The following is a 51,431-nucleotide window of genomic DNA, read 5'->3' on the forward strand; positions in this document are numbered from 1 at the left end:
CCAGGCGAATGGGGCAAGGCGCGGGCCAGGCTCTCGTAAAGGCGCGGGGCCGGCGCCGCTTAGCGGCAGCCGGCCCCAACGCGCGCCTCCGCTAAGCGGAGGCCGAATCCTTGGCCCGGGCCCGCAGGGCCCGCACGATGCCGTCGCGGCCCTCGCCGATCAGCCGGCGCAGCGACGCGGGCTTGTCCGGGTCGGCCAACCACGCGTCGGTCGCGTCGACCGTCTCCTGGGTGATGTGCAGCGACGGGTACGCCGCCTCGACGAACTCCTGCGCCGGTTCGCTGTCCCGGGTGGCCCAGACCTGATCCACGGCGTCGAAGTAGCGCGCCGCGTACGGCGCCGTCAGCGCGACCTGCGCCGGGTGCTGGAAGCCGGCGAGCAGGGCCCGCTGCAGCCAGTTCGGCAACGGGTCGGGTCCGGTGACCCGGCGCCACACCGCCTCCTTCGCCTCCGGCGTGGCCAGCAGCGACGAGGCGATGGCCGCCTGCCGCTCACCGCTCGCGGTACGGTCGCGGTCCAGCTCGGCCTGGATGTCGTGCTCGTTCACGCGACCCCCGGCGGCCAGGGACTGGATCAGCCGCCACCGCAGCTCGGTGTCGACCGACAACCCCTGCGGGGCGTCGCCGTTCAGCCATTCGCGCAGCAGGTCGTACTCCGAGTCGGAACGGGACGCCGACGCGTACGCGCGGGCCCAGGCCAGCTGGAAGCCGCCGCCCGGCTCCGCTTCCGACATCGTGCGGCGCGCGGTCGCGGCGAGCATCGCCCAGCCTGCCGGCGCCCAGCTCTGGTCCGCGTAGTAGGACAGCGCCCCCTGTGCCTGGGCGAGGCTCGCGGTGACCAGGCTCATGTCGCGCTCCTGCGGCAGGCCGTTGCACACCAGGGCGACGTAGTCGCGGGCGGCCAGTTCACCGTCGCGCACCATGTCCCAGGCGGCGCCCCAGCACAGCGCCCGGGACAGCGAGCTGGACAGGCCGCTGATGTGGTTGATCACCGTGTCCATGGACCGCTCGTCGAGCCGGAGCTTGGCGTACGACAGGTCGTCGTCGTTGAGCAGCAGCACGTCGGCGGCCGGCTTCCCGACCAGCTGCGGCAGCTCGGTGCGGGCACCGCTGACGGTCACCTCGACCAGCTCCCGGCGGACCAGGTCGGAGCCGACCAGGTCGTACAGGCCCAGGCCGATGCGGTGGGTACGCAGCGCCGGGTACTGCTCCGGAGCGGTCTGCAGGACGGCCACCGCGGCGTAGGCGCCGTCCGGGCCGATCGAGATGTCCGGTTGCAGCGTGTTGACCTGCGCCGTCTTCAACCACTGTGCGGAGAACTCGCGCAGCTCGACTCCGGAGGCGGACTCCAGCGCCGTGAGCAGGTCGTCGAAGGTCGCGTTGCCCCAGGCGTGCCGGGCGAAGTAGTCACGCAGGCCGTTGCGGAACGCGTCGATGCCGACGTATGCGACCAGTTGCTTGATCACGCTGGCGCCCTTGGCGTACGTGATGCCGTCGAAGTTCACCTCGACCGCGGCCACGTCGGGCATCTCGCAGTACACCGGGTGCGTGGAGGAGAGCTGGTCCTGCCGGTAGCCCCAGTTTTTCCGGATCGACAGGAAGGTGGTCCACGCGTCGGTGAACTGGCTGGCGTTCGCGTTGCACCAGTGCGAGGCCCACTCCGCGAACGACTCGTTCAGCCAGAGGTCGTCCCACCAGCGCATGGTGACCAGGTCACCGAACCACATGTGGGCCATCTCGTGGGTGATCGTGTTGGCCCGGTTCTCGTACTCGTAGGCGGTCACCTGGGAACGGAAGATGTAGTGCTGCTCCGCGTGCACGACGCAGCCGAAGTTCTCCATTGCGCCGGCGTTGAACTCCGGGACGAACACTTGGTCGTACTTGGGCAGCGGGTACCGGTAGGCGAACTGCTCGTGGAAGAAGTCGAAGCCCTGCGTGGTGATCTGGAAGATGTTGTCCGCGTCGAGGTACTGGCGCATCGAGGCGCGGCAGTATAGGCCTAGGTCGATGCCGTCGTGCTCCTTGCGGACCTCGTGGTAGGGCCCGGCGCAGATCGCGGTGATGTACGTGCTCATTCGTGCCGACTCGGCGAAGTGCCAGATCTTGACGCCCTCGCCGGCGTCCTGTGTGGACTCGACCTGCGCGTTGGACACCACGGTCCAGTGCGCCGGCACCGTCACGTGCCACGTGTACACCGACTTCAGGTCGGGCTGGTCGAAGCAGGCGAAGGTCCGCTGGGCGTCGGTCGTCTCGAACTGGCTGTAGAGGTAGACCTCCTTGTCCACCGGGTCGACGCTGCGGTGCAGGCCCTGCCCGCTGTTCGAGTAGAGGAAGTCGGCCTCGACCACCAGTTGGTTGTCGGCGGCCAGGCCGGGCAGAGCCAACCCGCGCTCGGAGGACCATCCGGAGACGTCCAGCGGCGTGCCGTTGAGCGTCGCCGAGTGCACCCGGTCGGCGGCGGCCTCGATGAACGTGGTGGCGCCCGGCTCGGTGCAGCTGAAGTCGACTCGGGTGGTGACGCGGAATACCCGTTCCCCGGGGCCGCCGGTGCCATCGGTGAGGTCCAGCGTGATGTCGTACCGGCCGACGTCGAGCAGGCGCGCCCGTTCGATCGCCTCGACCTGGGTCAGGTTACGTATTCCAGCCACTCGTTCAGTCTCCATCCGAACTGGTCGCGCCGTCCTCGTTGGCGGCCCGGCTACGCCGCACGGTACCGGGATGTCGGGTGTGCGGCTCGTCGCGAGTCTCGCACGGCGGCTTATGGTTCGACCAGAAGTGGCCTACGTCACCTGAACGCCTGGTCGCGCGCGCCGCTACAGCGAGAAACGATTCGGACGAGAGTCTAACTATTGATTTGGGAGACATCGTGGTTGTGGAACGGATGACCGTGGACATGTGGTTCGACCCGCTGTGTCCGTGGGCGTGGTTGACCTCCCGCTGGCTGCTCGAGGTGGAGAAGGTGCGTGCGGTCGACGTCCGCTTCCACGTCATGAGCCTCTCGGTGCTCAACGAGGGCCGGGATCTGCCGGAGAGCTACCGGGCGCTGATGGACGACGGCTGGGGGCCGGTGCGGTTGGCCATCGCCGCCGAGCAGAAGTACGGCAACGGTGTGCTGCGTGACCTCTACACCGCCCTGGGTACCCGCCGGCACCCGGGCAAGCAGGAGTTCAACCGGGACCTGTACGTGGCCGTACTCACCGAACTGGGCCTGGACCCGGCGCTCGCGGACGCGGCCGAGTCCACCGAGTACGACGCGGCCCTGCGGGAGAGCCACGATGCCGGCATGAAGCCGGTCGGGCTCGACGTCGGTACCCCGGTGATCCACGCCCCCGGACCCACCGAGGGATCGCAGATCGCGTTCTTCGGTCCTGTCGTGACGCCGGCTCCGAAGGGCGAGGCGGCCGGGAAGCTGTGGGACGGCGTGCTGCTGGTCGCCGGCACGGAGGGCTTCTACGAGATCAAGCGGACTCGCGACCAGGGTCCGGTGTTCGACTGACACGCCGACCGAACGCGTCACGGGCTCGGCTCCTCATCGTTTGGCTCTAAGGGATTCCAGCTAAGGGATCCCCAGCCGCGACGGCATCGGCCTCGCGGCTCGCGAGGAGGAGTCGATGGGCAGCGAGGAGCCGAGCCCGCAGCCGTCCCGGCCGGAGCCGTCCGGGCCGGCCGAGTTCGCAGAGCTTGTTGAACCAGCCGAACCCGCCGAGCCGGACGGGCCAGCCAAGCCGGCAGGGCCAGCCGAGCCGGCGGTGGCGATCGAGCCGGTCGAGGCGGAGATCGAGGCCAGCCGGGGCGATGGGCGGTGGTCGGTCGCCCGTACCGGTTGGCGGGCGGTCGTTCCGGACCTGCCCGAGGGGTGCGCGGAGTTGCTCGCCACGCCGATCGTCGTGTCCGTCGAGGCGCAGGACGACGATGACCGGAGCGGCGGGGACGACGACGAGGAGGATCAGGCGGGCCGGCATCGGGCCCCGGACGACCCGTCCTCGGCCGCCGGCCGGTACGAGTACCGGCCGAGCTTCCTCGCCCCGGTCGGCCTGCGGTCCAAGCCTCGGGCCCGGCACCGCGTCTGAGCGCAGCCGGAGCCGTTCTTTGGCGGAGGCGAGTACAGACCCCACGTAGCGCGTCTGAGCGCAGCCGGAGCCGTCCTTTGGCGGAGCCGGCTCTGACCCGGGCGTCTGATCCTCTGGGACGCGCCGGCCCGGCTCGCGGCCAGCCCCGGCGCAGCCGCTAGCGTCGAAGCATGACGATCGCGCATCCCATCGCCCGAGCCTGGCTGTCCACCGGCGGCACCGGGGCGCAGAACTACGACGAGTTCGCCGACGACGCCGAGATCACCGAGATCATCGCCGCGAACCCGGCCAGTGCGCTGGCCGTCGAGATGCCGCACCGTGCGCCGGAGAACCTCGGCCGCTCGTTCGCCGAGACGCTGCCCTCCGCCGCCGCTCGGCTCGACGCGGCACAGGCCGACGGCCACTACCGCCTGCACGAGCGGATCGTGGGGCTGTACCGCATCAGCGGCGAGGCCGGGGTCGGGTACGGCCTGTGGACCATGATCGATACCGATCAGATCTCCACCAGCGCGGACGAGCCCGGGTTGGTGATCCGCAACGAGGACGTGTTCCTGGAGAAGGTACGCGAACGGGTCGCCCTGGCCCAGGCGGTCGGCCGGCTGCTCTCGCCGGTACTGCTGCTCCAGACCGCACGCGGCGACGAGCTGCACGCGGCGCTCGCCCGGACCGCCCTGGCCGCCGGGAAACCGGACGTGACCGACACCGACCAGGCCGGCCGGGTGCACGAGGTGTGGGCGGTACCCGCCGGACCCGCCCAGGACGAGCTGCTCGCGCTGGCCGGCGGCGGGGAGCTGGTGGTCGCCGACGGCAACCACCGCAGCCTGGCCGCCCAGACCGCCGGGTACCCGCGGTTTCTCGCGGTGGTCACCACCCCGGAGTCGGTGGCGATCCAGCCGTACAACCGGCTGGTGTCCGAGCTGCCCGGCGGCGTGGACGCGCTGCTCGACGGGCTGCGCGCGGCCGGCGCGACGGTCGCTCCGGCGGACGCGGCGCAGGTCCCGACCGGGAGCGGGCCGGTCATCGGGTACGCGGGCGGAATGGCCTACGCGATCACCCTGCCGGCCGACCCGGCCGCCCCGGCGGTCGACAACCTGGACCACGCGCGGGTCGAACGGGTACTGCTGCGCGACGCCCTGGGCCTGGACCCGGGCGACAAGCGGATCACCTACGTCGGCGGCGACTACTCGGCGTCCTGGCTGACCGGCGAGGTCGACGCCGGCCGGGCCGAGCTGGCGATCCTGGTGGCTCCGGTCACCGTCGAGGACTTCGTGGCGGTCAACCTGAGCCGGCAGAAGCTGCCCCGGAAGAGCACCTGGTTCACCCCGAAGGCCCGTGCGGGTCTGGTCGTCGCGGAGCTCGATTCGGATGGATGACAGACTGCGCGGTATGCGCGTGTATCTCGGCTCCGACCATGCCGGCTACGAACTCAGAAAGCACCTGGTCGACCACCTGGCCGGTCAGGGGTACGAAGTGGTCGACATCGGCCCGTACACCTACGACCCGAACGACGACTACCCGGCCTACTGCTTCGCCACGGCGGAGCGGGTGGTCGCCGACCCGGGCAGCCTGGGCGTGGTGATCGGCGGCTCGGGCAACGGCGAGCAGATCGCGGCGAACAAGGTCCCGGGGGTACGGGCGGCCCTCGCCTGGAACGCGGAGACCGCCACGCTGGCCCGCGAGCACAACGACGCGAACGTGGTGGCCATCGGCGCACGGCAGCACTCGATCGACGAGGCCACCGGGTTCGTCGAGATCTTCCTGGCTACGGCGTTCTCCGGCAACGAGCGGCACGCCCGGCGCATCGACCAGGTGGCCGAGTACGAGCGCGCCCACCGGGGCGCGACGAGCTGAGGCGGTTCCGGCGCCACCCGGCGCCCCGGGCGGACTCCAAGAGCCTGCTGGCAAATCCGGCCAGAGATTTGCCAGCAGGCTTTAACGCTTGGTGTCGGGTGGCGTCCAGCCACGCCGGATGATCATCAAGTTCGCCTCGGCGTAGGCCAGGTCCTCGCCGGTCGGCCGGGTGGCGTCCCGGGCCCGCATCGCGGCGGCCACGCTCACCTGCGACGAGCCGCCGCCGACCAGGCCGCGCAGGCCGCGCTCGACTTCCCGGTCCTCGCCCGCCGAGGCGTCGGCGACCGGTACGTCCTCGTCGTGGATCGGGCTGGTCATCGCGGCGAGCGAGGCCGGTGACGGTACCGGTGCCTGTCCGGACGGCTCTGAACGCACCCGGCGCCGCCGCCGGGGAGTCTCAGAATTCGAGCGGTCGCCGACGGCGCCGGGTGACGAGGTGTCGCGGTCAAGCGGCCGCTTCTCGGAACTTGAGCGGTCGCCGGGGGTCGGCGTGGGGTCGCGGTCGGACGACCGCTTGTCCGGTGGTGCGGTCACAGGCACCTCCTGCGGATCAGAAGATCTCCGTCGCGGCGGGTGCCCGGTGCCAGCGGAACGCCGCGTCGACCCCGGACAACGTGCCGGGGGTCAGTTCCCGGACCCGGCCACTCGCGGCCAGCGTACCCAGCGAGGCACCGCCCAGGTAGGCGGCGCCCAGCGCACCGAGGTCGCAGTCCAGGTCGGCGGGCCGGTCGGTGCGGGTACAGCTGGCCCGGTCCGGGCCGCCGACCAGGTGCCAGCTGCCGGAGTTGTCCGGCAGCATCGGGTCCTCGGTGCGCAGCACCACGTCGACCGGCACCGGGTACCGGCGGGCGGCCAGAGCGGCGGGTACGTCGACCAGCCGTACCCAGAGCGCCTCGCCCAGCTTGGCGTTGAGCATGTTCGGCTCGTTGACGAGGTAGATCAGCGGCTCATCGGTGGCCGCGAACCGGAACCGGGCCCGGCGGGTCAGGTCCACGTTCAGCAGGAAGTGCCACAGGGCCCGGTACGCCACGGGATCGGTGGCGACCACCTCGCGCACGATCACGGCACCGGGCTCGTCGCCGCGCACCCGCCACAGCGCGTACCCGTCGATCACGCCGGCGGTCTCGTGGACCAGCACGCGAAGCGCGGTCGCGCCGCCCCGCCAGCTCTTCGGGTCGGCCAGGATCCGGTGCCACCAGCGGTCGTCCCGGCTCGACCAGCCGGGACGGTCCGGCTGCGCCTGCTCGTAGACCTTGCGCAGGTCGGCCTCGGCGTCGGCCAGCGCCATCGGACGCAACCGGCCGGGGTCGGCCGGAACCTCGCGCAGCTGGACCTCGCGGTCGGCGTCGAAGGTCAGCCGGGGCGCGGCCAGCCCGTAGCCGTACCGCTGGTAGATCTTCCCCTCGCTGGCCCAGAGGTGGGCGACCGGTTCGCCGAGCCGGCGGGCGTCGTCGAACAGCCGGCCCATCATCCGGGTCAGCAGGCCGCGGCGGCGGTGGGTGGCCTCGACGCCCACCATCGTGACGTGCGCCGACGGGACCGTGCCGCCCGGCACGGTCAGGTTCCGGGTGTACGAGGCCGACACTCCGACGAGGGCGTCGCCGTGGACGACCAGTGCGGCCCGCTCCGGCTCGAACACGCTGCGTTCCAATTCGACCGCGTCGTCGTCGAACTCCTCGGCGAACGCGATCGTCAACAGATCGTTGATCTGGTCGAAGTCTTCCGGCGTGCCCGCGCGGAGCTCGTAATCGTCGCTGGTCATTCCCTTTATCTAGTAGATATGGACTGGGCAAAGCGAGCCATTTACGCGGTCGCTACGCTCGGAAGGGGCAAGACGAGGGGGAGTGACCGATATGGCGGAAGTGCTGGATCTGGTGTGCGGGCCGGCGAGCCCGTTGCCGGAGACCTACCAGCGCTATCGTCTCGTCGCTCACCTGGGCTCCGGCGGCCAGGCCGAGGTTTACCGCGCGGTCCGGCTCTGCGGTGGAGTGGCCAGCGCGCCGATGACGGTCAAGGTGTTCCGAGTCGACCCAAAACGCCCGTTGGTTGACGAGCTTCGCTCCTGGGACAAGGGCGACGCGGCGCTGATGGACCTGAACAACCGCGGAGTGCTGGGCATCTGCCGGCGCGCCGACGGTTTCTACGGGCCTCCGCCGCACCGGCCCGGTGAGGCGCCCGAGCCCGGCAACGCGGTGCCCTATCAGATCTACGACTACCTGCACGGCGTGAACCTGCGGGTGTACCTGCTCTCGGCCGGAGCGGCCGGTCCCGGACCGAAGCTGAACGCGGTGACCGCGCTGCGTACCCTCGCCGGGGTCCTGCGTGAACTGCACCACCCCGGCGATCCGGGGGCGACTCCGGTGCTGCACATGGACGTCAAGCCGTCCAACGTGATGGTGCTGGCCAACGGCGAGGTGCGCCTGATCGACTTCACCGGGGCGCGATACTGGCGCACCGAGGAGATCACTCAGATCGCGTACACGCCGGAGTCGGGCGGGCCGGAGGCGCTGCACGGCCGGGTCGGGCCGGCGTACGACGTACACGGTTTCGGCGCTGTCGCCTACTTCATGGTCACCGGTTCGCTGCCGCGCGGTGAGCAGGCGCCACCGCCGGCCGCCCATCCGGCGCTGTCCGGCAAGCCGGCGCTGCGCGACGTCCTGCTCGCCCCGCTGGCCGACAAGCCCGGCGACCGGCCCTCGACCCTGGAGCTGGGCGCCTGGGTGGACCGGCTGGCCACGCTGGTACGGGCTGGATCCGCGCCGGAGACCGGGGTGGACTGGGCGGAGCCGGAGCAGGCGGTGACGGTACGGGCGGTCGGCCGCGCCGCGGTCGTGTCCGGCACCGAGACCGAGGCGTTCCAGCGCATCGAGCGGCTGGAGCGCGAGCTGGTCCAGCTGCGCTCCTCTCTGAACGGGGACCGGGTGCCGCCGGGCGGCCCACTGCTGGCCGCGGCGGCATACGCGGCGCATCCGCTGAACGGCCGGGCGGCCCAGGCGGCACCGGACGACCAGGCCGACAGGTCGCCGGGGTCGGACGCCGACCGGCCGGCGATGGCCGGCGCGGTCGTCGGTGGCGGCTCTCCGGCCGGTGCTCTGGGCGGTGATGCCCTGGGCGGTGGTGCGGCGGGCGGCGGTGCGATGGCTAACGGTGCGAAGGGCAACGGTGCGGTGGGCGGCAGTGCGGCCGGTGGATTGGCTGGCGGCGACGGCGCGGCCAACCCGACGATGGTCAACCCGACGATGGTCAACCCGACGGTGGTGAACCGGACTGTGGTCAACAAAGGCGGCAATCCGCACGGCGGCGGCCGGAACGCCGAGCCGTCCGGCGGTCCCGCGCCCACCCGGGTCGCCGGGGCGGGCGAGGGGCCGAACGCGGGCCAGCCGAATGCCCGCCAGCCACACGCGGGCCAGCCGAGCGCGGCGGAGCAGGCGATCCGCGGCCGGGCCTCGGTGGTGACGAAGCCGCCGCCCGGGCCGGACACCAGCTCGTACCTGCCGGGGGATCCGCCGCGCCGGGACCGTGCGCCGATGAGCGAGCGGATGCGACTGCTCAAGCGCGGCGGCGGGTGGTCGTGGTTCGGCGGCATCGTCGCGTTCCTCGGCTGGAGCGTGTGGGCAATCGCCAACCGGGGACACAGCCTGTTCGTGCCGCTGCTCGAATTCGCCCTGGTGCTGCTCGTGGGCGCCGGCCTGTTCATCCTGCTCCGGCTGCTGGGCAGGCTGGTCGTGGAGCGGTGGATGGGCCGGCGGCGCCGTACCGCCCGGCTGGCTCATCTGGGTACCGCGCTGTACCTGGTCGCGGTCGGGGTCGCGTACCTGGAACAGACGCCCTGGGTGATGGACATCGTGCACTGGGTGCAGCGCTCGTAGCGACCGGGAAGCGTGAGGCGTGCTCGTCTCCGCCACAACCCGGCTCCGGCTGCGCTCGCCCGGGAATCCTGTCGTACCCCGCGGATAGCCTCCGGCCATGTCACCCGTACTGCTGATGATCGACGTACAGCGCAACATGCTCCAACCGCCCCTGCCGGTTCCGGCCGCCGGCTCGGTCGCCCCGGCCATCCGTGAGCTGCTGGATCGGGCCCGCGACGCCGGAGCCCAGGTCGTGCACGTGCGCAACAACGGCTCCGAAGACGACCCGGACGCGCCCGGCAGCGAGGGGTGGGAGCTGGTTCACCGGGTGCGCGACGGCGAGCCGGTGGTGGACAAGTGGGTGCCCGACTCGTTCGACGGCACCGGCCTCGACAAGCTTTTGCCGCCGGGTGCCCCGCTGATCGTGGTCGGCATGCAGAGCGAGTTCTGCGTGCAGTCCACCTGCCTGGCCGCGCGGGAGCGGGGCCACGAGGTGACCCTGGTGCACGACGCCCACGCGACCTATGACGACGACGCGCCGGCGGCCGAGATCTCCCGCCGGGTCGAGGACGACCTGCGGGCCGTCGGCGTCATGGTGATCGGCAGCGAAGACGTCCGCTTCGACTGATCCACTGACTCAGGTCCGCTGGCTGGGGCCTGGCGGCTCGGCCCTGGCGGCTCGGGCCTGCTGGTTCGGGCGCGTCGGCTCGGTCCGCTGGCTCGGGCGCGTCGGCTCGGGTCGGTCGGTTGGGACGCGCTGGCTCGGGCCTGTCGGCTCAGGTCGCCGCGGGCTGGATGACCTGCGCGTGATCGGGCATCCCCGGGGGCGAAGTGGTCGGCGCGCGGTCGGAGGGCGCCGTGCGCCGCGAGGCGCGATCCAGCGCGGCGGCCACGGCCGCCTGTCCCAGGCTGATCCCACCGTCGTTCGGCGGTACCCGGGAATGGGTCAGCACCTCGAAGCCCGCCGCGGACAGCCGGGAGACCGCGCGGTCCAGCAACAACAGGTTCTGGAAGACGCCGCCGGACAGCGCGACGGTGGCCAGCCCCGACGCGTCGCGCAGCACCGCGCAGGCCCGCACGATCGCGTCCACCATCCCGTTGTGGAAGCGGGCCGCGATGATCCCGGGCGCCACCCCGGCGGTGAGGTCCGCGGCAGCCGCCCGGATCAGGTCGACCCCGGCGATCAGCAGCGGCTCGCCGGGTTCGATCCCGGCACGGTAGGCGCCGTCTTCGGCCCGGTCGGTGCGCTGCTCCAGTTCGATGGCGGCCTGACCCTCGTAGTTCGCCGTGTCGCGCACGCCGATCAGCGCGGCCACCGCGTCGAACAGCCGACCTGCGCTGGAGGTCGGCGGCGAGTTCAGGCCGCCGCGGCCGAGGGCGGCCACCTGCCGCCAGCTTCCGTCGTGCCGGCGCAGCAGGTCGAGCCCGTCCGGCGGCGCACCGGCGAACGCCGAGTCCAGGTACGCGACCGCCATGCGCCACGGATGCCGGATCGCGGCCGCGCCGCCGGGCAGCGGTACCGGGGCGAAGTGCCCGGCCCGGGTGAAGCCGGCCAGGTCGGCGATCAGCAGCTCGCCGCCCCAGATGGTGCCGTCGGTGCCGTACCCGGTGCCGTCGAAGGCGACGCCGATGACCGGGCCGGGGTGCCCGTTGTCGGCCAGGCACGACGCGATGTGCGCGTGGTGGTGCTGCACCGCCACCCGGTCGGTGACCTCGTGCTCCAGCGCGTACTTGGTGGACAGGTACTCCGGGTGCGGGTCGTACGCGATGACCGCCGGCGTCACGTCGAACAGCCGGCGGAAGTGCTCGATCCCCTCGGCGTACGAGCGCAGGGTCGGGTAGTTCTCCAGGTCGCCGATGTGCTGCGAGACGACCGCGTGCCGGCCCCGGGCCAGGCAGAACGTGTTCTTCAGCTCGGCGCCGCAGGCGAGCACCGGCCGGGGTGTGTCCCAGGCCAGGCGTACCGGCTCCGGCGCGTACCCCCGGGATCTCCGGAGAAGCATCGGCCGGTCGCGGAACGCCCGTACCACGGAGTCGTCGGTACGCACGTGGACCGGCCGGTCGTGGGTGAGGAACGTGTCGGCGATCGGCGCCAGCCGGGTGGCGGCGTCCGTGTCGCCGTACGCGATCGGCTCATCGGAGACGTTGCCGCTGGTGAGCACGATCGGGCCGGCGGCGTGCCGGAGCAGCAGGTGGTGCAGCGGGGTGTACGGCAGCAGCACGCCCAGCGCCCGGTTGCCCGGCGCGACCGGCCCCGCGACGCCTCCATTGCCCCGCCGATCCATCAGGACGATCGGCCCGGCCCGGCTGACCAGCAGCGCTTCGCTCACCGGGTCGACCTCGCACAGCCGCCGTGCGGTGGCCAGGTCGGGCACCATGACCGCGAACGGCTTGTCCTCGCGGTGCTTGCGCGAGCGCAGCCGGCCCGCCGCCTCCGGATCCGTCGCGGAGCACGCGAGGTGGTACCCGCCCAGCCCCTTGACGGCGAGGATCCGCCCGGCCCGCAGTGCCCCGGCCGCGCCGGCGATCGGGTCGCCGGGCAGCGGCGAGCCCGCCGCGTCGCGCAGCACCAGTGCCGGGCCGCAGTCCGGGCAGCAGGTCGGTTGGGCGTGGAAGCGCCGGTCGGCCGGGTCGTGGTATTCCGCGGTACAGGCCGGGCACATCGGGAAGCCGGCCATCGTGGTCAGCGGCCGGTCGTACGGCACGCCGCGCACGATCGTGAACCGGGGGCCGCAGTTGGTGCAGTTGATGAACGGGTACCGGTACCGCCGGTCGGCCGGGTCGTCCAGCTCGCGGAGGCAGTCGGCGCAGGTGGCGGAGTCCGCGGAGATGAGCGTGGCGGCGGTACCGGCCCGGTCGCTGGCCACGATCGCGAAGCCGCGGGTGTCGGTCGGCGGCATCGGCTCGGTCGCCACCCGGTCGACGACCGACAGCGGCGGCGCCAGCCGGCGCAGCGCGGCCAGGAACTCCTCGACGGTCTCGACCGGCCCCTCGACCTCGATGAAGACCCCGGAGACGTCGTTGCCGACGTGCCCGGCAAGGCGCAGCTTCGTGGCCAGGGTGTGCACGAACGGCCGGAAGCCGACGCCCTGCACGATGCCCTCGACCCGGACCCGCAGCCGGACGGTGCTGCCCACGCCGCCGATCTCCGCGCCGCCGATCTCCACGCCGCCAGTCTCGCGCCTGACCACGGCCGGCGTCCGCCAGACACGGTAGGTAGCGTGACGGACACGATAAATACATGATCGACGTCTGGACTTGTCTGGCAGGCGACTTACGCTATCCGAATCTGGCTGGGGGCGCGGCCGCGCCGGGATGAAGGAGGTCGACCGCCGGGCCGACGTCGCCGGACACTCGGGTAGGCGATGGGAGGACGGCCGTGGCCGATGTCATTCGAGCCGCTCTGGTCCAGGCCAGTTGGACCGGCGACAAGGAATCCATGATCAAAGCCCACGAGGAGTACGCCCGGCAGGCCGCCGCGCAGGGCGCGAAGGTGATGTGTTTCCAGGAGCTGTTCTACGGGCCGTACTTCTGCCAGGTACAGGACCCGAAGTATTACGCGTACGCCGAGTCGGTACCGGGGCCGACCGTCGAGCGGTTCGCGGCGCTCGCCGCCGAGCTGGGCATGGTACTGATCGTGCCGGTGTACGAGCAGGAGCAGCCCGGCATCCTGTACAACACGGCCGCGGTGATCGACGCCGACGGGCGGTACCTCGGCAAGTACCGCAAGACGCACATTCCGCAGGTCAAAGGATTCTGGGAGAAGTTCTACTTCCGTCCCGGCAACCTCGGGTACCCGGTGTTCGACACCGCGGTCGGCAGGATCGGCGTCTACATCTGCTATGACCGGCACTTTCCCGAGGGCTGGCGGGCGCTGGGCCTGGCCGGGGCGAAGATCGTGTTCAACCCGTCGGCGACCAGCCGGGGCCTGTCGGCCTACCTGTGGAAGCTGGAGCAACCGGCCTCCGCGGTGGCCAACGAGTACTTCATCGGCGCGATCAACCGGATCGGCATCGAGGCCGACCTCGGCGACGACGACTTCTACGGCACGTCCTACTTCGTCGATCCGGAGGGCAAGTTCGTCGGCGACGTGGCCAGCGCGCACGAGCCCGAGCTGGTGGTCCGAGACCTGTCGATGGACCTGCTGGCCGAGGTACGCGACCGGTGGGCGTTCTACCGGGACCGCCGGCCCGACGCGTACGAGGGGCTGGTGAAGCCGTGAGCACTGTTGATTCCGGCGACCGGCCGCTTGACCGCGGCGTCTCGTCCCTCAACGCCGCTGGCGGCCGGACACTCCTGATCACCGGCGGAACGGTCGTCGGGGTGACCGGTGCCGTCGAGGCCGACGTGCTCGTCGACGGCGAGACCATCGCGGAGATCGTCCAGCCCGGCCGCATCCCGGTGGCCGACCGGGTGCTCGACGCGACCGGGAAGTACGTGATCCCGGGCGGCATCGACGTACACACCCACATGCAGTTGCCGTTCGGCGGAACGTTCGCGAGCGACACCTTCTCCACCGGCACCCGGGCCGCGGCGTTCGGCGGCACCACCACGATCATCGACTTCGCCGTGCAGCGCACCGGCGAGGTGGTCCAGGACGGGCTGGCCGCCTGGCACGCCAAGGCCGCCGGCGAGTGCTTCGTGGACTACGGATTCCACATGATCCTCGGTGGCGTCGACGAGGACGCGCTCAAGGCGATGGACCAGCTGGTCGCCGACGAGGGCGTCACGAGCTTCAAGCTGTTCATGGCGTACCCGGGCGTGTTCTACAGCGACGACGGGCAGATCCTGCGGGCCATGCAGCGGGCGCGGGACAACGGCGCGGTCATCATGATGCACGCGGAGAACGGCATCGCCATCGACGTGCTGGTCCAGCAGGCGTTGGCCCGGGGCGAGACCGACCCGGTGTACCACGGCATCACCCGTCCGCCCGAGCTGGAGGCCGAGGCCACCCACCGGGCGATCGTGCTGGCCGGCGTCGCCAGGGACTGCCCGCTGTACTTCGTGCACCTGTCCGCCAGCGGTGCGCTGGAGCAGGTGGCCGCCGCCCGGGACGCCGGGCGCAACGTGTTCGCCGAGACCTGTCCGCAGTACCTGTACCTGACGCTGGAGGATCAGCTCGGCGCACCCGGCTTCGAAGGCGCGAAGTGGGTGGCCTCGCCGCCGCTGCGCAGCGGGCACGAGTCGCACCGGGCCGACCTGTGGAAGGGGCTGCGCAGCAACGACCTGGCCGTGGTCTCCACCGACCACTGCCCGTTCTGCATGAAGGAGCAGAAGGAACTCGGGCTGGGCGACTTCTCGAAGATCCCCAACGGGATCGGCACCGTCGAGCACCGGGTGGACCTGGTGTACCAGGGCGTGGTGGACGGCAAGCTGTCGGTGCAGCGGTGGGTGGAGACCATCGCCACCACGCCGGCCCGGATGTTCGGCCTGTACCCGCGCAAGGGCGTCATCGCACCCGGCTCGGACGCCGACATCGTGCTCTACGACCCGAACGGGCGCACCACGATCGGCGTCGCGAGCCACCACATGAACCTGGACCACTCGGCGTGGGAGGGGTACGAGATCGCCGGCCGGGTGGACACCGTGGTGTCCCGCGGTGAGGTGATCGTCGACGGTACCGGGCTGCACGCGACCAAGGGACGCGGCCGGTACCTGCGCCGTGGCCTGTCCTCCTACCTGTTGTGATGGTGTTCGCATGAAACTGATTCCGCACTGGATCGACGGATCCGCCGTGTCCACCACCGACGGCCGATCGCTGCCGGTGTACGACCCGGCGACCGGCCAGCAGCAGGCGGCAGTAGCCGCGGCCACCGAGGCCGACGTACGCGCCGCGGTGCGGGCGGCCGCGGCCGCGTTCCCCGGCTGGCGGGGCACCGGACTGTCCCGCCGGGCCGAGGTCATGTTCCGGTTCCGCGAGCTGGTCGACGCGAACCGCAAGGAGATCGCCGGCCTGATCAGCGCCGAGCACGGCAAGACGGTCGCCGACGCGCTCGGCGAGCTGGCCCGGGGCATCGAGAACATCGAGTTCGCGGCCGGCGCGCCGGCCCTGCTCAAGGGCGGCTTCACCGAGCAGGCGTCCACCGGGGTCGACGTGTACTCGATCCGCCAGCCGCTGGGCGTGGTCGCCGGGATCACGCCGTTCAACTTCCCGGCCATGGTGCCGCTGTGGATGCTGTGTACCGCGCTGGTGGCGGGCAACACGTTCGTCCTCAAGCCGAGCGAGAAGGACCCCTCGGTGTCGCTGCTGCTCGCCGACCTGCTGCACCAGGCCGGCGTGCCGGCCGGCGCGTTCAACGTCGTGCAGGGAGACCGGGTGGCAGTCGAAGCGCTGCTGGCCGACCCGGACGTCGCCGCGGTCAGCTTCGTCGGGTCCACACCGGTGGCCCGGCACATCTACGAGACCGCCACGAAGGCGGGCAAGCGGGTGCAGGCGCTGGGTGGCGCGAAGAACCACATGGTCGTGCTGCCGGACGCGGACGTGGGGGCGGCGGCGGACGCGGCGATCTCGGCCGGGTACGGGTCGGCGGGCGAGCGGTGCATGGCGGTGTCCGTGGTGGTCGCGGTCGGCTCGGTCGCCGATCCGCTGGTCGACGCGATCGCGGCGCGGATCGCCGGCATCCGGGTCGGGCCGGCCAGCGACCCGGACGCGGAGATGGGGCCGCTGATCAGCCGGGAGCACCGGGACCGGGTGGCCGGATACCTGGCCGGCGGGGGCGGCGACGTGGTGGTGGACGGCCGTACCGCGCCGGTGGCGCAGGGCCCCGGGTTCTTCCTCGGCCCGTCGCTGGTGGACAACGTGGCCACCGACTCCGGGTACTACACCGACGAGATCTTCGGGCCGGTGCTGTCGGTCGTGCGGGTCGACACGTACGACGAGGCGGTGAGGCTGGTCAACGCGAACCCGTACGGCAACGGCACGGCCATCTTCACCCGGGACGGGGGAGCGGCACGCCGGTTCCAGTACGACGCGGTGTGCGGGATGGTCGGCATCAACGTGCCGATCCCGGTACCGGTGGCGTATTACAGCTTCGGCGGCTGGAAGTCCTCGCTCTTCGGCGACCTGCACATGTACGGGCCGGAGGGGCTGGAGTTCTACACCCGCACCAAGGTAGTGACCTCCCGATGGCCGGATCCTTCGACGTCACGAGTCGACCTCGGGTTCCCCGAAGTGAGGTGAGCGCATGGACCTCGGTGTCGTGTTCCAGCTCGACCCGCCGGCCGGCGACGTGATCCGGCTCGCCCGGATGGCCGAGGGGTACGGGTTCAGCCACGTCTGGACGTTCGACTCGCACCTGCTGTGGCAGGAGCCGTTCGTCATCTACAGCCAGATCCTGGCGGGCACGTCGAGGGTGACGGTCGGGCCGATGGTCACCAACCCGGGCACCCGGGACGCGACCGTGACGGCGTCGCTGTTCGCCACGCTCAACGACATGTTCGGCAACCGGACGATCTGCGGCATCGGCCGGGGCGACTCGGCCCTGCGTACGCTCGGGCTGCCGCCGGGCAACCTGACCGACCTGCGGGAGAGCGTACGGGTGATCCGCGAGTTGGCCAACGGTCGCCCGGTCACGTACCGGGGCCGTGAGCTGCACTTCCCGTGGGTACGCGACAGCCGCCTGGAGGTCTGGGTGGCCGCGTACGGGCCGAAGGCGCTCACGCTGGCCGGGGAGGTGGGCGACGGGTACATCCTGCAGCTGGCCGATCCGGACATCGCGGCATGGATGATCGATTCGGTGCGTTCGGCGGCCGAGCGGGCCGGCCGAGACCCACGGGCGGTGAAGTTCTGTGTCGCGGCACCCGCGTACGTCGGCGACGACATCGCCCACCAGCGGGAGCAGACCCGCTGGTTCGGCGGCATGGTGGGCAACCACGTCGCGGACATCGTGACCCGGTACGGTGCGACTGGTGCGGTTCCGTCCGCGTTGACCGACTACATCCGGGACCGGCAGGGGTACGACTACGCGGAGCACGGGCGTGCCGGCAACACGCACACCGATTTTGTGCCCGACGATATCGTGGACCGGTTCTGTGTCCTCGGACCGGTGCCGGCCCACCTGGCCCGGCTGCGGACGCTACAGGAGTTGGGCGTCGACCAGTTCGCGATCTACCTCCAGCACGACGACAAGGAGCACACGCTGAACGAGTACGGCGAGCACATCGTGCCGGAGTTGGCGCCGAAGGTCGCGGCATGAGGCGGGCCCCGCGTCGCGGCCTCGTGAGCGACCCGTCCGAGTCGCCGACCGTGGCCGGCTCGGCCGGCTCCGGCAGCGTGGCCGGCTCGGGCGGCACGGCCGGCTCGGGCGGCACGGGCCGGGTCGAGAACGTGGGCGACCCTTCGCGGGCGGAGACCCCGGGCGGCCCGGGCCGGGCCCGGCGGGCGGGCGGCTGGTACGCCGCGGCCGGCGGAGCGTTGGCCGGGATGCTCGCGGCCGTCGGCGTGTGGGTCGGGTACCCGGCGATCCTCGCCGCGGCCGGTGCGGGCGTCGGCGGGGTCCGGATCCTGCCGCGCGCGGACGACGACGCGATGCCGCACCTGTGGTCCGTACTGCACCGGTTCGGCCGACCGGAGAGCGTCGGCGAGACGCTGATCTGGCTGGTCGTGGCGCATGCCTGCCTGTTCGCGGTCGGTGTGCTGGTGCTCGGGTTCGCCGCCCACACCAGCGCCGCTCCCGAACAGGACGGCGAGACGGCGCCGACCGGGCAGCCCGACGCTCCGACGCTTCTGGGAGGAGCCGGCCGGGGGTCCAGGGCTCTGGGTCCCCGGCCGGGTTCGTGCGCCGATCCGATCAGGTGAGCACGCCCAGCAGCGCCACGAGGATGCCGAACGAGTTGGCCAGGCAGTGCATGACGATTCCGATGCGGTAGCTGCGCAGGCGCACCACCAGGGTGGTCAGGATCAGCTCCAGGACGAAGATGAGCGGCCAGTTCCAGGGCTGCCAGTAGTGCTGGACGGTGAACAGGGCCGCCGACACCGGTACCGCCGCCCAGCCGGACAGCGGCAGGCGCGGCAGCAGGTACGCGCGGAAATACAGCTCCTCCACGATCGGGTTCGTGATGCCGTCCACGGCGAGCGTCACCAGCATGGTCACGACCAGTACCGGCCGGGAGAACCCGGCGGTCGCGTCGTAGTCGGGCAGCAACCAGTGCGGGTACACGCTCCCGAGGTGGGCGGCCAGCGCGTCGGACACCGGCCCGGACGCGACGGCGGCGAGCAGCGCCACGCCGAACAACGGCGGTACCAGCAGTGCCCACCGGCGCAGCGGCCGGCGGAAGGCGAGTACGGCGGGCAGTGCGCGCGGCGACCAGCGGCCGGTCGCCCGGCGGGCAGCGATGAGCAGGATGGTCAGCTCGGTCGGCGTGAGCAGCAAGGCGAACGCGACGCTGAGCGAGAAGTTGGCGGGCAGTCCCAGCCGGACGATCAGCGGCTTCAGCGCGAGAGCGGCGGCGAAGGTGACCGCCGACGGCGTCACGTGGCGGACGAGCGAGCCGAACCATCCGAACCGCTGGTATCCCTCGACGGTCTGTGGGGATCTGGGTTCGAGTGCCACAGTCATGCGGTTCAGGGTGCTCGAAGGCGAGGCGGTCAGAAATCCCGGACGCCCGAGTCTCCCTGGTAGGGCTAGCCGGAGGTCACGACCGTCCCCTGTGGACCGTCACTGGTGCCGCGGGCTGGAGAAGCGTCGCGTCTCACGGTCGCTGCTCATCATGGTCGCGCTGGGGCTCACTGGATGCGAGGATGCGTCGATGCGGGTACTCGTCGTGGGCGGCGCGGGCTACGTCGGCAATCTGGTCGTACCGCTGCTGGCCGAGCACCATCTGGTCCGCGTCCTCGATCCGCGCCCGCCGACCGCGGCGGTCGAGCACCTGCCCGGCAGCGCCACGGACTACGACGTGGTGCGGGCCGGCGTCGAGGGGATGGACGCCGTCATCCACTGCGCGATGGGCAACCACGACTGGCACACCCCGAGCGGTGCCGCCGACACGCTGGACGTGAACGTCAAGTCGGTGCATCTGACGCTGATGGCGGCGCACGACGCCGGGGTGCCGCACGCGGTGCACATCAGCAGCATGTCGGTCTACCGCGACCTGGAGAGCCGGCGGCTCGACGAGTCGGACCCGCCGGACGCCACCGACCCGTACGGGCTGAGCAAGCGGCTGGGCGAGGAGGTCTGCCGGGCCGCCGTACACGAGTGGGGCCTGTCGGTCACCGTGCTCCGGTTGACCTGGCCCACGCCGGACGACCTGTGGCCGGACTGGGGAGCGTTCGGCGGCGTCGAGACCCGCTACGCCACGGACGGCACGCGGATCGACGCGACCGCGGCGAGCGACCTGGGCCGGGCGATGCTCGCGGCGCTGGAGCACCGCGACGGGCTGGACGTGTTCACCATCTCCGGAGACCGGACGGCCCGGCTGTGGAGCACCGCCAAGGCCCGGGAGCGGCTGGGCTGGGAGCCGACCTTCCCGCGCGGCTGACCGGCCGCGTCCCGGCGGCTCAGTTCGGGCCGGCCAGGTCGACCGAGTCCAGCTCGGCGTAGCACACGTCGTGCGCGAACCGGACCGTGTTGGCCCCCGCGTTCAACGTGACGTCGGTACCCACGACGACCCACTGGTCCCAGCCGAAGTTGCCGTACATGAGCACCCGGCTGCCCTGGCCGTTGACCGTCACCGTATGGCCGCACTGCGTCGAGGCGCCGGAGGCGGCCCGCACGTACAGCCGGTACGCCCCGGCGCTCGGCGCGTTCACCACGACGTCGACGTAGCTGTCGGAGTAGTCCAGCTTGCCGACCTTCTTGTTGCCCGAGGCGTTGGCGGTGCTGACGACCGACGAGTCGTGCCGCTTGTTCGAGCCGGCCTCGGCCTCCACGCGGGTCATCGGCTCGCCGGTGAACTGCGCGTACCAGCGGGCGGCCATCTTCGAGTACCCGCCATTGGACGGGTGGACCCCGTCCGGCGACAGGTCGGCCGTGCCGATCGCCGCGTGCATGTCGACCAGCTTGACGTCCTCGCCGGCGCTGGCCCGCGCCGAGACGATCCCGGGGATCGCCGCGTTGTAGGTGCGCACCACCGCCTCCTGGGTCGCGTCGGCGAACGGCACGATCGTCGCGACGTCCACTTCGGCCCGCGGATCGGCCGCGGTGATGTGGTCGAGGAGGGTGGCCAGCCGTGCCGGCGCCTGGCTCAGCGCCCAGTTCTGGATGACGTCGTTGGTGCCGATGTGCAGCAGCACCACGTCCGGCCGGTACGTGGCCAGCCAGCCGGCGACCTGCTCGTCGATCTGGTCGATCCGCCAGCCGGGATGCCCCTCGTGGTTCTGGTCGTGCAGTTGGGCCGGCCCGCCCACCTGCGAGCCGACGAAGTCCACGTACCGTCCGTCCACTGTGAACAGCTGGAACAGGTCCGATCGGTACCCGCCGGTGTTGTTCAGGCCGTCGGTGATGGAGTCGCCGAGCGGCATCACGGTCAGGGCGTGCTGGAAGTCCCAGAGCTGCGGGCCGAGCCCGTTGCACGTCCACTGCTGCACGGTTCCGCCGGGGGTCAACGAGCCCCCGGCCACGTCCAGGCACAGGCCGCTGGCCCTGGACACCAAGTTGTACGACGTGCCGCCGACGTTCACCAGCCGCCACTGCTGCCCAGCCGTGTCATCGCAGCCGTTCTGCCGCACGGCGACGCCCGGACTGGTGGAGTCGCCGGGCACGTCCGCGCACAGGTTGCTCTGTTCGCTGCGGAGCGTGAAGTAGCCGTTGCCCTGGTCGACCAGCTTCCAGTTCTGCGGATCCAGGCCGTTGCAGGTCCACTGCTCCAGCGTCACCCCTGCCTGGCCCGAACCACCGCTCACGTCGAAGCACAGGCCACTGTGGACGCTGCGCAGCCGGTAGGTCTCGCCGGACACCACCCCGGCCGCGTCGCTGGTACCGAGCGTCGGCGCACTGCCGAAGTACGGCGCACACGTGCCGTCGGCCTGCCGCTTGGTCGCCACCTCCAGAACCGTGCTGCCGTCGGTGGACGGGAGCAGGCTGGAGCTGTAGTTGTCGCAGACGATGTCGTCCGGCGTCGGGTCGTTCGGGAACGAGACGGTGACCGGTGCCGGGATCCGGTACCAGCCGCCGCCACCGTTCTCGGTGTTGGCGAAGATGGTCGTACCGCTGGCCGAATAGTCGATGTGCCCCTGGGCGTCCTTGACCAGGCCGCCGATCATCAGGATCCGGCCGTTGGGACCGCCCTGCGGAGTCCAGGCGACGGTGGGCGCGTGGAACAGGTGCTCGCCGTCGGCGCTCTCCACGACGGTACCGGGGGTCGCAGCCGTGCCCCAGTTCCAGCCGTCCGGCGAGGTGCGGTAGCGCACCTCGCACGAGTCGGGGATGCCGCTGCCGCACAGTTCGTAGGACATGAAATAGGTGCCGTTCGGCAGCCGGCGCACGTTGGGCATGCCCGGGCGGTAGCTGGCCGTGGCGGTGGCCGGGATGGCCACGACGTTGTGCTCGGGGCCCCAGGTGAGCCCGCCGTCCGTGGAGGTCGCGGCCGCGATGGCCTGGTCGTACCCGCTGTGCGAGCCGGGCACGAACCGGGCGTCGTCGGAGAAGTAGCAGTTGAGGTACCCGCGGGAGTCCACCGAGAACTCCGGCTCCCACAGGCCGCGACCGGTCGGGGCACCCGGTGCGCTGGCGCAACTCGACAGGTACGCCCAGGTGTGCGCCTGGTCGTGGCTCGCCCACACCCGGATCTCCGGTGAACGGCCCGGCGTGGCGGCCGTGTCGGCCGTGGTCGCGAACAGCAGGGTACCGGCCGGCTGCGCGCCCACCTGCTGGGGCAGCTCGAACAGCGTGGCGCAGCAGGATCCGCGCCCGCCGGCCGCGCGCGGGTCACTGATCGCGCTGAGCGGATGGAAGCTCACGCCGTCATCGGTGCTCTCGAAGAACTGGGCCGAGTCCACCGGCTGGCCCGGCGCGTCGTTGGTCGAGACGCTGGCGATGAGCCGGCCGTCGGCCGAGCCGGAGTAGGCCAGCCGGATCACCCTCGGGTACATCCCGAGGCCGGTACCCATCCGCTGGCCCGGTCCCGGGGCGGACGGCGCCGCGGCGGCCCGGGTCGACGGCCCGGAGTCCTGGGCGGCGGCCACCGCGACACCGGAGGCGGCGAGCAATCCGGCGGCGGAAGCCGCGACCGCAAACCTGATCGACACCCTGCTGATTCGCATCTCGAGCCCGTCCCCCTCGGCTTGGCCGGATCGCAGCGGCGAACAGGTTACCGGCCGCGCAGGCCCGATGACGGCCGGATTACGACGCTGGTATGAGCCCCGATCGCCAGCCCACCGCCCTGGTTGTAGCCCTGGTGATCGCGCTCCTGGCCGGCCGCCCGGTACGGGTGGAAAGCCCCGCTCGGGCCCGGATGACCGGCCCCGGCCGGCTTCCCGTGAGTCCCGCTCAATATTCGGCGGTGCGCCGGGCGAGATAGCACGGTGCTCAGGGGGCATGATTGCCAGGGCCGGCGCACGCCCCCGACCTGACGTCTCGCCCCCCTTGGAGGTCACAGCAATGGCGGCACCCCTCCCGATGAGTCGGCGTGAGCTGCTTTCTCTCATGCCGTACGCGACCGCACTTGGCATCGTCCTGGAAGACGCGAGCCCGACGCTCACCCGTGGCAGCGTCGACTGGGCGCCCAACCGGTGCACCGTCGACTCTGCGATGCACGGCGGAGTGCTGATGTCGCTGGCGGATTCGATCGGGGCGGTGTGCGCCTACCTCAACGTGCCGGTCGGTGCGGGCACCTCCACGGTCGAGTCCAAGACCAACTTCTTCCGGGCATTGCGGGAAGGCAGGCTGCACGCCACCGCACGGCCGCTGCACGTCGGCCGCTCCTTCGTCGTCATCCAGACAGACCTGGCCGACGATCAGGGCCGGCCGGTCGGCCAGACGACGCAGACCCAGGCCGTCATCGCGCCGAAGCCGCCGCCGGCCTGAGCCGGTGCCGGCCGGTTCGGCTCGGCGCGTCCAGCCACGCGACGACCAGACCAGGCTCCGCGGAGGGTTTCGGCCGTAGCTGTCCGTGATCGTACTGACAGTTCGCGGCAGGCCGCGCAGGGTTCTCCCATCGACCCGATCCGGCCCGCGATCAGCGGCGGAGGCCATGATGGACCCTCTTGCGCAGCCGACACCCCCGCCATCCGAAACGACTGCGGCACAGCCGGAGCCGACCACGCCGGTCGGCCCGGCTGCCGACCCCGTGCCGGCTGCCGAGCCCGGTCCGGCGTCGCCGACCACTCAGGAACTGCGCCTGGCCGTCGTCCTGACCGGCGGGGTGAGCCTGGCGATCTGGATGGGCGGCGTCTGCCGCGAGATCGACCTGCTGAACCAGGCGAGTGACCCGGACGCCCGGGCCACGGACGGTCGGACCGGGAGCGACCGCCGGGTCTGCCAGCTGTACCGGCGCCTGTTGGACCTGCTCGACGTGCGGGTCAGCCTCGACGTGCTGTCCGGTACCAGTGCCGGTGGCATCAACGCGGCACTGCTGGGGATGGCGAACGCCCGGCGCCGGGACACCGGTGCCGTGCGGGACCTGTGGATGGACGCCGGGGCGTTCGATCAGCTGCTGCGCGACCCGCGCCGACCGGACCCGCCGTCGCTGCTGCGCGGCGACGACTTCCTGCTCGCCAAGCTGCGCGACGCGATCGGGACGATCGCCGCCGGCACCCCGCCGCCGGATCCCCGGCCCACCCACGTGTTCATCACGACCACGCTGCTGTCGGCCGAGATGAGCCGGTTCACCGACAACTACGGGACGCTCATCGTCGATGCCGATCACCACGGGCTGTTCCACTTCACCGAGGAGCTTCTGGCCGGCGCGGCGCCCGACTTCCTGGCGTCCCGGCTCGCGCTGGCCGCCCGCAGCAGCGCGTCGTTCCCCGGCGCCTTCGAGCCGGCTTTCCTGCCGTACAAGTCCGAGACGGACACCGCGCACCCGGACATGTCCGCGTACCTGAACGCCAGCGCGCCGCACTGGGCCTCGGACGGCGGCCTGCTGGTGAACCGGCCGATCGCACCCCTCCTCCAGGAGATCTTCGAGCGTGCGGCCAGCGGCCAGGTACGGCGTGTCCTGCTCTACATCGTGCCGTCCTCCCGACCGGTGCAGGCCCCCGAGCCCGACCGGTTCGACAAGCCGCCGAGTCTCGGCGAGGCGCTGATGCGGGATCTGAGCGCGACCCTCAACCAGTCGATCGCCGCGGACCTCGCCGCGATCCGCGACCACAACGACCGGGTCACCGCGGTCGCCGAGACCCGGCTGCGGCTGGCCGCGTTGGGCGTGCGGCTCGACCGTGCGGAACGGGACTCCGGGTCGGTCGGCCTGACCGTGCTCATCGACGCGCCCGCCTGGCGCGACTACCGGCAGCGCCAGGCGGAGTGGCTCGTCCGCCCGCTCACCGCCGCGGTGATGCGCCAGGTCTCGGCGGACCCGGCGCTGCGCGATCGCTGGCTGGACAGCCTGGGCCCCGGCTCGGACGGCGAGCACCGGCTGCGGACCGCCGCCGGGGCCTCGGTGGTACGCAACTGGCCGGCGCAGCCGCCGACCTCGGTGCGCGCGGTGGTCGGCGTCGCGGCGTCCCTCGGGCGCCCGGCCCTGGACGCGGCCAAGGCCACGATCCTGGACATCCTGGTGTCCGGGTACGTGCTGACCGACGACCCCGACGCCCGGGCGAAGCTCGCCGCGTGTGGCGCGCGGATCCACGGCGCCTCCACCGCCTGGCACGACGAGGACCTGCAGACCTTCGTCGCGAAGCGGCTCGGTGCGGCACCGGCGGGGGAGACGCTGGACCAGGCTGTCGTGCGGCTGGCCGGCGAGTTCGTCGGGCAGGCCGGGCCAACAGCCGGTGCGGCCGCCGACCCCGCCGTCGACGGGGACGTCGGCGCGACCATCGAGTCGTACCTGACCGCGTGGCGCACCCTCGCCGACGCCCTGATCGACGTCCGCGACCTGTTGCGCCGGCTCGCCGGCGACGTGCCGACCGGGCGGCCGACCGGCGACGAGGAACTGGCCGACGCCCCGGTACGGCTGTCGCTGCTCCAGCGCCGGTCCGAGGCCGCGTACCGGGTGAACACGTACCTCGATTTCCTGCTCGCCCGCGACGTGCCGCGGACCGTGGCCCGCCTGCTCGACCTGCACATCGCCGAGCGGTCGGTACTGCCGGTCGGCGTCGACGTGCAGCAGCGGGTGGAACTGGTCCAGGTCAGCGCCGACACGCGCACCCTGCTCGACCCGGGGCGCTCGACCGCCGAGGACAAGCTCACCGGCATGCAGCTGCACCACTTCGGCGCGTTCTACAAGGGTTCCTGGCGGGCCAACGACTGGATGTGGGGCCGGCTCGACGGCGCCGGCTGGCTGGTGCACCTCCTGCTCGACCCGCGGCGCATCCTGTCCGTCCTGGAGACCGCCGGCATCGACGGGACGGACCGGGCCGGCTGGTTCCTGGGACGCATCGAGGAGATCGCCGGGCCGGCGCCCGAGACGTGCCCGGACGGGTCCTTGCCGACGCGCGGCGAACTGCTCGCCGAGCTGGCGTTCCTCAGCTCCGACGCGGTACCCCTGCCGGCCAGCCTCCCCAGGTTGTCGCTGTGGGTGGCACGATCCGCCCAGCAAGCCATCGCCGCCGAGGAACTGGGTACGGTGGCGCGGCAGGTACGCGCCGGAACCGACGGCGCGCCGAGCCGGCTCGAACAGGAGTGGCTCGCCAGCTACGACGCCGCCCCACCCGGCGATCCCGCCGCGATGGCAGCGCTGCTGAGCACGTGCCCGGTGCCAGCGCAGCGCCTGACCGACCGGGATCAGACCGAGTCGCCGCTGTTCATCCGCACGCTCACCCAGGCGGTGGCGGTCACCACCGCGGCCGCCACGGCGCTGACCAGCCCACCGGCGTTCCTGCGCCCGACGTTCGCGACCGCGCGCTCGATCACCCGTACCGCGTACGTCGCCACCGACCGCATGCACGGCTCCCGATCCGGGGTCCTCACGGCGGCGCTCGGGATGATGGCGTTCGGTGTCCTGGCCATGCTCACCCACAACGTCGTGCTCGGCCTGTCGGGTCTGGGGCTGGTCGGCGCCGGAGCGGTGATGCTCGCGGTCGCGCTGTGGCGGGCCACCCCGACGATCCTGGCTTCTCTGGTCGCCGTCGCCCTGGTCCTCATCGCCGCGGCACCCTGGCTGCCCTGGGCCGACGAGCGGCTGTTCGGGTGGCTGCAGAGGTCCGCCGTGCCCTGGATGCGGGAGCAACGGTGGGCGTGGAGCGTGTTGTTCCTCCTCGTGCTCCTGCCGCCGCTGGAGGCGCTGGTCCGGCTGTTCGGGAGGGCCGTCGACCGGGTCCGTGAGCTGCGCCTGATCCGGGCGCTGCTGCGGGCCGCGAGGCTGGACTCCGGCGCGCCGGTACCCGCGGCCCCGGTACCCGCCCCGGCCGTACCCCGCCAGCAGGACGCGGCCGGTTCGGTCACGTCGGGTACAGGCCACCGTCCACAGTGACCACCTTGTTCGTCAGGTACCCGTTGGTGAGCATCGCCATCGCCAGGTCCGCCACGTCCTCGGTGCGCCCCAGCCGGCCCACGGGCACCGGCATCGGCATCTCGCCCGGGGCGGCCGGGAAGAACCCGGTACCGGTGATCAGCGCCGGGGCGATGGTGTTGACGGTGACGCCGTGGCCGGCGACCCGGCCGGCCAGGTGGTGCATGAGTCCGTGCAGTCCGGCTTTGCTCGCCGCGTAGTGCGGCCCGACGATGCCGCCGTTGAGCGCGGCGATCGACGAGACGTACAGCACCCGGCCGAAGCCCCGGCTCACCATGCCGGGCAGCGCCGCCCGGGTCAGCAGCCACGGGGCCCGCAGGTTCACCGCCATCGTGCTGTCCCAGGTGGCCACGTCCAGAGCGTCGTCGTCCCAGGACAGCTGCCGGCCCGTACCGGCATTGGCGATCAGGATGTCGAGCGGGCCGAGCCGCGTACCGACCTGGTCCACCAGGTCCGTCGCGATCCGTGGGTCGGTGAGGTCGGCGGCCAGCACGGCGGCACGCCGTCCCAGCGCGCGGGCCTGCTCGGCGACGCCCTCGGCCGCCTGCCGGTGCCCGCTGTAGGTCAGTGCGAGATCGGCGCCGGCCGCGGCGAGCCGGAGCGCGAGTGCCCCGCCGATGCCGCCCGACGCGCCGGTCACGAGCGCGATGCGCCCACTCATCGGTCCCTGCTCCGGCTGGCTCATCGTCCCCTCCGATCGGCGGCGTGCGTCAACCGTCGGGTATGCCCAACGATCGAGCCGCGAAACCGCGATCGTGGCAGGAGCGCCGGCGCTCAGCCGGCGACCGGCGCGTGGTCGCGCAGCGCCTTGTCCATCGCGTCGCGTACCTGCGAGCCGGGCGCGCCGACCATGCCCGTACCGTGCGCCGTCGTCGGAGCGATCAGGATGGTGCGCCCGGTGGAGGCGGGTGTCGCGTCGTACAGCGCCTGCGTCTGGCCGGTGAAGTCGGTGTCGCCCTGGCCGACCGCGTACAGCACCGGCACGGTGAGCTTGCCGGCGGCGGTCAGCGCGTCCACGCCCTGGTAGAACTTCGGTGCGGAGAGGCTGATCGCCACGGCCGGCGGCGGCGAGAGCTCGGTGGCCGCCGCCACGGTGGCCGTGCCGCCCATGGACGCGCCGACCAGGGCGATCGTCTCGACGCCGTGCCCGCGCAGGTATCCGGCGGCGGCGACCACGTCGCCGTCCAGCGAGCTGTCGTCCGTGCCGGCGCTGGACGTGCCGTACCCGTGGAAGTAGAAGACCATCGCCCGGTATCCGCCCTTGGCCAACTGCAGCGCGTACGCGAGCCAGCCGCACACGTCCCCGTCGGACATGTGGGCCAGCACCACGCCGGTCTTGCCGGTGCCCAGCGTCACGGCGGTGAGCGACGCACCGTGCCCGTCGGCGAAGTGCACCTGGGTGCCGCCCGCCACGAGGTCGGGGCAGTCCTCGCCGACGAGCAGCTCGGCCGGCGTCGCCGCCGGGGAGGGAGCGCTGGAGCAGCCGGCGAACGCGATCATCGCGAGTCCGGTGGCCAAAACTCGTGCGGTTCTCGACAGCCTCGGTCGCATCGCGATCCCTCCCCGGCAACTTCGTGGAAGCGCTCCCACGTCGGGCAGTATACGAGGCGTCACCGAGTGGTGCTGTCCCGTGAGATTTCGGCCGACCGATGTATGTGACGCCCGGCACCCGACCGGTCCCCGGCCCGACTGCCGGCCGTACTGTGGCCGGAGGGAAGAGGTCAGACCTCTGTCCTCGTGCCGTACGGGCGGCGAGGCGGGCTGGCCGACGCAGCGTGCTGTAAGGGGAGTTTCCTTGTTGCAAGAAGCGGCGCCGCGCTACCGCGGCCACACGTCGTACTCGTACCTGGAGCCGAACCTGGACTACCGGGTCTTCGAGCTGGCGCCCGAAGTGGGCCGCGTGCCCGACTACGACCTCGGCCTGACCGAAGCCCAGCGGCAGCGGGCCGGCCGGCTCCTCGCCGAGAACGTGGTGATCTCGCTGCACGAGCACCCGGTCGTCCTTCCTCAGGACGTCAGCGAGCTGCGCGCGTACAACCGCACCGCCCGCCAGCACACCGCGTACGCCGGGCTGGCCCGCTCCGGTCTCACCGCGGTGTTCGACAACTTCATGGCCGGCGCCTCGTGTGTCACCAGCGAGAACGGCTGGAAGTGGAACGACCTCATCTACGCGCTCGGGATGCGCCTGTCCGACGTGGCCAAGCAGGACTACATCGTGCACGCCACCTCGCTGGCCGACATCCACGCCGCCAAGCGTGCCGGGCAACTGGCCCTGGTCGCCGGCCTGGAGTGCAGCACCCCGATCGAGAACGAACTCGACCGCATCGACATCCTGTACGGCTTCGGCGTGCGCCAGCTCGGCATTGCGTACAGCCAGTCCAACATGCTCGGCGGCGGGCTGTCCGAGTACTCCGACGGTGGGCTGACCCACTTCGGCCGGCGGGCGGTGGACCGGATGAACCGGCTCGGCATCGCCATCGACATCTCGCACTCGGGCGACCGCACCAGCCTGGAGACCATCGAGGCGAGCCGGGTGCCGGTGTTCATTACGCACGCCGGCTCCCGGACCGTCTGGGACATCCCGCGGATGAAGCCGGACGAGGTGATCACGGCGTGCGCCGAGCGCGGGGGAGTGATCGGCATCGAGGCGGCCCCGCACACCACGCTGTCGGTCGCCCATCCGGAGCACTCACTGGAATCGGTGATGGACCACTTCGTGTACTGCGCCGAGCTGGTCGGGATCGACCACGTGACGTTCGGGCCGGACACGATGTTCGGGGATCACGTCGGGGTGCACCAGACCTACGCCAACAACTACGCCCATGACGCCCGTCCCGTGCCCGATCACCCTCGGGTACCGTACGTTGCCGGCATGGAGAATCCGGCCGAGGCGTTCAACAGCGTGGTCGGCTGGCTGGTCAAGCACGACTACTCGGACGACGAGATCGCCAAGGTGATCGGCGGCAACGCGATCCGGGTGCTCGAACAGGTCTGGTGAGGACGGATGGCTCGGCGGGAGACGGCTCAGGACGCCGCGCAGGCGAAGCTGCGTGAGCTCATCAGCGCCGAACTCCGGCCGGGCGACCGCCTGCCCAACGAGCGGGAGCTGGCCACCCGGCTCGCGGTGAGCCGGGCGACCATGCGCGAGGCGATCGGCCAGCTCGTCGCGGCCGGCGTGGTCTCGCGTACCTGGGGTGTGGGCACGTTCGTCCTCCAGCCGCCGGTTGGGGTGCCGGTGTCGCTGGGCGACGTGATCGCGCTACGTGACAAGATCAGCGCGGCCGGGCACCGGCCGGACCTGCACGACGCGTCGGTCCGGCGGGTGCCCTGCCCGGCGGACTGCGCCGAGGCGCTGCACTGCGCGCCGGATTCCACGGTATGGCGGGTGGACCGGCTCTTCGCGGTCGACGGCGTACCGGCGGCGTGGATCCGCGACCACCTGCCGCTGGCGGTGTCCGGTCACGAACTCGACCCGTCCGCGTTGGTCAGCATCGACCTGGACCTGCTGGAGTTCCTCGCCCGCGCGACCGGCATGCCGGTCCGGCGCACCGACATCGAGATGGCCGCGGTTCTGGCCGAGGGCGACGCGGTCGACCGCCTCGCGGTGGCCGCCGGGCACCCACTGATCAGCGCGGTCCAGCTCGGGTTCGGCTCGGAGAACGTGCCACTGTTCCACGGCCACATCCTGGTTCGCAGCGACGTCCTGACCCTGCGGATCACCAGGCACGGTTGACCGTCCACACGCGACTGTCCACATCGAACTGTCCACGTCGCGCCGAACCGTCCACGCCATGCCAAACCAGCCGTGCCACGCCAAACCGTCCACGGCCGACCGTCACGCTGTCCACATCGACGCCGACTGTCCACATAGACCGTCCGAGATGGACGATCGGGTGGGATGCGGTCGCCGCTACCGAAATGACCGGCTCACCGGGCCGGTCCCGCGCGGTGTGTGCTCCACCAGGGTCATGCGTGTCCTCCTGTGGGCCGGCTGCGCCGCGGGGCTGTCTCTCCTGGTCCGGCGGCGCGGAGAGGTCCGACCGGTCTGGGTGCGACCCAGGCCGGTCGTCGTGGCTGGAGTGCTTATCGTCGGGGCGTACGAGAATGAAACGGGGTTTGTCCGATGACTTGGGTGATCATGGTCACCACTCCCGTGACAGGGGCCTTTAGCAGGGATTTTCGTGTACGCCATCGGCCGGCTACGCCTCGTTCTTCGTCGATGAACTGGGCGAACGCCCGGCCCCACGGTGGCCCGATTTTCACCCGAACACGAAGTAGTGACGAGAACGGCCGTCGCGGGTAGGGTGTGCCTTCGTGTCGGCGTCGGTAGGCGCGGCAACCGCTGGCGCACCCATTGGGCTGTAGCGATTGGACGACGATGAGGCCGAACTCCACCGACCGCGTGAGTCCACCTACGGATGCTTGATGGCCAGCAACACCCATCGACTACCATGAATCGGGGCGTCGTGACCAAGCACCAGTCTGATTCCGATGGCCGCCATCAAACCACCGAGCCTGCGCCGGCAGGCGGTCGGCAGAAAACCATCCGTCGGCGGGTCATCCAGCTTGTGCTTATCCCCAGTGCCGCCGCGGTGGTGCTGTGGTTGGTCGCGTCCGGCTATCTGGTCTCCACCGGCTTCTACGACCGTGAGGTCGCCAGCACCGTCCGGCAGGTGTCGATTCCCGCGGTGACCGGTCTCTCCTCTATCCAGCAGGAGCGGAGTCTGAGCATCGCCTACCTGGCGCACCCGTCCAGCGGCCTGCAGGACCTCATCGACCAGCGGCGACAGACCGACGAGCGACTGGCCACCCTGCGTTCGGTGGCCAACTCGGCACTGACTTTCGCGCCCGCCTCCATCAAGACCCGGTGGAAGGCGCTCAGCGACAACCTGGACCAGCTTCAGGGGGTCCGGAGCACGATCGACGCCGGCACGGCCAACCGGAAGCACGTCTACGACTTCTTCAACGGGCTCCTCGACTCGGCGACAGACCTGTTCGACACGCAGGCCCGGGTGGTACCCGACGTCACCGCGAGCCAGGGCGGTATCGCGGCCACCGAGACGTTCCACGCGAGCGACCTGATGTCGCGAGCGGGCTCGACCATCACCGGCGCGTTCGGCTCCCACGCACTCAGCGAAGACGACTACCTCCAGTTCGTCGGTCTGGTGGGCGCGTACCACGCGCAGCTGAACGACCTGGCCGCGCATTTGCGGCCCGAGGTGCGGGCGCAGTACGAGCAACTCACCTCGGGGAGCGCCTGGCAACAGCTGATCGCCGCGGAAGACACGCTGATCAACACCGGCCGGTGGTCCGACGGCGTGCCGCACAGCCTGGCCGCCACCGCGGCGAGTTGGGGCGCCCTGACCACCCAGGTCTCCGACGCCCTCATCAACCTCACCATCGCGCAGGCCGACGAGGTGTCGTCGCGGGCGCTGCACACCGGTAACGTCCAGCTCCTGACCGCGGTACTGGGCAGTGTCCTGGCCCTGCTCATCGCGGCCGGCGCCATCTGGTGGGCGGTCCGCCAGTCCGACCAGCTGGTGGGCAAGGCTCTGGTCGTCCGGCTGGGCCGCCTCGGCGAGGACGCCGCGATGGCGGTGGAGCAGCGGCTGCCGGAGATGATGGATCGACTGCGCCGGCAGGAAGATGTCGACCCCGCGGTCGAGCTGCCCGGCCGGGACTACGGCGGCGATGAGATCGGGCAGCTCGCCGAGGCGCTGAACAACTCACTGCAGGTCGCGGTCGGCGCCGTCATCGAGGAGGCGAAGACCCGGACCGCGAGTATGGCCATGCTCGAGGGTGTCGCCCGTCGCCCGCAGGGCCCGCTGCAGCAGAGCCTGCAGGTCATCGAGCGGCTGCAGAAGCGGTTCGACGACCAGAAGGGTGAAGTGCTGGGCGAGCTGTTCGACGTCAACCACAAGCTCGCGCAGACCCGGCGATTCCTTGAGAACCTCATCATCCTGGCCGGTGGCCAGACCGGGCGCCGGTTCGCCAAGCCGGTTCCGGTGCGCTCGGTGCTGCTCGCGGCGCAGGCGGAAACGCTGCACTACCAGCGGATCAAGATCCGGTACAGTGACGAGATCGCGTTGGCCGGCCATGCGGTCGCCGGAACCACGCACCTCCTCGCCGAGCTGCTCGACAACGCCCTGACGTTCTCGCGGCCGCCGACCGAGGTTCTGGTCACGTGCCGCTCGATGGGAACGCACCGGGGCGCGGTGATCGAGATCGAGGACGCCGGCGTCGGCATGCCGCTGGACGACCTGGAGCGCGCGAACCTGTTGCTGGCCAACGCCCCGACGCCCGACCTGAACACCATCAAGGATGGTAAGCAGGTCGGTCTGTGGGTCGTGGCGGAGCTGGCGAAGCGCGACAAAGTCCAGGTGACGCTGCGCACCTCGGCATACGGCGGGTTGTTGGCGGTCGTACTGCTGCCGGATCGCCTCATCGCCGATCCTCAGATGTCCACAACGGACACAGCGGCGGCGCCGCTGACCGTACCGGCCGGCATCCACCCGGCCATGCCCAGCCAGAGCACCCCCGCGTTCGCGATGGCCACGTCCACGTACGACGACGCCCGGCACGCGTCGACATACGACGACGCCCGGCACGCGTCAACCTATGACGACGCGAGCCACACATCGACGTACGACGACACTCGGCAGCCGCCCGGCCAGGCCGCGGCGACGACGATGGCGACGGACGCGTACGCCGTGACTCGACCGACAGCCAGCGCCCCCACCGGCGGACAGCTGCGCACGGAGCATCCGGAAAGCATGGTGAACGATCGACAGTCAGGCAACATCGCTGCGGACCCGAGCGCCGCGGACCCTTCGAATTCCTGGGTCGGCAGCGCGAGCGTGCCCAGCAAGCCCCGGCCGAGTCGGCCGCCGTTGCCGGAGCGCAAGCCGCAGCGGCACCTCGCGCCCCAGTTGCGCGGCGGTGACACCAGCGTGCCATCCGAGCCCGCCGAGCCGACCAGATCGCCCGAGGAGAACCGGGACCGGTTCGCCCGGTACCAACGGGGCCGGCAGGCTGGCCGCACCGACAACACCGCTGAAACGCCCACGAGCAACGACTACGACTGGAACCCGTGATGGATCTGATGCCACACAGTGATCGTGATGTTCTTACGTCGATGCTGGATGACCTCGCGGCGGTTCCAAGCGTGATCTACGCCGCTGTCCTCTCGACCGACGGACTGCTGCTGCAGAAGTCCTCGAAGTTGACCCGTGACGACGCCGACCGGCTGAGCGCCAGCGCATCCGGCATGTACAGCCTCGCCCTCGCGGCCGGGCGCGATTTCGGCAGCGGGCCGGTCCAGCACATCATGATTGAGTTCCTCAACCGGACTCTGTTCGTCGCCGCAGCCGGGCGCAACGGCCGGTTGGCCGTCCTGTGCGACGTCGAGGTGGAGCTGGGCACGGTCGCGTACGAGATCGGCCGGCTGGTGGACAGGTTGAGACCACACCTCGGCGCGGAAGCGCGTAGCGGCGTACCCACACCGAATGGCCCCTGAGGTTGCCGCCGATGAGTCGCGACATCTGGAACGGCGCCGACCAGGGGGACGGGGTACCTCTCGTGCCTCTCTACGTCCTGGTCAATGGGCGTACGAGTCCACGCACCGCCGGTCTGGATCTCGCGACTCAGGTCATCGCCCTCAAAGCTGACACGGGCGGCTTGGAGCCGGAGTACGACGCAATCGTCAAGCGTTGCCAGACGTGGATATCCATCGCAGAGATATCCTCCTATCTGAAGTACCCGCTCACCTTGACGAGAATTCTGGTCGACGTTCTCCTTGAGCGGCAATTCCTCGCTGTCGGATCGCCCGCCCAGGAGACCATCGTGGATCGCGGAATCCTGGAGAAGATTCTCGTCCGCCTGAAGAGTCTGTAGACAACGTAGAGGGACTGATAGTTGTGGCTCGTAAATCGGTCAAGCTCATTGTGGCGGGCGGGTTTGGCACCGGAAAGACGACGTTCGTCGGATCGGTCAGCGAGATTTCTCCGCTGACCACCGAGGAGAACATCACCGAGGCTAGCGTCGGCGTGGACGACATCCGTGGTATCGAGGGCAAACGCAGCACCACGGTCGCGCTGGACTTCGGGCGCATCACCATCACCGATGACATAGTGCTGTATCTGTTCGGCACGCCGGGGCAGGACCGCTTCTGGTTCATGTGGGACGAACTCTCGCAGGGCGCTATCGGTGCGGTCGTCCTGGTCGACACCAGGCGACTGGATGCGAGTTTCCCGGCAATCGACTATTTCGAACAGCGCCAGATACCGTTTGTCGCCGCCGTGAACAAGTTCTACGGGGAATGCCCGTACGACGAAGACGAGATCCGGAACGCGCTGAAGCTTCGCCAGGACGCCCCGTTGATGTGGTGCGACGCCCGGGACCGGGACTCCAGCGCGGTCACGCTGATCAGGCTGGTGGAGCACGCGATGGCTCAATTACCGGTCGAGACCTGGTCGACCGTGTAGGGGGGAGGCCGGTCGTGTGGCGCGGGAATCCCATGAAGTGGCCTGGTACTTGGGCTGATCTTGCGGCCCGTGCGCATCTCCCCAAATTGGACAATGACGGCGAAAGCCTCCACCGATTGTCTGGCGATGTGCGAATAACGCCCCTGCGTAGCGGCCGTTTTGGCCTCGCCGGGGCGGGGCTGCCTCGGCTCGACTGAACCGACCTTGGGCCATTTCAAGATCGTTACGACAGGTGACCGATCTTGACGGACGCGTTACGATCACGTCCGGCACGAGCGGGAGTTCCCACCGTGAGTGGAGCAGAGAATGGATGAGCTGTCCCTGCTTGAGCGTCTGGATCTTCAGTTAAAGGGCCTATGTGAAATCGTCGGGGCAGATCCGCGACCAGCCGGAGAACTGCTGACTGAGCTTCTTGGACCGGCCGGCTCACGTCCATTGTCGGAGCCTCCTGCGTGGCCCTCCGGCATCGCTGACGACCACACTCCGATCGAGTATTCGGTCGCCTTCAATGAGAGTGAGCCGGACCGCCTCACTCTCCGCATTCTCGGCGAGGCACTGGACACGGTACCGAGTGCGACGACGAATATGTCCGCCGCACGCCGGTTCATTCAAGCGCAGGCCGGCCGGTTCGGCCTCGCGGTCTCCCGGTTCGACCAGGTGAACGAGTTGTTTGCCACCGACGACCCGCGCGGTGACTTCGGACTCTGGCACTCGATGGTGTTCCGTCCGGGACGGCGGCCCGAGTTCAAGGTGTATTTCAATCCCGAGGTCAAGGGCGTTCACCGGGCTCCGGGCCTGGTGGCCGAGGCGCTGAGACGGCTCGGTCTGGAGAAGTCGTACGACACGGCACTGGAATACGCCATCCGCCCGGGCGAACTGGGGCGGGACGACCGGCTGACGTTCTTCGCGGTGGACCTCCACGACCAGCCGCACGCGCGGGTCAAGCTCTACCTCAGTCACTACAACGCTCAGGCCCGGGACGTGGTCCGCGCGGCCCGGGCTGTCGCCGGCATCGAGGCGGACGAGATCGCCGAATTCTGCGCGCTGGCCGGCGGCGGGACGGTCACCTTCGCCGGCCGGCCGCTGGTGGGCAGCTACACCTTCCTGTCCGGCCAGGACCGGCCGGTCGGGTACAGCGTCTACGTCCCGATCCGCAGCTACGTCCGCGACGACGAGCAGGCTTACCGCCGGGTCACCGGGCTGCTGGAACGGTACGGGTTCGACAGCGGCCAGCTCGACCGGGCGATCGACGCGGTGGCACGCAGGCCGCTGCGTGACGGCGTCGGGCTCATCGCGCACGTCTCACTTCGACTGGGACCACCCCGACCGGGCGTGACCGTGTACCTGTCCGCCGAGGCGTACCGGGTCGATCCGCCACGCCCGCTACTCCCTTCCCTCGCCGGAGAACACCCCGAACTCCGGATGGCTGCGGTGCGGCCGGATCCCACCATCGCAAGGAGTGAGTGATGCCAGTAGAGCCGGGCAGGATGCTGCCGCCGTACCGGATCAAGGTTGTCGAGCCGATCGCGTTCCTCAGCGCCGAGCAGCGGCGTATGGCCATCGCTTCGGCCGGATACAACCCGTTCAACCTCCGGGCCGACCAGATCACCATCGACCTGCTGTCCGACTCGGGCACCGGCGCCACCTCCGACGCGCAGGAGGCCGTGGCCGCCCTCGGCGACGAGTCCTACGCCGGCGCGCGCTCCTGGTTCCGGTTCCGCGACCAGGTCGGCAGCCTCACCGGGTACCCGTTCATCCTTCCGGTGCACCAGGGCAGGGCCGGCGAGCGGGTGCTGTTCTCCAACCTCCTGAAGCCCGGCCAGATCTGCGTGAGCAACACGCACTTCGACACCACGCACGCCAACGTCGAGCTGGTCGGCGCGCGGCCGGTCGACCTGCCGTGCGCCGAGGCGGCCGATCTGGACAGCAGCGAGCCGTTCAAGGGCAACATCGACCTCGACGCCCTGGAACACCTGCTGGACGGTCCGGACGGCGGCAAGGTCGGGCTGGTCCTGATGACCATCACCAACAACGGCCTCGGCGCGCAGCCGGTGTCCATGGCCAACCTGAAGGCGACCAGCGAGCTGTGCCGTCGCCACCGGATCCCGTTCTTTCTCGACGCGGCCCGGTTCGCCGAGAACGCGTGGCTGGTGCACGAGCGCGAACCGGCCTACCGGGACATGGCTCCACGGCAGATCGCGACCACGGCGTTCGGGTACGCCGACGGGTGCGTGGTGAGCCTGAAGAAGGACGGGTTGTCGGCGGTCGGCGGGTTCATCGGCCTGCGCGACGAGCAACTGCACGCCGCGTGCGAGGCCAACCTGATCGCCACGGAGGGCTTCTCCACGTACGGCGGCCTGGCCGGCCACGACCTGGAACGGTTGGCCCAGGGGCTGCGTGAGGTGGTCGATCCCTGGTATTTGCAGGCGCGCGCCGCTTCCACGGCACGGATGGCGCAGCTGATAAACGACGCCGGGGTGGACACGGTCCAGCCGGCCGGCATCCACGCCCTCTACCTCAACGCCGGCAGGCTCCTGCCACACCTGTCGCCGGCTCAGTTCCCCGGCCACGCTCTGGGCTGCCAGCTGTACCTCGACGGCGGCATCCGCTGCGCGGAACTCGGATCGCTGTACCTGGGCGCGATGGACGAGAACCACCAACTGGTCACGCCGGCGCCGTTCGAACTGGTCCGGCTGGCGATTCCTCGGCGGGTCTACACGGACACCCATCTGGAGTACGTCGCGGCGATCCTCGCCGACATCGCGAAGGACCCGGAGCGGGTCAGCGGGTACCGGATCGTCTCGGCGCCGCCGATCCTGCGTCACTTCAAGGTGCGCCTGGAACCGTTGACCTGACACGATGTGTGCGGCCGAACGCGCTTCGAATTCGAACTGCCTGTCGTGTAACGCGGGGCCGGGCTTCCGCGATGCATGAGGTGATGTTCGATGGATTCCAGCACGTGCGAGTGGACCGGCGGCGAGGTTGTGCGTTCGCCGATCCATCCGCACAGGCAAGCGTCTGCCTGCTAGGCACGCGGGCAGTCGACGTCCGGCCGACGCCCTAGTTGGGCGGGAGTCAGCAGCACGACGGACGTGGTGCCGGCGTCTGGCGGCAGGCCCGTGCCGCCAGACGCACCGCCGGCCGACCGGCCCGGCGTTGTTCGACCGGCGCTATTCGATCGGCCCGGCCTCCATCGGCCTGACCTCGATTGGCCCGGCCTCCATCGGCAGGCTTTCCGGTTCGGCGGCGACCGTTCCAACCGCTCCGCCCCGCACGGGCGGCTCCGCCGCCACCGGCTTGCGGCGCAGCTGATAGTGCAGCACCAGAAACGGCAGTCCGAAGACCGAGAACGCGTGCTCGGCCCGCAGCTCACCGTCGCGCAGGTAGACGTCCAACTGCTCGGCGAAGCCGTGCACCGCCAGCGTGATGAGCCCGCCGCTGTCCTCGTCGACGTGGGTCAGATAGTGGCCCGGATGCGTGGTCGACTCGCCGCGGCTGCGCAGCACCAGGCCGCCGCCGTCGCGCAGCCGAGGCTCCAGCGTCGCGGTGAAACTCGCCTGCGGCAACGGGAAGCCGACGCTGACGTACCCGCGTCCACCGTGCCGGTACGTGGTGTAGATGCCGACATAGATGGGCTCGTCGTTGTCCGTGAACGAACGGATCCAGCCGCGCACCCCGACCACCCCGTCGACGCTGGTGGTGATGGTGTCGATGCGGCTGGAGATGCCGCGCAGCGTCTCGCGCTGGTTCATCGGCAGGTTGGCCTGCCCCAGCGGGCGGGCGAGCAGCCTGCGGTACAGCAGGTAGCCCGGCCGTACCCACATCCGCCACTTCGGCACGATGTCCAGCGTGAACCGGGTGGTGTGCTCGTAGAACTCGCGTACCAGCGGATCGACCCGGGCCGGGTCGAATTCCGGGCCGGCCAGCTCGTCGAGGGAGGCGACGATCCCGACGTCGGGTGCCGCGGCCAGGTAGGTGCCGCCGAGCACCTGTGCCAGATCCCGGACGTACCCGGTCCCCACGTACCGGGTACGCGCCTGAAGCGGTACCACGAACGGCAGGTCGGCCGCGGGCACCCGGTCGGCGAGCAGGCTCACCTGCGGGTCCCGGAACAGCAGCGCCGACACCAGCCGGAAAGCGACAACGGCGGCACCGGCCACCGCCGAGACCGGCACCCCTGATCCGATGGCGACCGCCGCCCCGCCGATCGCGGCGCCGACGACCGGCCCCAGCGCGACCTTGTACGGCCGCACCCCGAGCAACCCCGCCACCAGTCCGGCCGCGATGCCCACCACGAGCTGCCCGGCACCGAGGCGTCCGGCCACCCAACCGAGGGGAATGGCCAGCGCGCCGCTCATCACGATCCGCGACCACAGTGCCGGGATCTCGCCGGGCCGCTGCCGCGCCCGGGCCACCGCGTCCGCCACGCCGATGACGGCGCCCCCGCCGATCGCGCCGAGGACGCCGGCCAGGATGCCCCAGTGCCCGCTCACCGCCGCGCCGGCGAGCGCGCCGATCACACCCGCGAAAACGGCAGACTGCGCGAGACCGGGGGACCGGTCTCGCGCGGTCGGGGCTGAGCTGTCCAGGGTCACGACCGGAAATCTACCGAGCAGGTGGCGCCGGTGACGAGCGGCGCGGAGGGAGATCCGAGCGGCGGGTCCGGTAGCGCAACGAGGCGCGACGCAGTCCCGGGCCGGGCTGTGAGGTTGGCGACTCGATCGACGGGTAGCGGTCTGCCATGACAGCGGACGTGACCGCTACGCTGACCGGTCGTGGACGACAACGCGTACGTCGTGCGGCCGATCGGGTGGGTGGAGTCCACGCTGACCGACCGTCACACCGCCCCGAAGCAGGGCGACGAGGGAGCACCCGACGCGTGGCTGGTCTTCGAGCCGGAGGTCGCCGACGGCATCCGCGATCTGCGACCCGGCGCCGACATGCTGGTACTGACCTGGCTGCACCGCGCTCACCGCGACGTCCTGGTGGTCCGCCCGCGCGGTGACCGGGAGCGGCCGGAGACCGGCGTGTTCAGCACCCGCTCGCCGGACCGCCCGAACCCGATCGGCCTGCACCGGGTCGGGATCGTCGCGGTCGACGGCACCCGGGTCCGGGTACGCGACCTGGAAGCCCTGGACGGGACGCCGATCGTGGACGTGAAGCCGGTCCTGGGCACGGAACGGTAGCCGCCGGTGCGCATCCGTGCGGCGACCGCCGCGGAGCTGGACGTCCTGCGGGACATCGAACGCGCCGCGGGGGAGTGTTTCCGGGACCTGGGCATGGCGGAGATCGCCGATGACGAGCCATTTCCGGTCGACGTGCTCGCCGGGTACCAGCGGACGGGCCGGGCGTGGGTCACCGCCGACGGGGCGGACCGGCCCGTCGCTTACCTGATCACCGACCCGGTGGACGGCAACGTCCACGTCGAGCAGGTGTCGGTGCACCCGGACCATGCGCGTCGCGGACTCGGGCGCGCGCTGCTGGAGCACGTCGCCGAACGGGCGGCTGCCGGCGGGGTACCAGCGCTGACCCTCACCACCTTCGCGGAGGTGCCCTGGAACGCGCCGTACTACCTGCGGTGCGGTTTCCGGGTCGTGGACGAGGCCCGGTGGACGCCGGGTCTGCGGGCGATCCGTGAGCGTGAGGCCGCGCACGGCCTGGATCGCTGGCCGCGTGTGGTCATGCGGCGCGATCTCTGATGCCGGCGGATCGCCGAGGCTGAGCTAGATCGCGTGAGGCTGCCAGGTGTAGCGGCGGGCCCAGTTCGGGTCGTCGACGGCGAAGCCGTTGAACGCCGCGATGACCTCCTGTACGTCCGTGAGGATGGTGCGGTAGCGCGCGTCCTCGCGGCCGTCCTGGCGTTCCAGCGCGTACCAACCCGGCCGGGTGCCCGCGGGGGAGCCCAGGCCGACCCGTACGAACCAGCCGTCCCGCCGGGTCAGGCTGGCGGACCACCGGGTGGGCGCCAGCTCGATGAGCACCCGGTGCAGTGCCGCCGTCGACGGGTTGTTGATCGTGCGGCCCTGTCCGGTGGTCAATACGTACGCCGGCGGCTCGTGCTCCGGTGGGCGGCATCGCTCGGCGATGGCGCGGAACCGGCGGTCGTAGATGCCGACCGCGTCCGACAAAGTACAGCCGAACCGCTCCCGGATCTTTGCGATGGCCTGGATGCTCTTGCCGGCCTGGACGAGCAGGTCGAGAGCGGCGTGGTCGGGCAGCGGGGTCAGCAACCGCTCGCGTTGGGGATCGAAGCAGACCAGGCCGTGTGCCCAGGCGAGGCTCGCGGCGAAGGCCGTCACCTCTTCGGCGTGCTCGTCGACCAGCTGGAGGTACGCCAGCGGTCCGGCGGCCTGGTTGAGCGGTGCGGTCGGCCACGGCGCCGGATCCCCGGCCTGCGGCCACTTCGCCAGCAGCCCCTCGACGAAGTCGAGGATCCGCTGAGTCGGCGGCGGGGTCGGATCCGCGTCGGCATACCTCTTGTAGAGATCCCGGAACGTCGCGGCGGCGGCGTCCCCGGTGGTCGGCGGCTCGCCCTCCCAGACGGCCAGGTCGTACGTCACGGTCGGATTGTTACACCAATCGGTCCTATCGTGACGCCCCCGGTCGGCGCGTTTCGCGTTCTCGGCGCAACAGCCGGCACAAGCGATCGATCATGGTCTTGCGGTCGCTGGTCGCGAACCGGTCGCCGGCCGCGGAATCGATCGGTGAAATCCGCGCGATGCCGGACACGCTCGACGGTCGGCTCGGCCGACGCGGCCCGGCCGACGCGGCTCAGGGACGCGGCGGTAGCCCGAGCGTCCGGAAGAGATCGAATGGTGGGATCAAACGATGAGCCACGCGGGCCAGAAACCGGCCCCGACCTGCACGGGACGTGCCAGGAGGTGTTAAGAGCGGCCGAAGGGAATCGAACCCTCACCGTCAGTTTGGAAGACTGAAGCTCTGCCATTGAGCTACGGCCGCGTCGCCCCGATCGCCCGGGGCGTCCCTAGCGTACAAGTTGACCGCCGCCCATGCCGAACCAGTTCCCACCGAAGCGGTCCGACCAGCCCGACAAGCGGACACCCCGCCCGACCGCTTACACTTCACCCACGCTACGGGGTGTAGCGCAGCTTGGTAGCGCACTCGCTTTGGGAGCGAGGGGCCGTGGGTTCAAATCCCGCCACCCCGACTTGTGATCAGAAGTAGGCATGTGTGGCGCCCGGCTGGGTACCGCGCGTGTCGCCTCGCCTACACTCGACCGAGCCCTAATCTTCTTCAGATCATCAAGGAGTACGCCGTGAAGAGCACCGTCGAGACTCTGAGCCCGACGAGGGTGAAGCTTGCGATCGAGGTGCCGTTCGCAGAGCTCGAACCGAGCCTGAAGAAGGCGTACCGGGAGATCGCCTCGCAGGTCAACGTGCCGGGATTCCGGCAGGGTCGGGTCCCCGCGTCCGTCATCGACCAGCGGATCGGCCGGGGCACGGTGCTCAACGAGGCCGTTCAGGACGCAATCCCGACTCAGATCGTCGCCGCCGTCCGGGAGCACGACGTCAAGAGCCTCGGCCGGCCCTCGGTGGAGATCACCGATTTCTCCGACGGCGAGCCGCTGATCTTCACCGCCGAACTCGACGTCCGCCCCGAGATCACTCTGCCGGATCTTGACACCATCGCGGTGACCGTCGACGCGATCCAGATCGGCGACAACGAGATCGACGATCAGGTCAACGCGCTGCGTGAGCGGTTCGCGACGCTGAAGACCGTGGAGCGCCCGGCGCAGGTCGGCGACTACGCGCAGATCGATCTCGCCGCCACGGTCGACGGCCAGGAGGTTCCCGGCGGATCGGCCACCAACATCTCCCACGAGGTCGGCAGCAACCAGCTGCTGCCCGGCCTCGACGAGGTGCTCGGCGGGATGTCGGCCGACGAGTCGACGTCGTTCACCACCCAGCTCGTCGGCGGCGACTTCGCCGGCAAGGACGCTGAGGTGGCGGTCACCGTCCGCACCGTCAAGGAGAAGCAGCTCCCGCCGCTGGACGACGACTTCGCCCAGCTCGCCAGCGAGTTCGACTCCCTGGACGAGCTGCGCGAGGACCTACGCACCCGGCTCGGCCGGGCCAAGCGCGTCGAGCAGCTCTACGCGGCCCGTGACAAGGCGCTGGAGGAGCTGGTCAAGGCGACCGACGTGCCGGCGCCCGAGGGTGTCGTGCGCGACGAGGTCGAGCAGCGCAAGCAGGCGATGACCGACGAACTGGAGCGGATGGGCGCCTCGCTGGAGGAGTACTTCAGCGCCGAGGGCAAGTCCGCCGAGGACGTCGACAAGGAGCTCACCGAGTCGGCGACGGAGGGCGTCAAGATCCAGCTGGTCCTGGACACCCTGGCCGACCGCGAAGAGATTGAGGTCACCGACGACGAGTACGGGCACGAGATCGTGCACCGCGCCCAGCGGGTCGGGGTTCCGCCCCAGCAGTACTACGACCAGCTGGTCCGCTCGGGCATGGCCGCGGCCGTGTACGGCGACGTCCGCCGCGGCAAGGCGTTGGCGCAGGTCCTGGACCAGATCAAGATCACCGACAGTGCCGGCGAGGCGATCAGCCTGGAGGACCTGCGGGGCGAGGCCGGTGCCGACCAGCATGATCACGAGCACGACCACGATCATGACCACGACCACTGATTCCGGCACGTCCGTCCGCGACACGTGCGCTTTGAGCGAACAGTAGGCGCGGAAGGAAGTTCCCATCCGAATCAGCGGTTAGTGTCGGGCGTACGAGGGATTCTTCGCCGGCCTCGCGGCCGGTTGGATCCGGAGCTCGAATTCGGAATTCTTGGACGCGAAGGGCTGCCATGACCGATCTGATCATTCCAACGGCGCGCAGCGCCGAACAAGTTGGCGGCAACCTCGACGACGCGGTGTTCAACCGGCTGCTGCGCGAGCGCATCATCTTCCTCGGCAGCGAGGTGACCGACCAGGTCGCCAACCGGATCTGCGCCCAGTTGCTACTGCTCGCGGCCGAGGACGAGTCCCGCGACATCTGGCTCTACATCAACTCGCCGGGTGGCTCCGTCTACAGCGGCTTCGCCATCTACGACGTCATGCAGTACGTGTCGAACGACGTGGCGACCGTTGCCATGGGCATGGCCGCGTCCATGGGCCAGCTTCTGCTGTGCGCGGGGACGCGGGGCAAGCGGTACGCGCTGCCACACGCCCGGATCATGATGCACCAGCCGTCCGGCGGCATCGGCGGCACGGCGGCCGACATCGCCATCCAGGCGGAGCAGATGCTCTACACCAAGCGCATGTTCCAGGAGCGGGTGGCCCACCACACCGGGCAGAGCCAGGAGCAGATCGAGACCGACTCCGACCGCGACCGCTGGTTCACCGCCGAAGAGGCGAGGGACTACGGCTTCATCGACCAGGTCATCTCCGGGGCGCGCCAGGTTCCGTCCGGTGCCGGCACCCTGCAGTAAGGAGGACAATCCAATCGTGGACGTCTACAACCGCTATGTCCTCCCGTCGTTCGTCGAGCGCACGTCGTACGGGATCAAGGAATCCAACCCGTACAACAAGATGTTCGAGGAGCGGATCATCTTCCTCGGGGTGCAGATCGACGACGCGTCGGCCAACGACGTGATGGCGCAGCTGCTCACCCTGGAGTCGGCCGATCCGGACCGCGACATCGTGATGTACATCAACTCGCCCGGTGGTTCGTTCACCGCGATGACCGCGATCTACGACACCATGCAGTTCGTCCGGCCGGACATCCAGACCGTGTGCCTCGGCCAGGCGGCCAGCGCCGCCGCGGTGCTGCTGGCCGCGGGCACGGCCGGCAAGCGGATGGCCCTGCCGAACTCGCGGATCATCATTCACCAGCCGGCCACCGAGGGCGGGTTCGCCCAGGGCTCGGACATCGAGATCCAGGCTCGGGAGATCCTCCGGATGCGCACCCAGCTGGAGGAGATGCTGTCCAGGCACTCTGACCAGCCGGTCGAGAAGGTGCGTCGGGATATCGACCGCGACAAGTTCCTGACTGCGGTCGAGGCCCAGGAGTACGGTCTGGTCGACCAGGTGCTCCGCAGCCGTAAGAAGGCGCTCGTCGGTAGCAAGTAATTCGGCGACCATCGCCGAAGTGTTACCGCGACACCCGGCCCGGGGGTCGACAACTTCGCCCCCGGACCGGGTAACGTCGAGTCTGTAAGTCGGTCCTTCAACCCCGGACCTGGGCGTCGGGTGACCGGAGACGCGGCCGCCACCCGGTGTGCCGACCGCCGATCCAGGCGCCTGTGGAACGGGGCCATCACATGCAGGGGAGAACGTAGGTGGCACGGATCGGCGACGGCGGCGACCTACTGAAGTGTTCCTTCTGTGGTAAGTCGCAGAAGCAGGTCAAAAAGCTCATCGCGGGACCAGGGGTCTATATCTGCGATGAATGCATCGACCTGTGCAACGAGATCATTGAGGAAGAGCTCGCGGAGTCCCCGGACGTCAAGTGGGACGAGCTGCCGAAGCCGATCGAGATCTGCGAGTTCCTCGACCAGTATGTGGTGGGTCAGGATCAGGCCAAGAAGGCACTCGCAGTAGCGGTCTACAACCACTACAAGCGCATCCAGGCCGACTCGGGCAGCGGCCCCGGCGACTCCGGCGTCGAGCTGGCCAAGTCCAACATCCTGCTGATCGGGCCGACCGGGTGTGGCAAGACACACCTCGCGCAGACCCTCGCCCGGATGCTCAACGTGCCGTTCGCGATCGCCGACGCCACCGCGTTGACCGAGGCCGGCTACGTCGGTGAAGACGTCGAGAACATCCTGCTCAAGCTGATCCAGGCGGCCGACTACGACATCAAGCGCGCGGAGACCGGCATCATCTACATCGATGAGGTCGACAAGATCGCGCGTAAGTCGGAGAACCCGTCGATCACCCGTGACGTGTCCGGTGAGGGCGTCCAGCAGGCGCTGTTGAAGATCCTCGAGGGCACGGTCGCGAACGTCCCGCCCCAGGGCGGGCGCAAGCACCCCCACCAGGAATTCATTCAGATCGACACGACCAACGTCCTGTTCATCTGCGGTGGTGCGTTCGCCGGGTTGGACCGGATCATCGAGTCCCGGGTGGGCAAGGGCGGGCTGGGCTTCGGCGCCAACCTCCGCTCGATCACCGAGCGCTCCCTCGACGACGTGTTCGCCCAGGTGATGCCGGAAGACATGTTGAAGTTCGGGCTGATCCCGGAGTTCATCGGCCGGCTCCCGGTGATCACGAACGTACGCAGCCTCGACCGCGACGCGCTCGTGCGCATCCTGACCGAGCCGCGCAACGCGCTGGTGAAGCAATACCAGCGGCTGTTCGAGCTCGACGGCGTCGAGCTGGAGTTCGAGCCCGACGCGCTGGACGCCATCGCCGATCAGGCCAACCTGCGTGGCACCGGGGCACGCGGCCTTCGCGCGATCATGGAAGAGGTACTCCTCTCCGTGATGTACGAGGTGCCCAGCAACCCCAACGCCGCCCGGGTGCTGATCACCCGTGAGGTCGTCCTGGAAAACGTGAACCCGACGATCGTGCCCCGCGAATTCGTCGGGCGTCGCCGGGCTCGCGACCGCGAGGAGAAGTCCGCCTGACTGTCCTGCCGACGGACCGTCGGCAGGACAGGCTCCGTCAGCGCCGCGGTCATCTCAGCTGCGCGGAAATCCCAGCTGCGCGGTCATCGGCGGTCGAATCCGCCCGAGGGCATGACCACCACCATGAGCACGCGCACCGGTACGTCGGCATCGTTGCGGTACGCGTGCGCCTCGTCGCCCATGAAGTCGATCGTCTCGCCGGCCCGTACCCGGTGATCCGCCGCCGCCACGGTGACGATCAGCTCGCTGTTCAGGACGTGCAGCAGCTCCCGGGTACCCGGCGCGTGATCGGGCGACTCGTGGACGTCGCCGGGGTGTAGCTGCCACTCCCAGAACTCGACGAAGTTGGGATCGTTGACGCCGGCCAGCAGGCGCGCGAAACCGCCCTTCCCGCCGCGCCAGAGCAACGGTGCCGCGGCGGCGTCGCTCACCCGTACCTCGCGGGGCGGATCCGGTTCCAGGAGCCGTGCGACCGATACGCCGAAGGCGTCGGCGATCCGGCACAAGGTACCGATGCTGGGGTTGGTCCTGCCTCCCTCGATCTGGACCACCATGCCCTTGCTCACCCCGGACCGGCCGGACAGCTCGTCGAGCGACCACCCGCGGGCCTGGCGCAGCGCGCGGACGTGCTGGGCGACAGCCGCGGTCACGGCATCGACGCCCCGGGAGCCCTTCGCGGATCCCCCTGTGTCGGTCAACACACTGTCCTCCACGGTCAATATTATGATACAAACGCTCCGTGCTGCCCATTCTGCTCGCGGCCGCCTCGGCCGCCGTCTGGGGCACCAGCGACTTCTGTGGAGGCAAGGCGACCCAGCGCGCCAACGCGCTGACCGTCACGGTCCTGTCCCAGTGCTGTGGGCTCCCGATCCTGGCCCTGGCTCTGGCGCTTGCGGGCGGGTCGCCGAGCGTGGCCGCGCTGGGCTGGGGCCTGGTCGCCGGGCTCGCCGGGTTCGTCGGCATCCTGCTGCTGTACCGGGGGCTGGCCCAGGGCGCGATGGCCATCTTCGCCCCGGTCACCGCGATCTCCTCGGCTCTCGTGCCGATGGTCGCCGGGCTGATCCTGGAACGTGCCCCGTCCACCCTTGAGCTGGTCGGGGCGGGCTGCGCGATCCTGGCGATCGGCATGGTGAGCCTCACCGGCGGAGGGCGGGCCAAGGTGACCCCCCGCCTCGTGGCGCTCGCCCTGACCTCCGGCGCCATGTTCGGCATCTTCTTCACCCTGCTCGGCCGGGCGGGCGGTGCGCCGGCCGGGTTGTGGCCGTTGCTCGCGGTGCGCGTCGCCTCGGTCGGGGCGGGGCTGCTGGTGGCCGCACGTACCCGGACCGGACTGCGGTTGCGCGGACGCTCGCTGGGCTTCGCGATGCTGGCCGGACCGCTGGACATCCTCGCCAACGTGCTCTACCTGGAAGCCGCCATCCGCGGCCTGCTGTCCGTGGTGGCGCCGGTCGCCGCGCTGTACCCGGTGAGTACCGTGCTGCTCGCGTTCGGGGTCGACCGGGAACGGGTACGCCCGATCCAGCTCACCGGCCTGGGCCTGGCCGCGGTCGCGCTCGTCCTGGTCGCGTCCTGACCGTTGCCGGATCTCCGGCCAGTGCGTCTCCGGTCACGGCCCTTCGGTCACCGCCCTTCGGCCCGCGTCTTCGGCCCGCGTCTTCGGCCCGCGTCTTCGGTCCGCTCGCCGGTTCTCGTCCAGGACCTAGGCTGGGGGCATGCGTGTCGCCGTGTGCCAGCTCAACGCCCGGGACGACCGGGCCGCCAACCTCGCCGTAGCGCGATCCCTGCTGGAGCGGGCCGCGGCCGCCGGCGCGGACCTCGCGGTACTCCCGGAGTTCACGGACTACCTCGGCCGCGCCGCCGGGTTGCCCAAGCCAGAGCCGATCGACGGCGAGTACGGGCAGTTCTTCGCCGACGCGGCCCGGGAGCTGTCGATGTGGGTGCACGCCGGCTCGTTCCACGAGGCCGGGCCGGATGCGGCGCACACGTACAACACATCGTTGGTCTTCGACCGTGAGGGCGCGCTCGCCGGCGTCTATCGGAAGATCCACCTGTACGACGTCGAGATCCCCGGCCGGGTGTCCTACCTGGAGTCCGCGTCGGTCACCCCGGGGGACCAGCCAGTCTCGGTGCGGGTGGAGGGGCAGACCGTCGGCCTGTCGATCTGCTACGACCTGCGCTTCCCCGAGCTGTACCGGCACCTCGCGGTGGTCGACGGCGCGTCGATCCTGGTGGTACCGGCCGCGTTCATGCTGCACACCGGGCGCGACCACTGGGAGGTGCTGCTTCGCGCCCGGGCGATCGAGAACCAGTGCTTCGTGGTCGCCGCCGGCCAGATCGGAGACCACGAGCCCAACCGCACCTGCTTCGGGCGCAGCATGATTGTCGATCCGTGGGGAACGGTTCTCGCGCAGGCGCCGGACCAGGTCGGCGTCTCCGTGGCGGACCTGGACCTCGACCGGCTCGGTACGATCCGCGCCGAGCTGCCCAGCCTGGCCAACCGCCGGCTGCCGGTCAGCTGAACCGCCACACCCCGGCGGTGCCGGCCGGCCGGTACCCGATCGCTTGGTAGATCTTGTTGCTGGTCGGGTTGGCGAGGTCGGTGTAGAGCATGCACGCCCGTGCGCCGGACTCCAGGGCGTTCTGGCTGACCGCGGCCACGTTCGCGCTGGCGTACCCGTGCCCGCGGTGCTCCCGTGGCGTGTAGACGGCGCCGACGCGGGCGACAGTGGTGCGCAGGCCGGGGCCCGGAGTGATCGGGGTACGCCGGGCGAAGCTCACCGGCTCGCCGTCGACCTCCCAGAACCACATCAGGGGTCCGGTCGCGAGCCAGCGGTCGACCTGCGACCCCATGTCGTCCGGGGGGCGGTGCGGATCCACGTCGTCGTGGAACGCCCTGAGCCAGGCCAGGATCAGCGGCCGGTCCGCCCGGACGGCGGGACGCGGGCGGCCGGGTACCTCGACCGGTGGGGTCACCCGATCCAGGCGGTACAGCCCCTGTCTCGTGACGCGAATGGCGCTCCGGCCGGTTGCCCCGGCGTACCGGTCGGCGAACACGCCGGCCGGCTCCTCGATCCCGTTCGCCCTGGGCGCTCGGGCGCTCTCGGCGGCGAGGTGGTCGGCCAGCGCCTCGGCGGCACCGGTGGGCATGGGCGAGAGCCCGATGCCGTGCGACGGGGTCCACAGGGCGACGCCGACGAGTCCGTGCCCGTCGTGTACCCGGAGCCAGCGGGTACCCGGTGCCGGCGGGACGCCGTCGGTCGCGGACTGCTCGAGGATGCTGCCGATGACGTTGGTCCGCACCGGATCCCGTTCCAGGAACGGCCACACGCGGCGGGCGAACTCGACCGGATCCCGGTCCTCGTAACAGCGCATGGTGGCAGTCTCGTGGACCGGTCAGTGGCCGGCCAACATGATTCCGACCGCCGTGATGGCCAGCGCGGCCCCATCGGTGACGATCAGCGCGCGGGACATCCGGGTCGGTCCGCGGCGCAGCAGCGGCCCGATCGACAGCACGACCGCGGCCAGCACGCAGCCCCCGATCACCAGCTGCCACATGGGGAACAGCAGGGTCAGCCCGGAGTCGTGGGACATGTCAGCCATTGAACCGCGTGCTCGCCAGCACGCGCGCTGGTACCCGTGTGACGTGAGTCAACAGCCGCCGATTTGACGCCGGGTGCCCCCGCCACGTAACTTTCTCTCTGCCTGCGGGACACCGGACAAAACGGCCGGTCCGACAGGCGGTTGACCAGGACTTTCGAGTTCGGGTTGGCTGGTAATCGGGTTTGATCCGCGGAAACGGGGATTTGAACTTCGAGAGCCGAAAGGGTAAAGTTACGAAGCCGGCGAGGAGCCGGGCGGGCAAGGAGCGCGAGAGCGGTCCGGCCGGCCGGTCTCGGCGGACCTCCCAGCAAGTCGCAGCCGGTCACGGCGGCGTTAGCGTGGGTGGAACGGTCAGGAACGAACAGGCCGGCACGAAGGGCTTGACGAACCGGATCTGACCGGGTAAGTTAGTGAAGTTGCCCCAAAGCCTCCCTCCTTAAAAGGGTTGGTTCT

The 51,431-nt window shown here is 70.5% G+C and carries 44 protein-coding genes and 2 tRNA genes; 32 read left to right on the forward strand and 14 right to left on the reverse strand.

Translation table 11 applies throughout. From position 1 onward, the window contains the following. Positions 1–91: 91 nt before the first annotated feature. On the reverse strand, positions 92–2,638 hold the full coding sequence (pepN, locus tag Raf01_RS41735; RefSeq protein ID WP_203923704.1) for an aminopeptidase N: 2,547 nt from the start codon (positions 2,636–2,638) through the stop codon (positions 92–94). A gap of 242 nt (positions 2,639–2,880) precedes the next feature. Here pepN and Raf01_RS41740 point away from each other — a divergent pair, with 242 nt between their 5' ends. The 4 genes from Raf01_RS41740 (at position 2,881) to Raf01_RS41755 (ending at position 5,920) form a co-directional block, all read left to right on the forward strand. Beyond that, entirely contained in the window at positions 2,881–3,495 is a 615-nt protein-coding gene (locus Raf01_RS41740; RefSeq protein ID WP_203923705.1) for a mycothiol-dependent nitroreductase Rv2466c family protein, read from the forward strand. A gap of 115 nt (positions 3,496–3,610) precedes the next feature. Further along, positions 3,611–4,069 carry a hypothetical protein gene (locus tag Raf01_RS41745; RefSeq protein WP_203923673.1) on the forward strand — a complete coding sequence of 153 codons (459 nt, stop codon included), beginning with the start codon at positions 3,611–3,613 and terminating at the stop codon, positions 4,067–4,069. A gap of 170 nt (positions 4,070–4,239) precedes the next feature. Next, complete coding sequence (locus Raf01_RS41750; protein ID WP_203923674.1) at positions 4,240–5,442, forward strand: DUF1015 family protein; 1,203 nt, start codon at positions 4,240–4,242, stop codon at positions 5,440–5,442. A 13-nt stretch (positions 5,443–5,455) separates the two neighbouring features. Beyond that, complete coding sequence (locus tag Raf01_RS41755; protein ID WP_203923706.1) at positions 5,456–5,920, forward strand: ribose-5-phosphate isomerase; 465 nt, start codon at positions 5,456–5,458, stop codon at positions 5,918–5,920. Positions 5,921–6,001: 81 nt separating this feature from the next. Here the strand turns inward: Raf01_RS41755 and Raf01_RS51065 are convergent, their stop codons facing one another. Beyond that, positions 6,002–6,295: a hypothetical protein gene (locus Raf01_RS51065; protein ID WP_373319745.1), complete on the reverse strand. Its 294-nt coding sequence runs from the start codon at positions 6,293–6,295 to the stop codon at positions 6,002–6,004. A gap of 175 nt (positions 6,296–6,470) precedes the next feature. After that, positions 6,471–7,682 carry a GNAT family N-acetyltransferase gene (locus Raf01_RS41765; RefSeq protein ID WP_203923675.1) on the reverse strand — a complete coding sequence of 404 codons (1,212 nt, stop codon included), beginning with the start codon at positions 7,680–7,682 and terminating at the stop codon, positions 6,471–6,473. Positions 7,683–7,773: 91 nt separating this feature from the next. Here Raf01_RS41765 and Raf01_RS41770 point away from each other — a divergent pair, with 91 nt between their 5' ends. Both Raf01_RS41770 and Raf01_RS41775 read left to right on the forward strand, forming a co-directional pair. Beyond that, entirely contained in the window at positions 7,774–9,789 is a 2,016-nt protein-coding gene (locus Raf01_RS41770) for a protein kinase domain-containing protein (RefSeq protein WP_239134391.1), read from the forward strand. Between the two features lie 97 nt (positions 9,790–9,886). Continuing rightward, complete coding sequence (locus tag Raf01_RS41775) at positions 9,887–10,396, forward strand: isochorismatase family protein (RefSeq protein WP_203923677.1); 510 nt, start codon at positions 9,887–9,889, stop codon at positions 10,394–10,396. A 148-nt stretch (positions 10,397–10,544) separates the two neighbouring features. Here the strand turns inward: Raf01_RS41775 and hypF are convergent, their stop codons facing one another. After that, positions 10,545–12,935, reverse strand: coding sequence for a carbamoyltransferase HypF (gene hypF, locus Raf01_RS41780; RefSeq protein WP_203923678.1), 2,391 nt, complete (start codon positions 12,933–12,935; stop codon positions 10,545–10,547). A gap of 212 nt (positions 12,936–13,147) precedes the next feature. Here hypF and Raf01_RS41785 point away from each other — a divergent pair, with 212 nt between their 5' ends. The 5 genes from Raf01_RS41785 to Raf01_RS41805 are packed head-to-tail and all read left to right on the forward strand — an operon-like array spanning position 13,148 to position 18,565. Next, complete coding sequence (locus tag Raf01_RS41785; protein ID WP_203923679.1) at positions 13,148–13,990, forward strand: nitrilase-related carbon-nitrogen hydrolase; 843 nt, start codon at positions 13,148–13,150, stop codon at positions 13,988–13,990. Further along, on the forward strand, positions 13,987–15,456 hold the full coding sequence (hydA, locus tag Raf01_RS41790) for a dihydropyrimidinase (protein ID WP_239134379.1): 1,470 nt from the start codon (positions 13,987–13,989) through the stop codon (positions 15,454–15,456). The genes Raf01_RS41785 and hydA overlap by 4 nt, the downstream gene beginning before the upstream one ends. Before the next feature lie 10 nt (positions 15,457–15,466). Further along, a complete protein-coding gene (locus tag Raf01_RS41795; RefSeq protein ID WP_203923680.1) occupies positions 15,467–16,948 on the forward strand; it encodes a CoA-acylating methylmalonate-semialdehyde dehydrogenase in 1,482 nt (493 codons plus the stop codon). A gap of 4 nt (positions 16,949–16,952) precedes the next feature. Further along, entirely contained in the window at positions 16,953–17,963 is a 1,011-nt protein-coding gene (locus tag Raf01_RS41800; RefSeq protein WP_203923681.1) for a TIGR03842 family LLM class F420-dependent oxidoreductase, read from the forward strand. Further along, the gene (locus Raf01_RS41805) at positions 17,960–18,565 is read left to right on the forward strand and encodes a hypothetical protein (protein WP_203923682.1); all 606 of its coding nucleotides are present in this window, start codon (positions 17,960–17,962) and stop codon (positions 18,563–18,565) included. Before Raf01_RS41800 ends, Raf01_RS41805 begins: the two co-directional genes overlap by 4 nt. Here Raf01_RS41805 and Raf01_RS41810 read toward each other — a convergent pair. Then, positions 18,558–19,325, reverse strand: a complete 768-nt coding sequence (locus tag Raf01_RS41810; RefSeq protein WP_203923683.1) for a CPBP family intramembrane glutamic endopeptidase — start codon at positions 19,323–19,325, stop codon at positions 18,558–18,560. The two genes, Raf01_RS41805 and Raf01_RS41810, sit on opposite strands and share 8 nt — an antisense overlap. Before the next feature lie 190 nt (positions 19,326–19,515). Here Raf01_RS41810 and Raf01_RS41815 point away from each other — a divergent pair, with 190 nt between their 5' ends. Further along, complete coding sequence (locus tag Raf01_RS41815) at positions 19,516–20,244, forward strand: NAD-dependent epimerase/dehydratase family protein (protein WP_203923684.1); 729 nt, start codon at positions 19,516–19,518, stop codon at positions 20,242–20,244. Positions 20,245–20,263: 19 nt separating this feature from the next. Here the strand turns inward: Raf01_RS41815 and Raf01_RS41820 are convergent, their stop codons facing one another. Further along, positions 20,264–22,951: an RICIN domain-containing protein gene (locus Raf01_RS41820; protein ID WP_203923685.1), complete on the reverse strand. Its 2,688-nt coding sequence runs from the start codon at positions 22,949–22,951 to the stop codon at positions 20,264–20,266. Positions 22,952–23,058: 107 nt separating this feature from the next. On the opposite strand from Raf01_RS41820, the gene Raf01_RS41825 reads away from it, so the two are divergent. From Raf01_RS41825 to Raf01_RS41835, 3 genes are all read left to right on the forward strand, one after another. Then, a complete protein-coding gene (locus Raf01_RS41825; protein WP_203923686.1) occupies positions 23,059–23,223 on the forward strand; it encodes a hypothetical protein in 165 nt (54 codons plus the stop codon). A gap of 80 nt (positions 23,224–23,303) precedes the next feature. Further along, on the forward strand, positions 23,304–23,729 hold the full coding sequence (locus tag Raf01_RS41830; RefSeq protein ID WP_239134380.1) for a PaaI family thioesterase: 426 nt from the start codon (positions 23,304–23,306) through the stop codon (positions 23,727–23,729). A 169-nt stretch (positions 23,730–23,898) separates the two neighbouring features. Then, entirely contained in the window at positions 23,899–27,273 is a 3,375-nt protein-coding gene (locus Raf01_RS41835) for a patatin-like protein (protein ID WP_203923687.1), read from the forward strand. On the opposite strand, the gene Raf01_RS41840 is transcribed toward Raf01_RS41835, so the two are convergent. Both Raf01_RS41840 and Raf01_RS41845 read right to left on the reverse strand, forming a co-directional pair. Beyond that, positions 27,242–27,997, reverse strand: a complete 756-nt coding sequence (locus Raf01_RS41840) for an SDR family NAD(P)-dependent oxidoreductase (RefSeq protein WP_239134381.1) — start codon at positions 27,995–27,997, stop codon at positions 27,242–27,244. The two genes, Raf01_RS41835 and Raf01_RS41840, sit on opposite strands and share 32 nt — an antisense overlap. An 89-nt stretch (positions 27,998–28,086) precedes the next feature. Further along, complete coding sequence (locus Raf01_RS41845; protein WP_203923688.1) at positions 28,087–28,812, reverse strand: alpha/beta hydrolase family protein; 726 nt, start codon at positions 28,810–28,812, stop codon at positions 28,087–28,089. Between the two features lie 295 nt (positions 28,813–29,107). Between Raf01_RS41845 and Raf01_RS41850 the strand changes: the two genes are divergently transcribed. The 8 genes from Raf01_RS41850 (at position 29,108) to Raf01_RS41885 (ending at position 38,650) form a co-directional block, all read left to right on the forward strand. Beyond that, a complete protein-coding gene (locus Raf01_RS41850) occupies positions 29,108–30,310 on the forward strand; it encodes a dipeptidase (protein ID WP_203923689.1) in 1,203 nt (400 codons plus the stop codon). Positions 30,311–30,316: 6 nt separating this feature from the next. Continuing rightward, positions 30,317–31,045, forward strand: a complete 729-nt coding sequence (locus Raf01_RS41855) for a GntR family transcriptional regulator (protein ID WP_203923690.1) — start codon at positions 30,317–30,319, stop codon at positions 31,043–31,045. An 835-nt stretch (positions 31,046–31,880) separates the two neighbouring features. After that, positions 31,881–34,406, forward strand: a complete 2,526-nt coding sequence (locus tag Raf01_RS41860) for a sensor histidine kinase (protein WP_239134382.1) — start codon at positions 31,881–31,883, stop codon at positions 34,404–34,406. Positions 34,407–34,447: 41 nt separating this feature from the next. Beyond that, entirely contained in the window at positions 34,448–34,828 is a 381-nt protein-coding gene (locus Raf01_RS41865) for a roadblock/LC7 domain-containing protein (RefSeq protein ID WP_239134383.1), read from the forward strand. A gap of 11 nt (positions 34,829–34,839) precedes the next feature. Then, complete coding sequence (locus tag Raf01_RS41870) at positions 34,840–35,205, forward strand: DUF742 domain-containing protein (protein WP_203923692.1); 366 nt, start codon at positions 34,840–34,842, stop codon at positions 35,203–35,205. 17 nt (positions 35,206–35,222) lie between these two features. Continuing rightward, on the forward strand, positions 35,223–35,795 hold the full coding sequence (locus Raf01_RS41875; protein ID WP_373319746.1) for a GTP-binding protein: 573 nt from the start codon (positions 35,223–35,225) through the stop codon (positions 35,793–35,795). A 306-nt stretch (positions 35,796–36,101) separates the two neighbouring features. Further along, positions 36,102–37,262 carry a tryptophan dimethylallyltransferase family protein gene (locus Raf01_RS41880; RefSeq protein ID WP_203923693.1) on the forward strand — a complete coding sequence of 387 codons (1,161 nt, stop codon included), beginning with the start codon at positions 36,102–36,104 and terminating at the stop codon, positions 37,260–37,262. After that, on the forward strand, positions 37,262–38,650 hold the full coding sequence (locus Raf01_RS41885) for a tryptophanase (RefSeq protein ID WP_203923694.1): 1,389 nt from the start codon (positions 37,262–37,264) through the stop codon (positions 38,648–38,650). Before Raf01_RS41880 ends, Raf01_RS41885 begins: the two co-directional genes overlap by 1 nt. Before the next feature lie 315 nt (positions 38,651–38,965). Here the strand turns inward: Raf01_RS41885 and Raf01_RS41890 are convergent, their stop codons facing one another. Then, the gene (locus tag Raf01_RS41890) at positions 38,966–40,390 is read right to left on the reverse strand and encodes a hypothetical protein (protein WP_239134386.1); all 1,425 of its coding nucleotides are present in this window, start codon (positions 40,388–40,390) and stop codon (positions 38,966–38,968) included. 180 nt (positions 40,391–40,570) lie between these two features. Between Raf01_RS41890 and tsaA the strand changes: the two genes are divergently transcribed. Both tsaA and Raf01_RS41900 read left to right on the forward strand, forming a co-directional pair. Continuing rightward, positions 40,571–40,981, forward strand: coding sequence for a tRNA (N6-threonylcarbamoyladenosine(37)-N6)-methyltransferase TrmO (tsaA, locus tag Raf01_RS41895; protein WP_203923695.1), 411 nt, complete (start codon positions 40,571–40,573; stop codon positions 40,979–40,981). Between the two features lie 6 nt (positions 40,982–40,987). Beyond that, positions 40,988–41,494 carry a GNAT family N-acetyltransferase gene (locus Raf01_RS41900; RefSeq protein WP_239134387.1) on the forward strand — a complete coding sequence of 169 codons (507 nt, stop codon included), beginning with the start codon at positions 40,988–40,990 and terminating at the stop codon, positions 41,492–41,494. 24 nt (positions 41,495–41,518) lie between these two features. Here the strand turns inward: Raf01_RS41900 and Raf01_RS41905 are convergent, their stop codons facing one another. Together Raf01_RS41905 and Raf01_RS41910 are read right to left on the reverse strand one after the other, a co-directional pair. Continuing rightward, a complete protein-coding gene (locus Raf01_RS41905; RefSeq protein WP_203923696.1) occupies positions 41,519–42,355 on the reverse strand; it encodes a hypothetical protein in 837 nt (278 codons plus the stop codon). 329 nt (positions 42,356–42,684) lie between these two features. Beyond that, positions 42,685–42,755, reverse strand: a tRNA-Gly gene (locus Raf01_RS41910). Positions 42,756–42,889: 134 nt separating this feature from the next. On the opposite strand from Raf01_RS41910, the gene Raf01_RS41915 reads away from it, so the two are divergent. From Raf01_RS41915 to clpX, 5 genes are all read left to right on the forward strand, one after another. Beyond that, positions 42,890–42,963, forward strand: a tRNA-Pro gene (locus Raf01_RS41915). 108 nt (positions 42,964–43,071) lie between these two features. After that, a complete protein-coding gene (gene tig / locus Raf01_RS41920; RefSeq protein WP_203923697.1) occupies positions 43,072–44,445 on the forward strand; it encodes a trigger factor in 1,374 nt (457 codons plus the stop codon). A gap of 170 nt (positions 44,446–44,615) precedes the next feature. Continuing rightward, positions 44,616–45,239: a ClpP family protease gene (locus Raf01_RS41925; protein WP_203923698.1), complete on the forward strand. Its 624-nt coding sequence runs from the start codon at positions 44,616–44,618 to the stop codon at positions 45,237–45,239. Positions 45,240–45,255: 16 nt separating this feature from the next. Continuing rightward, positions 45,256–45,879 (forward strand): ATP-dependent Clp protease proteolytic subunit, encoded by a 624-nt coding sequence (locus Raf01_RS41930; RefSeq protein ID WP_239134388.1) that lies wholly within the window; start codon positions 45,256–45,258, stop codon positions 45,877–45,879. A 209-nt stretch (positions 45,880–46,088) separates the two neighbouring features. Continuing rightward, a complete protein-coding gene (gene clpX, locus Raf01_RS41935; RefSeq protein ID WP_203923699.1) occupies positions 46,089–47,378 on the forward strand; it encodes an ATP-dependent Clp protease ATP-binding subunit ClpX in 1,290 nt (429 codons plus the stop codon). Between the two features lie 83 nt (positions 47,379–47,461). Here clpX and Raf01_RS41940 read toward each other — a convergent pair whose 3' ends face one another. Continuing rightward, positions 47,462–48,091 carry a helix-turn-helix transcriptional regulator gene (locus tag Raf01_RS41940; RefSeq protein ID WP_239134389.1) on the reverse strand — a complete coding sequence of 210 codons (630 nt, stop codon included), beginning with the start codon at positions 48,089–48,091 and terminating at the stop codon, positions 47,462–47,464. 26 nt (positions 48,092–48,117) lie between these two features. On the opposite strand from Raf01_RS41940, the gene Raf01_RS41945 reads away from it, so the two are divergent. Both Raf01_RS41945 and Raf01_RS41950 read left to right on the forward strand, forming a co-directional pair. Then, complete coding sequence (locus tag Raf01_RS41945; RefSeq protein WP_203923700.1) at positions 48,118–48,951, forward strand: DMT family transporter; 834 nt, start codon at positions 48,118–48,120, stop codon at positions 48,949–48,951. A gap of 139 nt (positions 48,952–49,090) precedes the next feature. Beyond that, the gene (locus Raf01_RS41950) at positions 49,091–49,897 is read left to right on the forward strand and encodes a carbon-nitrogen hydrolase family protein (protein ID WP_203923701.1); all 807 of its coding nucleotides are present in this window, start codon (positions 49,091–49,093) and stop codon (positions 49,895–49,897) included. Here the strand turns inward: Raf01_RS41950 and Raf01_RS41955 are convergent. Together Raf01_RS41955 and Raf01_RS41960 are read right to left on the reverse strand one after the other, a co-directional pair. Then, positions 49,890–50,750, reverse strand: a complete 861-nt coding sequence (locus tag Raf01_RS41955) for a GNAT family N-acetyltransferase (RefSeq protein ID WP_203923702.1) — start codon at positions 50,748–50,750, stop codon at positions 49,890–49,892. The two genes, Raf01_RS41950 and Raf01_RS41955, sit on opposite strands and share 8 nt — an antisense overlap. A 21-nt stretch (positions 50,751–50,771) precedes the next feature. Then, positions 50,772–50,969 (reverse strand): hypothetical protein, encoded by a 198-nt coding sequence (locus Raf01_RS41960; RefSeq protein WP_239134390.1) that lies wholly within the window; start codon positions 50,967–50,969, stop codon positions 50,772–50,774. Positions 50,970–51,431 lie beyond the last annotated feature (462 nt).

This window comes from Rugosimonospora africana (assembly GCF_016862975.1).
GTDB classification, from domain to species: domain Bacteria; phylum Actinomycetota; class Actinomycetes; order Mycobacteriales; family Micromonosporaceae; genus Rugosimonospora; species Rugosimonospora africana.

Bases quoted from the DNA above. Each gene is read 5' to 3' on its own strand.
- Raf01_RS41950 (WP_203923701.1), top strand. From the start codon at position 49,091: ATGCGTGTCGCCGTGTGCCAGCTCAACGCCCGGGACGACCGGGCCGCC.
- Raf01_RS41885 (WP_203923694.1), top strand. From the start codon at position 37,262: ATGCCAGTAGAGCCGGGCAGGATGCTGCCGCCGTACCGGATCAAGGTT.
- Raf01_RS41870 (WP_203923692.1), top strand. From the start codon at position 34,840: ATGAGTCGCGACATCTGGAACGGCGCCGACCAGGGGGACGGGGTACCT.
- Raf01_RS41765 (WP_203923675.1), bottom strand. From the start codon at position 7,682: ATGACCAGCGACGATTACGAGCTCCGCGCGGGCACGCCGGAAGACTTC.
- Raf01_RS41825 (WP_203923686.1), top strand. From the start codon at position 23,059: ATGAGCCCCGATCGCCAGCCCACCGCCCTGGTTGTAGCCCTGGTGATC.
- Raf01_RS41810 (WP_203923683.1), bottom strand. From the start codon at position 19,325: ATGACTGTGGCACTCGAACCCAGATCCCCACAGACCGTCGAGGGATAC.
- Raf01_RS41855 (WP_203923690.1), top strand. From the start codon at position 30,317: ATGGCTCGGCGGGAGACGGCTCAGGACGCCGCGCAGGCGAAGCTGCGT.
- Raf01_RS41740 (WP_203923705.1), top strand. From the start codon at position 2,881: ATGACCGTGGACATGTGGTTCGACCCGCTGTGTCCGTGGGCGTGGTTG.
- Raf01_RS41770 (WP_239134391.1), top strand. From the start codon at position 7,774: ATGGCGGAAGTGCTGGATCTGGTGTGCGGGCCGGCGAGCCCGTTGCCG.
- Raf01_RS41845 (WP_203923688.1), bottom strand. From the start codon at position 28,812: ATGATCGCGTTCGCCGGCTGCTCCAGCGCTCCCTCCCCGGCGGCGACG.
- Raf01_RS41800 (WP_203923681.1), top strand. From the start codon at position 16,953: ATGGACCTCGGTGTCGTGTTCCAGCTCGACCCGCCGGCCGGCGACGTG.
- Raf01_RS41745 (WP_203923673.1), top strand. From the start codon at position 3,611: ATGGGCAGCGAGGAGCCGAGCCCGCAGCCGTCCCGGCCGGAGCCGTCC.
- Raf01_RS41815 (WP_203923684.1), top strand. From the start codon at position 19,516: ATGCGGGTACTCGTCGTGGGCGGCGCGGGCTACGTCGGCAATCTGGTC.
- Raf01_RS41865 (WP_239134383.1), top strand. From the start codon at position 34,448: ATGCTGGATGACCTCGCGGCGGTTCCAAGCGTGATCTACGCCGCTGTC.
- Raf01_RS41795 (WP_203923680.1), top strand. From the start codon at position 15,467: ATGAAACTGATTCCGCACTGGATCGACGGATCCGCCGTGTCCACCACC.
- Raf01_RS41830 (WP_239134380.1), top strand. From the start codon at position 23,304: ATGGCGGCACCCCTCCCGATGAGTCGGCGTGAGCTGCTTTCTCTCATG.
- Raf01_RS41955 (WP_203923702.1), bottom strand. From the start codon at position 50,750: ATGCGCTGTTACGAGGACCGGGATCCGGTCGAGTTCGCCCGCCGCGTG.
- Raf01_RS41750 (WP_203923674.1), top strand. From the start codon at position 4,240: ATGACGATCGCGCATCCCATCGCCCGAGCCTGGCTGTCCACCGGCGGC.
- Raf01_RS41840 (WP_239134381.1), bottom strand. From the start codon at position 27,997: ATGAGCCAGCCGGAGCAGGGACCGATGAGTGGGCGCATCGCGCTCGTG.
- Raf01_RS41805 (WP_203923682.1), top strand. From the start codon at position 17,960: ATGAGGCGGGCCCCGCGTCGCGGCCTCGTGAGCGACCCGTCCGAGTCG.
- Raf01_RS41925 (WP_203923698.1), top strand. From the start codon at position 44,616: ATGACCGATCTGATCATTCCAACGGCGCGCAGCGCCGAACAAGTTGGC.
- Raf01_RS41835 (WP_203923687.1), top strand. From the start codon at position 23,899: ATGGACCCTCTTGCGCAGCCGACACCCCCGCCATCCGAAACGACTGCG.
- Raf01_RS41880 (WP_203923693.1), top strand. From the start codon at position 36,102: ATGGATGAGCTGTCCCTGCTTGAGCGTCTGGATCTTCAGTTAAAGGGC.
- Raf01_RS41960 (WP_239134390.1), bottom strand. From the start codon at position 50,969: ATGTCCCACGACTCCGGGCTGACCCTGCTGTTCCCCATGTGGCAGCTG.
- Raf01_RS41775 (WP_203923677.1), top strand. From the start codon at position 9,887: ATGTCACCCGTACTGCTGATGATCGACGTACAGCGCAACATGCTCCAA.
- Raf01_RS41755 (WP_203923706.1), top strand. From the start codon at position 5,456: ATGCGCGTGTATCTCGGCTCCGACCATGCCGGCTACGAACTCAGAAAG.